Genomic DNA, 57,671 nt, shown 5'->3' with positions numbered 1-57,671 from the left:
ATTAGAACTTAAGTAACCTTCTTTTGCATCTAAATTAAAAGTATAGGCAAAATCATCTCCTGCACTGTTAATTGGCTGTCCTAAGTTTTTTACTTTACCAAATGCGTCTCCTTCAGCTTTTGCATAAAAAACATCTAAACCTCCTAAACCTAACTGACCGTTACTTGAAAAGTATAATGTACCTTCACTATCTATAAAAGGGAAACTTTCTTTTCCTGGAGTGTTTATACTAGAACCTAAATTTACTGGAGTACCATAAGTCCCATCTTCATTAATAGAAACTTTATACAAATCTGACATTCCGCTTCCTCCTGGCATATCACTAGAGAAATAAAGTGTTTTTCCATCAGGACTTAAAGCTGTATGACCCGTAGAATACTCTGAATTATTAAATGGTAAAGATTGTACATCATCCCATTTATCATTTATCAATGTAGCTTTGTAAATTTTTAATTGACCTACCCCTAAAGAATCTTTTTCATAATCTCCATCTGTATAATCATTTCTAGTGAAATACATAGTTTCACCATCTGGAGTAATACTTACTGTACCTTCGTGATATTTAGAGTTTACGTCACCTTTTAATAATTCTGGTTTAAAAATACTATCCTGCATTTTTTTAGAAACATATACATCTAATGTTGGCTGCTTGTTCCATCCATAATCTTTTCTAGATTGATTTCTAGCAGAAACAAAATAAACATTATCACCAAACTCGTACATACCAAAATCAGATAATTCTGTGTTTAAACCCTCTAACTCTTCTACTGTAAATCTTGGAGTATAATCTAACAAGTCGTTAATATAATTTTTATTTTCCTTGTAAGAGATAGCTCTTTCATCATTAGGCATTAATGATGAAAATTGATCCATTGCACTGTTAGACTCATCAAAGTTACCGTTTGCTTTAAGAACTTGAGCATAATTAAAGTAAGCTTCTGCTTCAGGATTTTCTGCTGTATTCAAATAAGTTTTATAGTACTTTTCTGCCTCTACGGTATTGTATAGGTTATAATAAGAATCTGCTAACTGCTTGTAAACATAATCGTCTGCATGACCATCAGAAACAATATCTTCATACTTATCTGCAGCTTTCACATATTTTAACTGACTAAAATACTTATCTGCTTTTTTAGTGTATTTGTTTTGGGCTTGTAAACAAACAGTACTAAGAAATAACATGACTGTTATTATATAATATAATTTTCTCATAACTTTTATTAGTTGTTGTTTTATACTAGAAATATCTTGGAGATCTATAAGTTTTCTGATTAAAGAATACATCGAATATTACAAATGCTTCATAAGAAGGTTGCTCGATATCTGAAATTGAATGATCATAAGCAAAACCTATATGCATCCAATCTGTAGGTTTTACACCTATTAAACCACTCACAGCATCTTCATAACGATAAGAAGCTCCTATTTCAAATTTTTCATAAAACAAGAAGTTAGCATTTAAATCAAAAGATAACGGCGCTCCAAATGCAGACTTAACCAGTGTTGATGGTTTAAATTTTGTATTTTCTGAAAGTTGAAATACATAACCTGCCGTACCAAAAAAGTGAGTATCTTCATTACCATATTCTCTTCCGTCAGGGTCTGCGTCTAAATGAGTTGAAGTCAACATATTAGGCACAGAAAAACCTACATACCATTTATCTGTATAATAGAACACCCCAGCGCCAATATTAGGGTAAGTATTATTTATATTTTCTGAAAACGCGTTATCACCCTGCTGCTGTAATTGTAAACTTGTAAGGTTTACATCATGAAATGTAGCTCCTGCTTTTAAACCAAATGCTAAATTCCCATTGTTTGAGAATCTAAGTGTATAAGAGAAATCTGCATATACATTGGTTTCTTTTACAGGACCATTTTCATCTGAAATAGCAGACAAACCAAGCCCTGTTTTTTCACCAATTGGACTATGAGCATTAAAAGTAAATGTTTTAGGAGCCCCATCTAAACCACTCCACTGGTCTCTATATAAAAGCCCTACACTTAGACTTTCTTTTGAGCCAGCATAAGCAGGGTTAACCACATTCATATTATACATATACTGCGTATACTGTGGATCTTGTTGTGCAAAAGTGTCCATAGCTAAAAACATGGTAACAGTTACAAACAATACTTTATATATTTTTCCCATATTAAAGATTTTGTTTTTTTTCATTTTTATAGATTAAAATTTCACTCCACCCTTATAGTGGAGTGAAAATTTGTAGTTATTAATTTGCAGAACGATTTATGTAAACCCAACCTTTTACAGATTTACCAAATACTGGATCCTCATTTCTTAATTCGATAACATAGTAATACGTACCTGTTTTAAGATCGTTACCATCGTTATCTACACCTGCAAAACTATTTACGTAATCGTCTTTCTCAAAAACTATTCTTCCATAACGATTATAGACTTTCAAGTTTTCTACTCCTGATCTTTCAGATAAAAACTTAAGATCTAAGAAATCATTTAATCCATCTGGAGAGTCTGGTGATAAACCTTGAGAAATAACACAGTCTGCATTATCATAAAAATCTGCAGTAAACTCTTCTGAAGTAAAACAGAAACCATAACCTATTTCATTAACCTCTACTTTATAAATACCTTCATCAGAAACTGATATTGTTGAACTAGTTTCATTAGCTAAAACTTGACCATCTTTATACCATACAAACTCCACCTCATTATCAGCTAAATTATTAACAGTAACAGTTACATCTACAACATCTGTTGTACACATTTCAAAATCTGATAATGGATTCAATTCTGGTAATGTTGCAACTACAACATCTACAGATTCTTGTTGCATACACTCTCCATTATAATCTACTTCTACTGTATAAACTCCAGATTGACCTACTTCTATAGTTTGTGTAGTTTCCCCTGTGCTCCAAGTATAACTAAGTAATGCTGGATCTAATGCAGGTACGCTACCATTATCTATAATAGTAGCTGTCAAGTTTGTACTACCATTGCCACAAAGCTGTAACGGATCTGCACCTAAATCAATATCGTAATCTATAGATATAACATTTACTGTTTTTGTAATAGGGCAATTTGCCTCTCCTACTGTAATTTCATAAACCCCAGGCTCTGTAGCCTCATAATAACTACCAGAAAATGCTAATAAATCACCATTAAATCTCCACGAGTAACTTACATCTGTTAAATCTGCAATATTTTGTGGGGTAGCAATTAAAGGAACACTTGCTTGACTTGATCCGCAAATCACCACTTCTGATGGTAAATTAAGTACTGGCTCTACAAACACATTCAAATCAATCGTCATAATATAATAACAACTAGTAGTTGTTCCTGCTGGATGCCATTCTAATCTTGCATACACAACATCTGAATAAGGTGTTACATTTGTATAAGCACTTGGAGAACTAATAACATTAGTTTCACCTACAGCATCAATCTCTGATGGATAGTAAAAAATATCTACATCTGCAGCAGTCCAATCCGTTCCTCTAATACCTGCGTCTGCAGAAGTTAAATCAAAAGTACCAAAACCTGTACCTATATCATCACAAGTTTGTAAAGGAGATACACACTGTGCTGTAGGACAAATATCTAACTCTGCTTTATCTGAAGATTCAATTACATAAGGAGAACCACAATCTAAACTAAATTCTACACTTGTAGAAATTTCTATAATACCATAAGCGTCGGATATATTAATATCACTTTCTGTAATTGTAAAACAAAATTGATCTCCATTAAATACAGGGTTACTCAGACTACCTATTAGTACACCATTTTTTGTAAGATCTATAGTTAAATCTTGAACGCTAGCTGGATTGGTATTACTAATTGGTTCTTTAACGGTACCACAAACCTCTATAGGAAATGGTAATGATGAATCTACGTTTGCACCACAAGATTCTAAAGAAGAATCTAGCTCAACTACACAATCTAAAGCAGTAGAACTAGCTGTAAACTCTTCCATTGCAACATAACCAAAACTAGGGTCATCACATAAAGAAGCCTCATCATCTCCTACAAAGAAATCATCCATATATATATATCCTGGATGCGCAACATATACACAATCTGCAGCTGTAACCACTAATTTTGCTTTACCTCCAATAATATCTAACGTATTAATTTTCATACATGTCCAGTCTGAGTATAAAACTATACCAGTACCATTTACTAATATACAATCTGACGGGGTCGTTATTACACAACGTTGTGCAAATAAATCTCCGTTACCATCATAAATTGCGATGTTTACATAAGGTTGCTCTTGCGGATCGTGATTTTGATCTTCAAAAACAAAAGCATAGCTAAAAGAAATAACCTCACCAGCTACAAAATCTTTTTCCATATGAGCAACATCATTTCCACTAGTTGGATCATTTAAACGAAATGAGTAATTAGAATTAGGGTTACTTGCATTAGTTGTAGAAATATTTGATTGCTTAGGATCGTTACCTGAGCCAACTAAAGCACCAGCAGTACCATCTGCAGTTGCATTTACATTACTAAACCCAACAGGTGTTAAACCTATTATAGAACCACTACAGGTGTTATAACCATCTTCATTTTCTTGATGATAAATAGTATAATCTGAATCATCTGACTGCCCATTATAAGTTTCAAAATCTGGATTTTTAAAACAACCACATTCTCTATCTTCTACCGTAATAGTTAACGGACTACTCTCTAAACCATTAATTGTTTGGGTTACATAATAAGTAGCTCCATCTACCAATACGAAAGTACTAGGATTAGCAATTACATTACCTAGAACCCCTCCATTATCTTCGTAAAATGTTAAATTTTCACCATAAATATACAATTCTTCAAAGGTATCACCTGGTTGCGTAAAACCTGCATTTAACCAACTAGTAGCAGAACAAAAATATTGATCTGTACTACCTGTAGGCGCAGGGGTTTGACTCCTAGCAACAAAAGAAGCTACCAAAAGCAATCCAGTAATCAAATACTGAAAATAATTAATTCTCTTTTGAGGTATAATGTTCTTCATATTTAAATTTATTTTAAACTTAATAAACCCTGATAGCCATAATAGCTCACTATCAGGGTTTGTAATATATTATTACTCCTTAATTACTTTAACAACTTTTCTAGTTTTACCTACATACACACTTGCAAAATAAACACCTGTTGCAAGGTTATCTAAAGATAATTTAGTTTCTGTAAGACCGATTTTTTTAGATAAAATTTTCTGACCATTTATACTATAAATTTCAATTACATCTATCACAGATCCATTTTCAAAAATAATTTCATTTTTAAATGGATTTGGGTAATAATTTAAAGTATTAAAAACAAGATCTCCTACCTTTAAATTATTTGTATCAAAATCTACAGAACTCACTGCACTTAACACAGGAATACTTGAATCACAAATAGAATATATCTCTGCTGTTAAGCTTGAATTTAAAGGTAAATAATTAATAACTTTATAATCTAGATTACTAGAAACAGTACTAGAATATACCTCCATAGAACTTTCATCATAAACTTTTAGAATATAATCTTCAATACTAGTTAAATCTGCTGGGTTATCCCATTCAATTAAGACACTAGCTGTAGCACCGTCTAAAGAAGCATTCGCGGTAGTCATTGTTAAATTTGTTGGCGCAAGACATTCTAACTCTACTGTTATTGCTAAATAATCACTTTCACAATTATTTAATGTTTGCGTTACATAGTAAGTTTCTCCGTGAGACAACAAATAATTAATTGTTACTTCCCTATACTCTCCTGCATCATTTAAAATATAATATTTTAAATCTGTACCAGTAACATCTAAATCTCCGGTAGTTTCTCCGGTTATGTATAACTGTGTTAAACTTGGAGCAGTTGGTAAGTCTGAAAAACTAACTGTAATATTTATATCACTAGTAACATCTGTACAAGAAACAAAATCTAAAGTAGCTGTATAATTGTACACTCCAGCATTAGATTGCGTAAAATAAACCTGGTTCACACCAGACCCATCGTAAGGAGATGTTGCTTCCTCATCAAAATACAAATCTGTAATTGGAGACCAGGTAACAAAGCCATCTGCAAACTTTCTCTCTAATATAACATCATCTATTGCAAGCCACCAGCTCCAAGAACCATTGATATTAAAAGCAACTTGCACATCACTTGAGCCTACATAACTAGATAAATCTAAAGACATGTCTTCAAAATTAAGAGCGTCAAAATCACCAGATATACTAGTTCGTAAATCTTGCCAAGCTCCTTGATCCACACGTATATACACATCAAAATAAGACAAATTATTTGTTAAATTATACCCATAATCTTTAAATAAATATTTAAATGACAGAGTAGCACTTGCTGTACCTACGAAGTTAAATGAAGGAGAGATTAAGTAATTATCTACAGAACCTCCAGAACCAACTTTATTAGGAATTGTAACAAAGAAATCTGAATTATCATCAGTAACTATATTATCTAATTGATATCCTGTAGGTGAGAACGGAGAACTAACAATTTGCCAATCTGCAGCTGGAACATTTACTAATCCAGATGTTTGAGATGAATTTTGCAAAGTCCAACCGTCTTGGCCATTGTTAAAATCATAAATAGATGACCCAGCAGTTAAACTTAATATTTCATCTGTACAAATATCTACATCACCATCAGGTATAACCCCTAAAGAATCTATACCATTAGCTTCAATATCTATAGTAGTAGAGGTTGAACAAGTAGTAATAGGGTTATAAGCATCTACTGTAAATGTTGTATTTGCAACAACTACTGGATTAACGTTAGCACCAGTTAAGGTTTGTGCTCCATTTACATCTGTCCAACTCCATGTATATACATAATCAGAATCACTACTTGATGCATATAAATCAGCTGTACTTCCTACACACACAAGCATATCTGTAGCAGTAGCAGTAACAGAAGCTACATCATGCACTACAGCATCAACTGGCACACGAGCAGTTTCACACAATTCTTCCGGACCTCTAATTGTCCAGTTATAAAAATAATAATACCCAGTATTAGAACTTCCTGTAGTATTAGCTCCACTTGTAATTTCTGCACCAGTACCTAAAGCGTATGGAAAAGTTGCATCTGTTGAAGCAGTATAGTACATAGATGGACCACTCGTTTTTCTTAAATAATATGTCCCAGGACTCGAGATAGTCCAATTTAAAGTTATAGTGTTTAAAGTTGGATTTGAAGTTGTACCACCATTAACTGCTATAGTTTTTGTTAAAGGAACAAAACCAGTTGACCCTCCAGCCAACTCTAATTCTAAATTATCAGTACCAGCAACATATACATCTACACTAACTATAGTTAACGGCTGAACTACATCAATAATAACCCCATAATTTAACGAACTCGTACTTGAAGCTACAGGTCCAAGATTACCTTGATTAGTCATCTCGCCTTCACCTACAAAAACTTCTGTTGCATAATAAGTTTGTGTTTGTGATAAAGTAGGGGTTGTAAATGTTGACCCAACTCCTACAGGCTCTCCACCTGTTGCTTGGTCATACCAGTAAACCTCTGTATAACTATCATATTGACTAGAATTTTTGGTAACAGATAATGTTAACTCTCCACTTTCACAAACTTCATCAGCTTGCCCGTTACTAACACCACCTAAATCTGTTAAACAGAAAATTTCTTCAAAAGTAACCATTAAATAAGGGCTCTCACACGAAGCTATGTTTTGAGTAACAAAATACACATCCTGATCACTCAACAATACACTATCTAAAGGAGCTGTTACTTCCATACCAGGCACACCTGAATTATTATCATACCATTTAAGCGTAGCACCATCAATTGTTGGATTTACTCCAGCGCTAGTAATCGAAAAATCTGCCAAAGTTTGACCTGCAATAAAAGGCTCTACAGCATCCCCCGCTGGAGCTATCCAAGTTGAACATTCAAAACCTTCAATATCTATCGTATAACTAGAATTAATAGGCGCTCCACTAGCATCTACAGTGGCAAGTACTATATACAAGTCTTGTCCCGCTGTAACAAAAAGACTATTTACCTCAAAATCTTGACCATTTGTTGAAGACCCTCCATCAAAACAAATACCATTTGTACCACCAATATCATTACAATCTTCGTAAATAAACAATCCAGTTGTCGCTGAAGCACTTAAATTTGAAACACTTACAGTTAAAATATCATCTTGAGATGAAGTAAAATGGTAAACTACTTCATAACCATCTAAAATATCTAGAGAAGTACCACAATTACCTCCTGGCGCTCCGCTATAATCTTCTGAACCAAAAACATCTGTTTGATTAGTATTTGTATATGGTAAATCAATACTATTATTTGGAGTACCTACCGTTTGATTAACCTCTATAGCAACCTCACAATAAGATCCTATTGCTATAGTACGGAAAGACTTAGGTGCTGACCATTCACTTTTATCTGTAGGACCACAAACTGACCTTACGTAAACATAATAAATTTGCCCATCATTTAAACCTGTTAATGAAGCCGTCATACCTCCATTTGAATCAACAGTACCTGTCACTGTTTGAAACGGGTTATTACAACTAGGATTAGGAATAGAACTCCCAGTAGGTACAAGTTCAAATGTACAATAGGCTACTTCCCATTCTGTAGCATTTGGATTATTTAAATCTATCCAAGAAATATTTGCTGAGTCAAAAGTAACACTAGATTCATCTATTTCCACTTTTGTTGGACTAACACATGAAACCTGCTCTACTGCAGTAAATCTATCTACATAAACATTTACATCTGTACCAGTATGGTTAACTACCATTTGCCAAGCAAAATTTGATCCTGCTGGTAAATTAGTTGAAGATATTACATCTGTTTGAGTTGAACAATCTAAAGTTGCACCAGTTAAAGTGGTGTAAGTAGTCCAAGTTGTACCACTATCTGCAGAATATTGCAAATCTATGGATACTGAATTTGCTGCCACAGGATTTCCCGTAAGAGGGCTTACTACTTTATACTGAAACGAAACTTCTATATTTTGACCTGTGGTAACTTGAGAGCCGTAAGATAACACCCTAGTACCTCCTGTTGAAGAAACACTTAAAGATTGACTACCTGAACAAGCATTTGTATTAGTAATATCAAACGGAGGCAAGCCGGAAGACCAACTCGTGAAGTCTGAAAGACTTGAGCCGCCTTCAAAATCTTCATAAACAAGTACCTGTGCATTTACCGTACTTATTCCGAAGAAAAAAAGCAAAAGCACTATACTTAAAAATAAGTGATTTTTATTCATCTTTAATTAAATTTGAAAAATATTAATAAAATTTTATTTAAAACAACAAGAGAAAATTAAATGATTTTTCTCTTGTTGTTTTGTAGCAGTATAACTATTCTTTAACTACCTTAAATATCGTTAATTTACCACTTACAGTAACTTTCACAAAATAAGTACCTGTAGCTAAATGACTAACATTAAGATTAACAATATTTTGAGTTGAGTGCTCTTCAATTACTTTTTGCCCTAACAAACTATAAACCTCAACTTGATCAATAGCATTTGTATTTTCTATAGTGATGTTATCACGCATTGGATTAGGGTAAAAATTAAGATTTGCAAACAAAGGATCATCCACATCTAGAGAACCTACGTGTACTGTAATAGCTAATTTTTCACTTTCACACAGACCATTTGAAGTTTGCGTTACATAGTAAGTATTTTGATCTTGTAAAGTAACCTGAGAAGGATCTATTTGTGTAAAGATTAACCCATCTACACTTGTATACCAAGTAAGATTATCTCCAAAAACTATAAGACTTTCTACAGTATCTCCCTGAACAAAAGGTTGATTAACTGTAGCAATAGGAAGATCTGAATTATCTTTCACACTTACAATTACTGCCAACCTTCCATCACTTTCACAACTATCTATTGTTTGTGAAGCATAGTAAATTTCGCCATCTACTAAATCTGAATTTATTGCTAAAGGAGAACTAGACACATCACTACTATACCATTTAACATCTGTACCTGTAACCACTAAATCAGCAATCGTTGATCCATCACAAAAATCTTGTGCTCCGTTTCCTGTTGGAGTTGCTGTAGGAACATCATTTACAGTAATTGTAACTTCAGTTCTTGGTGACTCACAAAGAATCTCTGCCGCTCCGACAGTCCAATTAAAGAAGTAATAATAGGTTTGTGTTGTAACACCACTAGCACCATAAGTACCTGAAGTAACATCTCCATAAACACTATTTACACCTATAGGATATGGATAACTTGCACTATAATCTCTTACCATATCAATCACTCCCTGTTGAACTAATCTATAATTTCCTGGATTTATCTCAAAACCTAAATTAACAGTAACTGGAGTAGTTCCATCCATATCAGGAACAGTAACTGTCACTGTACGTAAGACAGTATTAGTATCATCATCTACCAATTCTATATCAAAAGTACCAGCTTCACCTAAAGGATAAACTTCCACTGAATACAACGTAAACAATTGATTTGCAGTAAATTTAACCCCGTAATTAGAACCTCCAAAATCTGAGGTACCAACTGGGTTTGGTTTTGCAAAACCAGAAACAGGAATATCATCTCCTGTAAAAGCCTCACTAACCCAATAAGAAGTAGTTTGAGTTACCGTAGAAGTAAAATCTGAACCAGTAGCCACAACATCACCACCAGTTGCTGCATCATACCATATAATTTCATTACCTGTACCTCCTGCAATAGCAGAAAGATTAACATCTCCACCTGGAGAACAAATTATAATATCATCTATCTGGGTTATTCCTAAAGCAGAACAATCAAACTCTACCACAGTTACTGCAACCGCAGCACTCTCACATCCTAATACAGTTTGTGTAACATAATAAGTATTTCCATCTACTAAAACTTCTGTAGTAGGATCTGCTATAGGCATAGTTAATGCAGCATCAGTATACCAAGTTACAGCTGTACTATGCACATAAGCTTCTGCGCTTATATCTGATAAATAATCACCACTAATAAAATATGGAGAAGAAGACACTCCTACTAAAGGAACAGTTGCACAATCAAATCCATAAATATCTAAAGTATAATTTACGGTATTTGATTCAGAAGAAATAACTATATACAATGTCTCTCCCGCTAAAACTTCATAATCTGAAATACTTATAGAAGATGATGTATCATCATTAGTCCCCCCATCTAAGCAATTAATCCCAATATCACCACAGCTAGTATAGATATACATACCAGTTTCTAAATTAGTAATTCCAGTTAATTCTATTTGTAAAATATCATCATTAAGAGGATCTGCGGTATATTGATAAACCACTTCATATCCATCTAAATAATTAGAACCCGGGCAGCTTGAACCTGGATTGCCTTCAAAATTGTTACCATATATAGAAGTAGAATCATTTGTAGTGTAAGGCAAACTTGTATAATCTACTAATACATCTCCTGTTTGATTTACTGTAGCAACAACTTCTGTACGAGGTGACTCACAAACAAGTTCTCCAGTTGACACTGTCCAATTAAAAAAGTAATAATAATTTGCTGATGCATTACCATTAGTTCCCGTACTACCTGAAGTTACCGAACCTAAAGACCCTCCTGGACCTATAGGATAAGGAAATGAATTTAACACTGTACCAGAATCACGTACTAAATCAATAGACCCCTGCTGCACTAACCTATAATTACCTGGCGGGATAACAAAATTAAGAGGCACCGTTACAGGTGTTGTTCCATTTAAATTTGCCACCGTCACCGTTTGAGTATATAAAGAACTACTTGTACTATCATCAATTAATACAATATCAAATGTACCTGCTTCACCTAAAGGATATATTTCAACATCTAGAATAGTAAATTCTTGCGTTGCAGTAAACTTAACTCCATAATTACTACCTCCAAAATCAGAAGTTCCTAGAGGCGCAGGTTTAGCATTACCCGCAGAAATATACCCGTCTGCTCTAACCTCACTAACCCAATAAGAGGTAGTACTAGTTAATATAGGCGTATCGAAACTACCTCCAAACGCAAGAGGATCACCCCCAGAAGCAACATCATACCAATACAAATCATCACCTGTACCAGAGCCTGTCGCCGTTAACTGCATGCTACCTTGACAACTCACCGCATTTCCTGCAGATGAAACTATTGCCAAAGCACTACAATCAATCTCACTTACAGTTATAGCTAAAGGAGCACTTTCACAACCGTTATAAGTTTGAGTTACATAATAAGTTGTATTATCTACTAACAATTCTGTATCTAAAATAGGGTTAGTAGCACCTGGACCAGCGTACCAATTAAAAGTTGAAGGACTCTCTGTAGCATTAACTTCTAAATCAGAAACCATATCCCCGCCAACAAAATCTTGAGGACTAGGTCCTGTTGGAGACATCACTGACGAACAACTAAACGGAACTATATCTAAAGTATACCCCACAGTAGAAGTCAACCAACTAGAAACTAAAATATAATATGTTGTACCTCCTGTCATTTGAAAATCTTCAATACCAAAATCAGCATCACTTGGTCCCGCAACAGCTCCTGCAACACAAGAAGATCCCACATCAGCACAATCAGTATACACAAACACACCTGCATAAAAATTAGATAAATTAGACATTAAAATATCTACCATTTCATCAGCAGCCGGAGTGTATTCATAATAAACTTCATAACCATTTAAATAATTCTCAACAGAACCACAACCAGAACCTACCGGCCCTGAATTATTATTTTGATAATTTCCTGTATTATCTGTAGCAGAATAAGGTATGCTCGCCACATTTAAATTCACATTACACCCAGCGCCAGGAAATAAAGTTTCAAAAGTATACGGACCTTCCCATGAACTAAAATCACCTCCACCACAATCAGTTTGAATATACATATCATACTCTACACCACTAGTTAAGCCAGTAACAGTAAAAGGGCTAGTACTTGCAGACACAGTAGTACCAGTACCTTGAGTAAAACCTAAAGGACCGTACTCTATATCCCAACCAGAAGCATTAGCACCATTATAATCTATCCAAGAAACATCAGCGGTAGTCTGTGAAATATTATCAACCACAACACTATAAGGCTCTATACAAGAAGGTAGTGACTCTATAGAAATATCATCTATTGCCACATCATTATAAAGAGCACCTCCTCTCTCAGCTTTAAACCTAACTTTAACAGGACCCGTTATAGTGTAAGAACTAAAATTCACAAAAGCAAATAACCAAGGATCTGTATCACTAGTTTGCTGTTGACCAAGAACAACAAAAGCATCATTATTCCAAGCAGTCCCATCAAAAAAGTCTACACGAAGGTCAACAATAGCAGAACCATACATGTGGTAAAAAAACTTTAATCCAGGATTAGACACAGAAGACACATCAATAAGAGGAGTCTCCAAAACAGCAACATCTCCCTGAGCACCACTACTTCCTTCAACATAAAAATAATTTACACCACTATATGCGCCCGATGGCCCAGTCGAACTTGAAGGAGTACCCCCATTTCCATCTATATTCCAATCAAATGCTCCCGTAGAACTCTCTATCCAACAAAGAGACTCATCAAAAGACGTAGTAGTTGCATGAGACTCAACATCATCAAACCAAGGCGCTAAATAACTAGGACACAAGGTTTCAACCACAAGAGGACCAACCCAAGTACTTAAGTCTCCAGCCCCACAGTTTGAACGAACATAAATATCATAAGATGTCTGAGAAGACAAACCTGTTAACGTATAAGGGTTACTCGTTACACCGCTTACAACGGGCGTACCTGTTGGCGTGAAACCAGAAAAACCATACTCAATATCCCAACTAGTTGAATTACTAGACCAAGAAATACCAGCAGCTGAAGCAGTAATATTAGAAGCCGATAAAGAAGATGGCGGATAACAAGAAGGTCCATTTTCTACAGCTATATCATCTAAAGAAATATCACCATTAAAAGAACCCGAACCCCTCTCTGCTCTAAACCTAAACTGAACAACTCCAGAATAAACAGAAAGATCTACAAAAGCCTTTACCCAAGGATCTGCCTGCGCAGTTTGCTGCTCACCTGAAATCACAAAAACATCATTATCCCAAGTAGAACCATTACCTACATCAATATGTAAAGTACCTATATCTGCACCATACATATGGTAATAAAAAGAAAGAGCTGGAGCAGTTAAAGAGCTTATATCTACAGACGGACTTTCTAACCAAGCTTCATCTCCAGAAGAACCTGAAGAACCCTCTACATACAAATAATTACTACCGCTATAAGCCCCAGAAGGACCCGTATTTGTAGACGGAGTACTACCATTACTATCTATATTCCAATCGTAAGTCCCATCTGACCCAGATAACCAACAACCAAAAGTACTTAAACTTAAAGAAGCAGAATAAGACTCTAGATCATCAATATAAGGACTTGAATATACCCCACAAGCAGTAGTATAACTAAAAGGCCCAACCCAAGAACTATAACTACCAGATCCACAATTTTCTCTCAAATAAAAATCATAATCTGCTGAAGGTGCTAAACCCGTAACTGTATAAGGATTTGAAGTAACACTAACAGTTGTACCAGCACCAGGAGTAAAACCTGAAGCACCATACTCTATATCCCAAGCTGAGCCAATAGATGACCAACTTAAGGTAGCAGTAGTTGACGAACCTGTTAACGCTACAGAAGCAGGAGTAGGTGCAGCACAAAGCACATCAACCACCGCGACATCATCTAAATACCAACCTGACCTCTGAAGAGAACCATCACTTTCCAATCTAAAACGCACTACAAATTGAGTGCTAGAATCATAAGCTGACAAGTCAAACTGCTCTTTTTTCCACCAAGAATTAGTTGGAGTCGTTGCGGTAGTACCCCAATCACTATAAGAATCTTCATCAAAAGTACCATCATCAACTAAAACACCAGCACCAATATATTCAGAAGCAGTTGGCGCTGCAAAGGTTACCCCTCCATCTGTAGAAAACTCTACAATCGCCTCATCAAAATTACCCTCTACCTTTGCTATATGATAAAACTCTAAATATGGAGTTCCAGAAAAAGCAGTTAAATCAATAGAAGAGGTGAGATAAATTACATTATTATTATTTGCGGTATAAACATTCTTCACAGATTGCGAACCACCATTAACAATAGATGATTCTACAGTCCAATTAACATTATTACCCACATCGTTTGAAAATACACCTAAGCCAGACTCAAAATCTTCCGTAAAAACCTGAGCACCAAGCTCTAAAGAAGAAAGCAGTAAGAGAATAATTCCAAATAAATTAAAGTATTTTTTTTTCATGGATTATTTATTTTATTTAACTAATTCGTCAAATATAGCATTTTTTTATATCTTTTTTACAAATCTTTAACACTAAATAAACCATTTGAAACAAAAAAACACCTAACCAAATTATGAAAATTTCGGGCAGGTGTTTTAAATATATTAAACGGTTATTCTTTAAGTAATTTATAAACAGCCACCTTTTCTCCTATAATTACTTCTAACATATAAGAACCTGTAGCCAACATAGATGTATCCACTCTCAACGTAGAACTATTAGCATTAACACTATAAACTTTTTGCCCTAATAAATTATAAATACTTATATTATTAATTGGAGTAGAATTCTCTATAATAACATAAGCTTTTGTAGGATTAGGATAATACACCAACTTTTCAAAAACAGGATCATCATTACCAAGAGTAATATGAACCGTAACAGGTAAAAGATCACTTTCACAAAATGCTACAGGACTTTGGGTCACATAATATGTTTGTTGATCTTTCAATACCTCTGATGCAGGATCTGGAATTTCTTGAATACCATACTGATCATAGTACCAAGTTAAGTTATCTCCTAAAACTATCAAATCTGATACAGTAGAACCTAAAACAACACCTTGATTTGTTGAACCATTTGGCAAATCAGCTTGATCAGTAATCTTAACTGTTACAGAAAGACGCATATCACTCTCACAAGCATCTAATAATTCAGATGCATAATAAACAGAGCCGTCAACTAATGTCGTATTAGCAGATAACATACTATAATTAGTATTTCCGCTATACCAAATTATCTCTGAATTTACCGATGAAGCAGAAGCAACTAAGTCCGCTATAGTTGCACCCTCACAGAAGGTTTGGCTTGCACTACCAGCAGGAGCAGAAGGCACTACATCGTTCACAGTAACTACCACCTCTTGAGGAGATGATTCACAAATAACCTCTCCATCAGTCACTATCCAATTATAAAAGAATCTATAATAGTAATCATATTCATATGTAGAGTACGTATAACGAGAAGTTGTAATTTGACCAAAAGAACCTAAAGACATTGGATATTGCACATAAGAATTAGAAAAATCATACTCATACATTAAATCAGCCGAATTTGTTTTCATTAAATAATAATCACCAGGACCCGGAACATCAAAAACAACTGGCAATACAACCTTTGTAGGAGATGAATCTGAACCTGCAGGAATTGTATAACTTTTAGAGTCTAAGACATTTTCAGAAGAATCCCACAATTCAACATCTACCGTTCCTCCACTTCCGGTTGAATAGACATCTACAGAACTAATAGTAAATGCAGAGTTAGCTGTGAACTTTAAACCTGCAGTTGTTGTAGAGCCATAGCCATAAGTCCAATTTGTTAAACCATAACCTCCATAATAATTCCCATCACTAAACACCTCACTCACCCAATAAGATGTAGTTTGCGAAACGTTTGTAGAATATGTATCACCCACATGAATTGGCGATGTTGAAGCTGCACTATCATACCAAAAAATTTCACTTCCAACACCTGAAGTTTGCGCCATCAAATCTACATTACCTCCTGGAGTACATATAGTTACACTAGGGTCATTTGTAATATCCAAATTAGTACAGAAAAATTCTTGAGGGCTAACAGCTAACAAAGCACTCTCACATCCTAAAATAGTTTGAGAAACATAATAAGTAGTCCCATTCACCAATACTTCTGAAGTTGGATCCATAATTTGCATTGTTCCACCAGCATCACTATACCATGTTAAATTAGTAGAATTAATATTTTCATCAACATCAATATCACTTAAAACATCACCTGAAACAAAATATGGAGTCACACTATCTATCTCTGGAAGATCTATATTACTACAATCAAAACCATAAATATTTAAAGTATAATTAACAGAACCTGATGAAGAAGATATTACTATAAATACGTTTTCTCCTGCAGAAATATAATAATCTTCGATAGTAACACTTGAAGATCCACTTATCAATAAACCATCTATACAATTAACACCTATATCTCCACAACTATCGTAAATAAATATTCCCGCATTAGAATTATTAACACCCGTCAATTCAATCGTTAATATATCATCATTAGTAGGATCTGCTGTGTATTGATAAACCACATCATTACCATCTAAAACACCTGAACCATCACAAGAAGACCCAGCATCTCCAGATAAATTATTTCCATACAAAGCAGTAGAATTAGTATCTGAATAATTTAAATCATTATAATCTAGAATAACATCACCCGATTGATTAACAACTGCTACCGCTTCGTCTCTAATTGACTCACAAACAAACTCATCTTCACTTATTGTCCAATTATAAAAAAAGTAATTATAATAACTAACTGCAGATGCCGTTACACTAGTTGCCCCACCTATCAATTCCGAATCACCTAAATTGTAAGGATAAGAAGGTGTATTATACTCATACATTAACGATACTGAGCCTGAAGTTTTTAGCAACCTATATTCTCCAGCTGTAGGAATATTAAAATTTAATGGCACCGTTGCTGCTACAGGCGCAGAATTACTCCCCCCTCCTGGAACTGCAAAAGTTGTAGAAGCTATCTCTACTCCAGAATCATCAAAAAGACCTATATCTATACTACCAGCAGTAGATGCTGCAGAATAAATATCTACACTAACTAATGTTGTAGCTCCAGTAATATTCATTACAACCCCACGATTTGTCAATGTTGAACTATACCCATATTGAGGTGACATCATACCATAACCACTAGACTGACCAGAACCAACTAACCGTACTTCTGAAGCCCAATACGAAGTAGTTTGAGTAAGCTCTGGAGTTTTAAAATTACTCCCTATCCCTACAATATTACCTCCTGTAGAAGCATCATACCAATAAATTTCACTTCCAGTACCACTTGCTACTGCAGTAAGATCTAATTGACCTCGACAAGAAGCAATATCACCAGTAACCGAAATAATATCTAAAGTAGAACAATCTATTTCATCAACGGTAACCGCCTCAAGACTACTTTCACAACCATTAAACACCTGACTAACATAATAAGTAACCCCATCTACCAATAAGGTAGTATCAGGTATAACAGTTGTACCACCAGCATCACTATACCAAATAAAAGTAGCTCCTGGTTCCGTCGCAATCACTTCTAGATCTGAAATGAGATCCCCGGAAACAAACTCTTGAACCGACACTACACTCGGCACATTAATTGAAGTACAACTAAAAGGAATTATATCTAAAGTGTAACCAATAGTTGAACTTAACCAACTTGACACTACAATATAATAATCTTCTCCTGCAGTGACAGAAAAATTTTCTATCCCAAAATCTGCATCACTCGGTCCGGCAATAGCTCCCGCCAAACAAGAACTCCCAACATCACCACAACTATCATAAACAAATACTGATGCATAAAAACCTACAAGATCAGATAATAAAATATCTACCAATTCAGTATTAGGTGCTGTAAATTTATAAACAACATCATTTCCATTAAGATAATTTTCTGTTGTTCCACAACTAGTCCCTGGAGTACCTTGAAATGGATCTCCATAATTCGATGAATTATTAATATTAGTATAAGGCACAGTCGTAACCTGAATATCTCCATTTAAATCTACAGTAGCCACCACTTCTTCTCTCGGTGACTCACAAGCAACATCACTAATTATTACTTTATAATCGTGAGTTTCTCCATAACTAACCCCTGGATTACAAGCATCGGCAGGAGCAGCTAACCACCCTCCCATCACTCTCATAACCGTAGCCCCACCATTAGCCGCAGGAATAGTAATTGAACCTACAGTATTGGAAGAACCACTAGCTGAAGTAAAAAGTAATTCTGAACTACTAAATATACCATCTTGATCTAAATCTATCCAAATTTTTAAATATTGATCACTATAATTATGAGTAGCAGAAAAATTATAAGTACTTCCAATATTCATCACCCCTACTAACGAAGAATCTGTAGTGTAATCTGAGTAGTTCCCAGTAGAACATCCCGTTCCTGTATGATATATACCTGCACTAGACATATCAAAATCATCAATATCATCACCATACGTACAGCCTGCTGAATATGCAGGAACACAATAAACAGGCGTACTTCCATTAGAACCCGAAACCATTTTTATCTCTGAAGCCCAATATGATGTTGTTGAAGATATAACTGGGGTTGTAAAACTAGCCCCTGTACCTACTATATTGCCACCTATTGCAGCATCATACCAATATATATCATCTCCGTTACCAGAAGCTACAGCAGACAAGATAGCTGTACCTTGACAAGCTATAGTACCTCCAGTTGTACTAGTCACATCTAAGTTAACAGCAGAACAATCTATAGTAGTACTAAAACTGTAAGGCCCTTCCCAAAGACTATTTCCATTTGCTGTTCCGCAGTTAGATTGAATATAAAACTCATAATCTGTCGCTAATGTTAAACCTGTTATCGTAGTAGGATTTGCAGTAACGACTTGAGACGTACCTGTCCCTTGAGTAAAACCAGGAGCACCATACTCTATATTCCAAGAAGCTGGAGCAACAGAGTTAAGATCTGTCCAAGAAATGTCTACACTTGTTGTTGTTTCATTTCCAGACTGTACATTTGTTGGAGCCAAACAACTTGGCGCATCTTGATAATAAACTGTAATCTTCCAAGTATTATTATCTACCTTATTATAATATGTACCACAACCATCATTGGGAGTAGTATTCCCCCAAGTTCTCCAAGCCTCCATCTCAAAAACTAAATTAGTATTTCCCGCATAAAAACCATTAGCCATAGTTAAGCCAGTCCTAGAATACGAATAGGTACCTCCAGTTCCTACCCCACTAACTTCCGTCTCTTTAAAACCTGTATTTTGAAAATGAATTCTTGACATTTGTTCAGACATATACGCTCCGTTATTTGCAGTCATATCATACTCTACATCAACACCTACTACCTCCCAACTCCCAGTAGCAGCAGGCAATGTAATTGTAAGTGCAGTAGACGCACCATTACAAGTAGCATCAAATGCACTATATGCGGTCGGAATATCTCCAGACGTATAAGTAGCAGATATAGTTTGCACTTGAGCAAATACACTCAAAGAACAAAAGAAAAAGCAACATATAAAAAACTTAAAGTATTTTTTCTTCATAATTAATCCCTATATAATTAAACAATAAAACTTTACGAATATATATTATTTTTTTGTTAAATATATGTGTTAAATCAAATAAAATTCAACTTAAACTTGCGGAAAATTTAATAATTTTTAAATTGTTTTGCGAATAACCTATACTACATTAAACATAAAATAAAAAACAGTCAGAACACCACTTAAGCTTTAACACAATAAACAGACGCAACTATTTACAAAAAATGTCTCAACACATTACTAATATATTTTACAAGCTATTTTTATATATTAATTTCTCTAAAAAGAAGTTAATTTTTTCGAACACTTGGCTTATTTAATTATTTTCGCCTAGAAATCACAGGGAAAAATTTGACTGATTGCAACCCTTAAAAATGCTAAAGCAGTAAATCACTACTTTAAGCTACCTTTCAGTCATATTGCTTCCATTTTAAAAAAATTGAAAAAATGGCTTATTTATTTACTTCAGAAAGTGTTTCTGAAGGACACCCCGATAAAATCGCAGATCAAATTAGTGACACTTTATTAGATAACTTTTTAGCTTTTGATAAAGACTCTAAAGTTGCTTGTGAAACTTTAGTAACTACCGGACAAGTAGTTCTTGCTGGTGAAGTACGCTCAAACACCTATATAGATGTACAACAAATTGCTCGTGATGTAATTAATGACATAGGATATACTAAAGGAGAATATAAATTTAGCGGCGACTCTTGCGGAGTAATCTCTCTTATACATGAACAATCACCTGAAATTAACCAAGGGGTAGATCGTGAAAGTAAAGATGAACAAGGAGCAGGTGACCAAGGGATGATGTTTGGTTACGCTACAACAGAAACCGAAAACTACATGCCTTTAGCTTTAGATATCTCTCACAAAATGATGATTGAGCTAGCAAAGCTAAGAAGAGAAAATAAAGACCTTACTTATTTGCGCCCAGATGCCAAAAGTCAAGTTACCATAGAATATAGCGATGATAATATTCCGCAGAGAATTGTAGCAATTGTACTGTCTACCCAACATGATCAATTTATAGAGGATGATGAAAAAATGCTTCAGCAAATAAAAAAAGACATCATTCACATTTTAATGCCTAGAGTAATTGCACAATTACCAGAGTATGTTCAAAATTTATTTAACGAAGACATTACCTATCATATTAACCCTACTGGTAAATTTGTAATTGGTGGCCCTCACGGAGATGCAGGATTAACTGGTAGAAAAATTATTGTAGACACTTACGGAGGTAAAGGTGCTCACGGTGGTGGTGCTTTTTCTGGAAAAGACCCTAGCAAAGTAGATAGGTCTGCTGCTTACGCCTCAAGACATATTGCTAAAAACTTGGTTGCCGCTGGTGTGGCAGATGAAGTTTTGGTGCAAGTGTCTTACGCTATTGGTGTTGCCGAACCTACTTCTATCTTTGTAGATACTTACGGAACGTCTAAAGTAAATCTTTCTAACGGTGAGATAGCAAATAAAGTGAAAGAGATATTTGATATGAGACCTGCAGCTATTGAAGAGCGTTTAAAACTTAGAAATCCTATCTATAGAGAAACTGCTGCTTACGGACATATGGGAAAACAACATAAAACTATAACCAAAATTTTCGAAAGTCCATATTCTGGAAAAATAAGCAAAGAAGTTGAATTATTTACTTGGGAAAAATTAGATTACATAAACCAAGTAAAAGAAGCTTTCAACATTTCATAAGCATTTTTCAAAAAAAATAGTTTTACTCATAACGCTATTCAGAATATTAAAAAATATTTTGAATAGCGTTTTTTATGTCTACATAAATTCTTGTCATGTCCTTTATTATATATAAGGACAATTTTTTACCTATAAATCATTTTCTATCACTTACCCAATAAGCCGCATCTACTTTATATGTGATTAAAAAAAATATTCTTCTATAAATTGAGGAGGTTTTTTTATACACTTCAGGAAAATTTCTATTTTATTTGTAAAAAACTTCAGGAAATGAATGATTTATTTGGATTTGGACTTTTAGCTTTTACTTCATTTTTCACATTGATTAATCCAATTGGGACAATGCCTGTATTTATGACGATGACTTCTGAGTTAGATACAGAACATCGTAATGCTACAGCTCGTAAAGCTACCATTGCAGCCTTTATCACTATTGTTGCTTTTGCATTTTCTGGACAATTGCTTTTTAATTTCTTCGGAATTTCTGTAAATAGTTTTAGGCTTGTAGGAGGAGTAATTTTCTTCTTAATGGGAATGGATATGCTTCAAGCAAGACTTGCTAGCGTTAAAGTGAAAACTAAATCTGAGAAAAAAAATTATGTTGAAGATATCTCCATAACACCACTTGCTATCCCAATGATTTCTGGGCCTGGTTCTATTACCAATGCCATTATTATGATGGAAGATGCAGACAGTATAGAGCAAAAAGCAGTACTAATTGCCGGTATTTTTTTAGTACTACTTCTTACTTATATTATTTTGCTAAGTTCTTCTAAAATTCTAAAACTACTTGGTAATACTGGTAAAAACGTTTTAATGCGTTTAATGGGATTAATTGTAATGGTTATTGCTGTAGAGTTTTTCTTTAGCGGATTAAAACCTATTGTTATTGATATTTTAAGAGGTGTATAACTAGGATTTATGTAGCTGTAATTGTATACGTTTTCTAGCTACATCTACCTCTAAAACTTTTACAATAACTTGTTGATGTAAGCGCACATAATTATTTACATCACTCACAAATTCATCAGCTAAATTAGAAACATGAATTAATCCGCTTTCTTTAATACCTACATCTACAAAACATCCAAAGTTGGTAATATTATTAACTATACCAGGTAAAAGTTGCCCTACTCGTAAATCATCAATACTTCTAATATTTTGGTTAAATGTAAATACTTTTGCTTTTTCTCTAATATCTAATCCAGGTTTCTTTAATTCAGCGACAATATCTTTTAACGTAGGTAACCCCACTTCTTCAGAAATATATTTCTCTAGTTTTATTTTTTCTAACAAATGAGTATTTCCTATTAATTCTTCAATTTTTTTCCCTTCATTTTTCGCCATTTTTTCAATTAAAGCATAACGTTCAGGATGTACTGATGAATCATCTAAGAGATATTTGGCATTTTTTATACGTAAAAAACCAGCACTCTGCACAAAAACTTTCTCACCTAAACGTTTTACCTTTTTAATTTCTTTTCTTGATGTAAAAGCACCATTATTAGCTCTATATTCTACAATATTTTCAGCCAACTTCTCTCCTATTCCAGAAACATAACTCAATAAAGATTTGCTAGCAGTATTAATATTTACTCCAACTGCATTTACACAAGTCTCCACCACACGGTCAAGTGCTGATTTTAATAAATTTTGGTCTACATCGTGCTGATATTGACCAACACCTATAGCTTTTGGGTCAATTTTCACTAACTCTGCTAACGGATCTTGCAATCTTCTACCAATAGAAACAGAACCTCTAACGGTAGCATCGTAATTAGGAAATTCTTCTCTTGCTACAGAAGATGCCGAATAAATAGATGCTCCTGCCTCACTTACTACAAATACTTGAATTTCGTTTTTAAAATGTATTTTTCTTACTAAAGCTTCTGTTTCTCGAGAAGCTGTACCATTACCAATGGCAATAGCATCAATTTTATAAGCTTCAGTAAGCGTGCTAATTTTCTTGATTGCTGTTTTCTGATCATTTTGTGGCGGATGCGGAAAAATAGTTTCGTTATGCAGTAACTTACCACTTTCATCTAAACAAACTAGCTTACAACCCGTACGAAAACCAGGATCTATCGCTAAAACACGTTTTTCTCCCAATGGAGCTCCTAATAATAATTGTTTTAAATTCTTTGCAAACACTTGAATAGCCGACTCATCTGCTCTTTTCTTAGCATTTTGTAATGCCTCATTACCCAAAGAAGGTTTTAATAAACGCTTGTAACTGTCTGCAATAGCTAATTCTATTTGCTCGGCACAAACTCCAGAAGATTTAATGACTTTTCGTTGTATATGTTGGATAATACGATCTTCATCTCCTTCTAATTTTACTCGAATAAAACCTTCTTTTTCTGCTCTTTGTATTGCCAAAAATCGATGTGATGGTATTTTTTTAAGCGATTCAGACCAATCAAAATAATCTTTAAATTTTTGTGCTTTTTCTTCTTTTACTTTCGCCTTTATACTTGAAGTGGTTATATTAATATAATTATTAAATTGATATCTAATATAATCTCGAATATCAGTTCGTTCAGCTATCCATTCGGCAATAATCAACCTTGCACCCACTAAAGCTTCTAAGGTGTTTGTAACCTCATCACTTGTATATTTTTGTGCTATCTGATTAATATTGACTGCATTTTGAGCCATTATTATTTTAGCTAAAGGCTCTAGACCTTGCTCACGGGCTTTATCTGCTTTGGTTTTTCGCTTTTTTTTGTAAGGCAAGTACAAATCTTCTAGAACCAAAAGAGAATCTGTAGCTTCAATTTTAGTTTTTAAATCTGTTGTTAAAACCTCTTGTTCTTCTAAACTATTTAAAATAGAAGCCTTTCGTTTTTCTAACTCTTCAAAATAGAGTTTTGCTTTTAAAATTTCTTCTATTTGCACTTCATCTAAATTTCCCGTCATTTCTTTACGGTACCTTGCTATAAAAGGGATCGTACAATCTTCTTCAAAAAGCTTAAGGGTGTTTTTTACAGAATTAGATGAAAGATTAGTTTGCTTAATTATATAGTTAAAAAGAGACATAAATTATACTTAAATTTTAAAGCGGACAAGGTAAAAAATTAAGCATTACTCTTCCTAGTTCTAGAAAGATATATTGCGTCAAAAAAAACTAAACTGGACTAATTTAATTTCTATTTCTTCGGAAATCTTTAACAATTTCCCGATTATTTAATTCATACTTTAGGGTAATCAAAACACGAGAGATATGTCTTTGTTCCATAAAATTAAAAATACCATAGGTTTACTTAAAGAAGTAGATTTAGATAAGTTAGCAAAGCTTAATGAGAAAATTGATCTTAAAAAAGCAATGAATACTTTAGGAAATCTTGACGATAGGCAAATAAAGGGCCTTATGAAAATGCTTAATCATCAAGGTAAAAAAGGGCAACACCAGCTACCTCCTATCGATGGTGATTTTTATAATCTCGACTTAAAACTGACCGAAGAACAACGTGAGCTTCAACTTAAGGTGAGAAACTTTATGGAAGATGAAGTTAGACCTTTGGTAAACGATTATTGGAATAAAGCTAAATTTCCGTTTGAAATCATCGAGAAATTTGCTAAACTAAATATTACCGGAGTTCCCTACAAAGGATATGGCTGCCCAAATCTTCCTTTTTTAATGGAAGGGATTATCGCCCAAGAAATCGCTCGCGTAGATGTTTCAATTTCTACCTTTTTTGGCGTTCACAGCGGCTTAGCAATGGGGTCTATTTACCTCTGCGGAAACGAAGAACAAAAGCAAGAATGGCTACCCAAAATGCAAAAATTAGAGAAAATTGGCGCTTTTGGTTTAACTGAACCCAACGTCGGCTCTGCCGTTTCTCAAGGAATGGAAACTACTTGTAAATTTGATGGTGAGAATTGGATTTTAAACGGACAAAAAAAATGGATTGGTAATGCTACTTTTGCCGATGTAATTATAATTTGGGCAAAAGATGTAGATTCGCATCAAGTAAAAGGGTTTATTGTTAGAAAAGAAAACCCAGGTTTTAAGGCTGAAAAAATGGAAGATAAAATGGCTCTCAGAATCGTTCAAAACGCCATTATTACTCTTAGCGACTGCAAAATTCCTGAAAGTGATCGGCTACAAAATGCCAACTCATTTAGAGATACTTCTAAAGTTTTAAAAATGACGCGTGCAGGAGTTGCTTGGCAAGCAGTGGGCTGCGCAAGAGGCGCTTATGAAAGTGCCTTAAAATATACCAAAAAAAGAGAGCAATTTGGCAAACCCATTGCCTCTTACCAATTGGTACAAAATCATTTAGTAGAAATGCTTTCTAACCTAACCGCGATGCAAACCATGGTTTTTAGACTTTCTGAAATGCAAGATGAAGGTATTTTAACCGACGAGCACGCCTCTCTTGCAAAAGTGTATTGTAGTATGCGTACTCGTGATATTGTTAGCAGAGCTAGAGAAGTATTAGGCGGTAACGGCATATTATTAGAACATGATGTGGCAAGGTTTGTAGCAGATGCAGAAGCTATTTATAGTTATGAAGGCACCAAAGAAATCAACTCGTTAATTGTAGGACGCGCCATTACTGGTTACAGCGCATTTGTATAATTTATTATGAATAAAATAGTAATGATTTGCCCAGAAAGAAACAGTGTTTCTAAATGGGTACAATATTTTAAAGAAGAAAACTCTAACTTAACAGTAGAAGTTTATCCCAACGACACGCAAAGAGAAAAGACAGAATTTGTAGTTGCCTGGAACCCGCCAGAAGATGCATTTGAAAAATTTCCTAATTTAAAAGTAATTGCCTCTATGGCCGCTGGTGTAAAACATATTACTTCAAAAAAAATTCCTAAAGGGGTTAAGGTTACTCGAGTAAAAGACGATTATCTTAATTACGATTTGAGTTATTATGTGCTGAATGCTATTCTGAATTATTTAAGAGATATGCCATTATATTTTCAGCAACAGCAAAAAAACAATTGGAAAAGACTCACTTATAAACGCCCAGAAGATGTTACTGTAGGTATTTTAGGCTTCGGAAATATTGGTCAAGCCATCGGAAAATTATTGGTAAAAAACGATTTTAAAGTATTAGGTTGGTCTCGCTCAAAGAAAAAAGTTGAAGGCATTGAAACCTTTAAAGAAGATGAATTAAATACTTTTTTAGCTAAGTCTGAGGTTTTAGTTTGTATGCTTCCGCATACACCAGAAACCGAAGATATTTTAAATGAAGAATTATTTCTGCAACTACCAAAAGGTGCATATTTAATTAATGTTGGCCGTGGCGCACAATTACAAGAAGAAGATTTTTTAAAAGCTTTAGCCAACGGTCAACTATCTGGCGCTACGCTAGATGTATTTAAAACAGAGCCTTTACCAGAAGGCCATTTGTTTTGGAAACACAAAAATATAGTAATAACTCCACATACTGCCAGTATTACCAACCCTAAAACCATTGTCCCAAAAATGGTTGAAAATTTTAAACGAATGCAAAATAACGAACCATTAAAAGACGAGGTTAATTTAGAAAAAGGTTATTGATGAGTTTATATAGAAAAAATACATGAGCCTCTACCTCACCTTTGCTATAATTGCCATAGGAATAATTCTTTTTATTAAAGATTATTTCACCATAGACACAACTTCTATAATAATTATGTCGTTGTTTATAGTGTCTGGCGTTTTAAACCCAGAAGAAGGTTTTGCAGGCTTTAATCACCCAGCTACCATTACCTTAGGTTGTATGTTTGTGATTAGTGCAGCCATTTTTAAATCTGGACTTATTGATGGCTTGTCAAGCAAGATAATTCGGGTTGCTAAGATTAATTATCTTTTTGCTTTAATAATATTTTGCTTGTCTGCAGGAGTTTTTTCTGCATTTATTAACGATACCGCTGTGGTTGCCTTACTAATACCAATGGCGTTATTGGTTTGCCGAGAGACTAATATTCCTCCTTCGCGATTACTTATTCCTATCTCTTTTTCAGCTTTATTTGGCGGCACGTGTACGCTTATTGGTACTTCTACTAACATTTTGGTGAGTAGTTATGCTAAAAAAAGTGGTCTAGAACCACTAGGTATGTTTGAGTTTACCTTGCCCGCTTTATGTTTATTTTCTATAGGAATGGTTTATTTACTCATTGCCTCTCCCCTATTACTACCAAAACGTAAAAGCGCTAAAAATTCTTTAAAAAAACAAGCTGAAAAATATATTGCAGAAATTGAATTGCTAGAGAACAATCCCGATATCGATAAAAAAATTGGAAATTCTAGCCTTAATAAAGATTTTAGCGCGCAGGTTTTAATGCTAAAACGCAAACACCATCGAGTGTATGAAATTAACGAAGAAACCGTTTTACGTAAAGATGATATTTTGAAGGTTATTATTAATCCGCAACACTTAGCGAAGCTAAAACAAAATAAAACCTACAAGTTAGACGATGACGAACAGTTAATTCACGACGATGCTGAAAAAAAAATATATGAAGTTATGATTCCGTACGGCTCTTCTCTATCAGGAAAATCGTTACAGCAACTTAACTTCAGAAACATATATTATGCTTCTATATTAGCAATTAGGCACCGTAAAGAAATGATAACTCACGAGGTTTCTAAAGTTACACTACGTGAAGGTGATATGATGTTATTATACACTTCAGATAAAAGCTTAAAAAAATTAGTCTCTAAAAAATTAGTAGTTACACTATCTAAATACAAGGCAAAAAAATTCGACTTAAAAAAAGCCATCCCTACTTTGTTAATTTTAATCGGAGTAATTTTAGCCGCTGCATTAAACATAACTTCCATTTTAATTAGCGCATTAGTGGGAGCTTTATTAATTGTAACCACCACCATTTTAAAACCAAAAGAAGCCTATGAAGCTATTGAATGGAAAGTAATATTTATGATGGCCGGTGTACTTTCTATGGGTGCGGCATTAGAAAAAACTGGCGGCTCAGACTTAATTTCAGAACTTATTTATAACACAATGGGTAGCTTTGACCCTAGACTCACACTTAGTTTGGTGTTTTTAGTCACTTTTTTATCTACCAATGTTTTGTCTAGTAAAGCTGCAGCTGCATTAATGTCTCCCATTGTTATTAGTTTAGCAGAAGCTATGCAAGTAGAGTATAAACCTTTTTTAATAGCAGTTATGTTTGCCTGCTCGTTAACTTTCATGACGCCAGTAAGTTACCCTACCAACACAATGGTTTATGCACCTGGTAATTATAAATTTAAAGATTATTTAAAGATAGGAACTCCGCTAAATTTTATAATTTGGTTGGCAGCATCATTTATAATTCCGTTATTTTTCCCTTTTTAAAATGAAAAAAGTAAAACTACATAACCCGTTTAAGCCAAAAGTAATTGACGAAAAAAAACTGCGAGAACATTTGGCCCTAGAGCGTACCAAACTAGCTAACGAGCGAACGCTTTTAGCATACATTAGAGCCTCTTTGTATTTACTTGTTGGCGGGATTGCTTTATTAAAAATTGAAGATTATCCAGAAGTACACGGTTTAGGTTACGTTTCACTCTGTGTTTGTGTAATTTTTATTGTTATTGGCATTTGGCGATATATTGCTTTAGAAAGAAAACTAAAAAATTTACTTTTGCCAGACGACTCTTCACAAGAATACGCTGAAGAAAAAAAAGAGTTATAAATGCTTCAAACTTTTACGCATTATTTTCTTCATTTTATTGCCGTTGGGTTGATTGCATATCTTTTTGATAGAAAAAATTGGAAAAAATATTGGCTTCTTTTAATAGCTACGATGCTTGTAGACGCAGATCATTTATTAGCTAAACCTATTTTTGAGCCTAACAGATGTAGTATTAATTTTCATCCGCTACATTCTTATATTGCTATAGGGTTCTATGTTTTAGGGGCTATATTTATTCAACACAAAATAATAAAAATTATCTGCATTGGGCTTTGCTTCCATATGTTTACGGATGCAATTGATTGTATATGGAATAATTTTAGCTAACTTTAATATTATGAAATTACTTTCTTTTTTTATTTTATTTATTGCTTCTTGCTCTATAAAAGCTCAACCTGCAACTATTTCTTTAATAGAAAAAACGCCTTTTAATTTACAAGAATTTGTTGGGGTAGATAAATTCAATAATTTTTACGGAATTACTAACAATACATTTTTTAAATTAGAAGGAGCTAAAAAATATCAGTTTACAGATTTTTTATTAGGAGAGTTGACTTCTGTAGACTTATTAAATCCGTTAAAAATTACATTGTTTTACAAAAACATGAACACTGTCGTTATTCTAGATAATAGGCTAAATGAAATTTACCGTATTAATTTTACCAATATTACCAATTTTAGAAACGTTAGTTTTGCTAGCACAGGAAAAGACAAAAGTATCTGGATATACAACACTGATATTCAGCAACTAGAACTCTTTAACTATAATTCTAAAAAAGTAATTTCACACACACAACCTATTAATTCAGAAATAATTCAGCTAAAAAGCAATTATAATTTCTGTTGGTTATTACAAAACAAAAAATTAGAGCTTTATAATTCTTACGGAAGTTTTATAAAGGCAATACAAGTTCCTGAAAATTTTGAATTTGTAGAAAACAACAATCAAATAATTGGAAGAAATAACAACAAATGGTTTGTGTTACGCAAAGACAAACCTGCACTTGAACCATTAACAATTTCTGAAAATGACGTTAAAGATTTTTATTTGAATAATGAAAACCTTTACCTTTACATCGATAATTTTATTTATCGTTATCAGCTTAACTTATCAAACGAATAATTAGTATGCACGTAGCCATTGCCGGAAATATTGGTGCCGGAAAAACCACTCTAACTAAGTTATTGGCTAAACATTATAATTGGGAACCTCAATATGAAGATGTTTTAGAAAACCCGTACTTAGAAGATTTTTACAATCAAATGGAACGCTGGTCTTTCAATCTTCAAATTTACTTTTTAAACAGTAGATTTCGCCAAATACTAGAAATTAGAGAAAGCGGAAAAAGCATTATTCAAGACAGAACTATTTATGAAGATGCTTACATTTTTGCACCTAACTTGCATGCAATGGGGCTACTAACCAATAGAGATTTTGAAAATTACAAATCTTTGTTTGATTTAATGGAGAGAGTAACCAAAGGTCCTGATTTACTTATTTATTTAAGAAGTAGCATCCCTAATTTAGTAGCTCAAATTCAAAAAAGAGGAAGAGATTATGAAAATTCTATCTCTATAGATTATTTAAGCAGACTAAACGAAAGGTATGAAGCTTGGGCCCACGATTATAATAAAGGAAAATTGTTAATTATAGATGTAGACAACATTAATTTTGTTGATAATCCTGAAGACTTAGGGGAAATTATTAATAAAATTGATGGAGAAATTAATGGCTTATTTTAAAATGTAGAAGACTATGGAATCGACTAAACTTAAAAGACCAAAACACAAGGGATCACCTCAACTTTTTAAAAATCCTATCTTAGAAAAGTTGACACATACACACATATCGTTACCCTTAATTATTTTTTCTGTTATTTCTATTGCTTTAGTTTATTACGGTATTATAGAAAAAGGTTTTGAGACACCAGAAATGGTAGTATTGTTTTTTGGAGGTTTAGCCTTTTTTACTTTTGTAGAATATATTATGCACCGCTATTTGTACCACATACCAGCAACATCTGAGCGTAAACAAAAAATATCTTACACCATGCACGGTGTACACCACGATTACCCTAAAGATAAATCTAGGCTAGCAATGCCGCCTGTGCTTAGTTTAATCGTCGCTACTGTATTATTTATTATTTACCGAGTAATTTTAGGGGATTATGTTTTTGGCTTCTTAGCAGGCTTCTTAATTGGTTATGCGGGTTATCTTGCGGTACATTATTCTGTACACGCCTTTAAGGTACCTAATAACTTTTTAAAAGTTTTATGGCACCACCACAGTATTCATCATTATAGAGAGCCTGACAGAGCTTTTGGAGTTTCTTCTACCCTGTGGGACCATATTTTTGGAACAATGCCTAGAAAGAACCCTATTGCGCAAAGAGCAGCATCTGGAACTAGTATTGATGATTAATTAATATAACCTTGAGATCTAGCGTGCTCTTCTGCTTCTAAAGAAGTGTTTACTAATAATACAGGGGTAGTTTTAAAGTTATCTAATATACTTTGTACTCGCTGCATTCTCCCTTTATGTTTCACGCTTCTTAGGTAAATAGCTAATATTTTATCGGGATATTGTGCAGCTATGTCTGTATAAATAGATGCATCATGCTCACCACTATCTCCTATTAAAATGAATTTTAACTGCGGATAGGTTTTTAAAATATTAATAATTTCTTTTTGCTTGTGAGGCTTTTCTGGCTTTAAACTTCTATCAAAAGGAGTTCTAAAATTACGAAGCAAAATTGGACCTTTAGGAAATTGATGATGATCTAGAAATAGTTTTAGATACTCATATAAATTCCAAGGACTATTGCTTAAATAAAAAACAGGATTTCTTCCAGAGTTTTGTGTCCCTGCAGCTAATTTCTGGTACAAAGCAGAAGCTCCTTTTAAAGGTATTCTTTTGTAAGCATTAGTAAACAAAGAGTTTTTAAGCAACCTCCATTTTAAAAATGAAGTTACCCCTGTATGTAAAATAGTATCATCTATATCACTAATAACACCATACTCTGCTTTACTATCTGGAATAAGTAACTCTCCCCTAAAAGGATTTTCTAACAATACTGTTTGAGGATACATTTTACCTCTATAAAAAAGCTCATAATTTAACCATCCATTGCTATTTGTGTAATTACATAGGTTTTCTTTAGTATTTACATCTATGGTAAAATACCCTTCTTCATTAGTTACTGTAAAAAAACTAGTACTATCTGGTAATTTAACCTCTACCTCTGCTTGAGGTATTTCAAAACTATCAAACTGTTTGTACGTATTTTTTATAGTATTTAAAAAATTTTGTTCTTGTTTAATTTCTAGAGGCTTATTATCTAAAACTCTCCCTAAAATGTACAAATGATGAGAAGTTGCATAACTACGGTATGGAGTTATTAAAATTTGTTCAAAATTTTTATAGCGCCCAAAAAGTTTTTTTATTCTCTTAATCATTTAATTAAAGTTAAAGTTTAAAGATACTAGAAATTTACTATGCTGATTTCTTCTTTAATATTCTTTAAGACTTTTATGTAAAAAAAAAGCAACACTTTACAAAGTGTTGCTCTTATATATTAGTACGATGGCTGTATTATTTAATTGTTACAGCCGCCATAGGTACGTCACTATCTTTAAATCTTTCGATACAGGTTTTCACTATATCTTTAGCTTCTGCAGCATCACCCCAGTTACCAACTTCTACTTTTTTGTTTTCTAAATCTTTATATACTCTAAAAAAGTGCTCTATTTCTTTTACTAGGTGCTCGTTAACATCACTTAAATCGTTAATTTTAGAAGCAACAGGATCACTTACTGGCACACAAATAATTTTTTCATCTGGACCTTTTTCATCTGACATATGAAAAACACCTACTGGCTTAACTTCTATCACACATCCTGGAAAAGTAGGCTCTGTAACTAACACTAATACATCTAAAGGATCTCCATCTAAAGCTAAAGTTTCTGGCAAGAAACCATAATCTGCTGGATACATCATAGATGAAAAAAGCATTCTATCGTATCTTATTTTTTTAAGTTCAAAATCGTACTCGTACTTATTTCTGCTTCCTTTCGGAATTTCAATTAAAACATCAAACGTCATCGTATAAAAATTATCTATTATTTAAATTTAAACAAGACCGCGAATTTAACAAATGTCCTGATTATTAACTACTTTTTTAGAAATAAAATCCAAAAGAACCTGTTACTCCAAACTTTCTAGCGCCTGGATTTTCAAAATAATTACCTCTAAAGTGAAAATCTAATCTAAAAACATTAAATATATTCCCTACTCCCAAACTGTAAGACCAATAAGGTTTATTATTTGGCGCCAATAATACAGGATTAGAGTAAGAGGCATTGAGAGCTTGGTTTTCATCAGAAATACTTCCTGATACTGCTCTAATTGCTACAATTTCTCTTAAATTTAAATCTCTAATTAATGGTATTCTTCCAAAAAATCTACCATTAAAATTATGCTCTACATGTACACTTGCATAAGTATCTGTTACAAACTCATAAAAATCTAATAATGGGTATGCGCCATAAATAGAAAATAGAGTTTGGTTACCTGGCACTACGTTTAATAGAGCTAAAGGTACATCTCCAAAAGTTTTACCTGCTTCTAGTGTTGTGGTTAATTTACCAAAACCTCCTAATTGCCAAGGGTGTCTATAATAGAATTGAATTTTCTTATATTCAAAATCACTACTAAACACATCTTTTACACCTAATGAATAATTTAAAAATAAACGAGGAAAATCACCATCATTAATTATTGTTCTCTCTACCCCGTAACCAGTGGTTTTTCTGCCTGGAGAATAGGTGAAAATAGTAGATATTTCTGTTTGATCTATTTCAGATTTAATAGCAGTTTGGTTTTCATCTGTATAATATGCTAAACTAAACTTATCTGAAGCAGATCTTAAAGTTCTATAAGAACCTCCAAACCTAATTTGAAAGTTTTTAAGCGGCTCTACCTCTAGAGCAAATGTGCTTAAATTTATATTAGTTAAACTAGTATTAGAACCTACAGTAATTAAAGACGAAGAAGCTAAACTTCTTCCCAAAACATCGTTTGTATTGGTTAAACTTGCCCCTAACTGCTCTATATCTCTTCTATTACCTCCACTAATAATTAACCTAGAACGGTCATCTACTAAAATTTTACCCGAAAGGCCATATTTAAATTTATTATCTTTAAAACCATATGCGGTATAACCTTCTATACGCCAAGGATCATTTCTGCCAAAATAAGTTCTACCCCCAGCTCTTACTCTTATCCCTTCTACATCATTATATCCAAAAGTGGAGAATATGGGTCCGTAATCAAAATTATCAAACTCAATATACCCAGAAGCTAAAATAGAACCTATATTATATAATCGCTGAAATGCTTTAACAGTTTTTAAAGTATCTAGCATTTTGTAGACTTTTTGCTCGTCTTTATTAAGGCTTTCCATTCTATTCTGTGCCCAAAAGCTATCGTCTCGATTATAAACTTTCTCTATGTATTGTTCTCTATCATTATTATAAAATTGATTACCTCTATCTATATCAAAAGCATAATCATCATACAATGTTGTTCTTTTACCATAAACCCCTCTAGCTTCATCTTTTTTCTTAAAAGCAAAGTCTGACATGAAGTGATCTCTGGTAATTAAAAATATAGAATCGTTTAAAACATCAAAGTCTTGCTCTATATAAATATCTCTAATCCAGTTAATGTTGGCACTTTTTGTAGCTGCTAGTTTTATCTTTTTGATAGCCCAAGTGGTATCATTTACCCAAAAATCTCCTTTAAAAGTAAGTTCATTTTTTCTTCTTGGGTAATACACAATTTTATAACACCATTTATTATCAATGTAGCTACTGTCTGCTAATACGTAATTATATACATTAATACCAGTTCTAGATAACGGACTCACAAAGCTCTTATCAAAAAACTTTAAATAATTATCGTAAACATTATATTCTTTATAAAGGTCTTTTAAAAATGCTATTAGAGTTTGATTATTACTAAACCCTGAGTTTTTATTCCCTAAAAGAACTTCTTTTTCTTTATTAGACTCATTATTACCATATACTCTATAAATTGCTTCATTAATAAAGATAGGCAGGTAAGTTTTACCAGTAACACTATTGGTATCTGTCTCGTCAAAAATAAACTCCATTCCGTTAAAAATGCGGCTATTTATAAGAGAGCTATCAATTGTATTTAAATCAAACTCTTGTTTTTCGTATTTTTTATATTGGTATTGGTCAAATTTATAAATACCATTTTCTCGTTTATTTTCCCAAATTTTCTTGAGAATATCTATGGCAGGGTTATTTTTTTTGGAAGTTTTTCCTTGGTAGATAACTACCTCATCTAGAGCACTAGCTTCTTCTTCTAATACAATTGTGATATTGTAGGTTGCAGATTGTGTTAATGGGAGACTTTGAGATTTAAAACCTACAAATGAGATTTGTATTGAATCAAAATTTTGATCAGACTCTAGATAAAAACTACCATCGTCATTAGAAATAGTCCCTATAGAAGAATTTGCATAAATCACATTAGCAAAAGGTACAGGGTTGCCACTTTCATCATTAATTACCCCACTTACTTTTGTTTGCGCAAAAGCAGACAACGCACCAAATAGAGTTAAATAAAATAAGTAGATATATCTCATAAAAAACAAAAAACTTCATCTCCAGTAGGAGATGAAGTTGTAAATATAGGTGTATAATTTTATTTATACATTACTTTTTTCACAGCTTTTACAACATCGTTGCTGTTAGGTAACCACTCTTTCAATAATACTGGAGAATATGGCGCTGGAGTATCTGCTGTATTTATTTTTATAATAGGCGCATCTAAATAGTCAAATGCATCTTCTTGTACTTTATAAGTAATTTCTGTTGAAACGTTACCAAAAGGCCAAGCTTCTTCTAAAATTACCAATCTATTCGTTTTCTTTACAGATTTGATAATTGCATCATAATCTAACGGACGCACAGTTCTTAAATCTATAATCTCGATAGAAATATTTTCTTTAGCTAATTCTTCTGCAGCTGTATAAGCTTCTTTTATAATTTTACCAAAAGAAACAACAGTTACATCTGTACCTTCTCTTTTAATATCTGCCTTTCCAATAGGGATAACCACATCTTCATCTACTTCAGGCACTTCACCTTTATCTCCATACATTTGCTCACTCTCCATAAAAATAACTGGATCGTTATCACGTATAGCTGCTTTTAATAATCCTTTTGCATCAGCAGGGTTAGATGGCACAATAACTTTTAAACCAGGACAGTTGGCGTACCAGCTTTCAAAAGCTTGTGAGTGTGTAGCTCCTAATTGACCTGCAGAGGCAGTTGGCCCTCTAAAAACAATAGGACAGTTAAATTGCCCACCAGACATTTGTCTAATTTTAGCTGCATTATTTATAATTTGATCTATACCAACCAAACTAAAATTAAAAGTCATAAACTCAATAATAGGTCTTGCTCCCGTCATAGTAGACCCTACCCCAATACCGCTAAAACCAGCTTCTGCAATTGGTGTATCTATTACACGTTCTGGACCAAACTCGTCCAACATTCCTTTTGATGCTTTATAAGCTCCATTATATTCAGCAACCTCTTCTCCCATTAAATACACCGCTTCATCACGACGCATTTCTTCACTCATTGCTTCAGCTACTGCTTCTCTAAATTGAATTGTTCTCATTATTATTCGGCTAAAATATTTACAATTCACAAAAATAAGGATTACACTCGCATAACCTATAAAAAATTCATAAAAAAATTATTATGCAAGCATAGTATTTTATTGTGAAATTCCTTATATTCGCAATGAAGATTTTTATAAATCGAATTTTTAAACACAAAAAACTAAGAAAATGAAAATATTAGTCTGCATTAGTCACGTACCAGACACAACTTCTAAAATTAATTTTACAGAAGGTGATACAAAATTTGACACAAATGGAGTTCAATTTGTGATTAACCCTAACGATGAGTTTGGATTAACTCGCGCTATGTGGTTTAAAGAAAAACAAGGTGCATCTGTAGATGTAGTAAATGTTGGTGGGCCAGAAACAGAACCTACCTTAAGAAAAGCATTAGCAATTGGTGCAGATAATGCTATTAGAGTAAATACTGTTGCTAAAGATGGTTTTCAAGTAGCACAAGAATTAGCCAAAGTTGCTCAAGACGGTAGTTATGATCTAGTTATTGCTGGTAGAGAATCTATTGATTATAATGGAGGTATGGTACCAGGTATGTTAGCTAAATTAATGAAAGCTAATTTTGTGAATACTTGTGTTGGTCTAGAAGTAGACGGTGACAAAGCTACTGCTATAAGAGAAATAGATGGTGGTAAAGAAACACTAACTACAAATCTTCCATTAGTTATAGGAGGACAAAAAGGTTTAGTAGAAGAAAGTGATCTTAAAATTCCGAATATGAGAGGAATTATGATGGCACGTAAAAAACCATTAAATGTAGTTGAGCCAGTAGGTGCTCAAGAAAAAACATCTGCAGATAAGTTTGAAAAACCAGCACCAAAAGGGGATGTAAAACTTATTGATAAAGATAATTTAGATGAATTGATTAATCTTTTACATAATGAAGCGAAAACCATTTAGTAAAAAATCAATCTACTTTAATTAATCTAAAAAAATAAAAATATGTCAGTTTTAGTATATATAGAATCAGAAAACGGAAAATTTAAAAAAGCCTCTTTTGAGTCTGCATCTTACGCAAAAGGCGTTGCAGATCAACTAGGCACTTCAGTAACAGCAGTAACTATTAATTCTGAAGAAAATGAATCTCTTAGCACATATGGTGTAAGCAAAGTTTTAAATGTAAAAAGTGACAAACTTTCAAAATTTAATGCAAATGCTTATGCAGATGTAATTTCTCAAGCTACTAAAAGCGAAGATGCTAAAATAGTAGTATTAGGGCAAACTGCTAATGATAAATACCTTGCACCTCTTGTTGCTATCAACCTTGAAGCAGGATACGCATCTAACGTGGTAGCTTTGCCAGAAAGCACCTCACCATTCACAGTAAAAAGAAACGCTTTTACCAATAAAGCATTTAATTTTACTACTATTAATAGTGATGTAAAAATTATTGGAGTAGCTAAAAATGCCTACGGATTAAAAGAAAATGAAACTTCTATAACTGTAGAAGATTTTAACCCTACTTTAGACGAAAGTGATTTCACAATTCACGTAGAATCTGTAGATAAAGCTACAGATAAAGTAACTATTGCAGACGCAGAAATAGTAGTTTCTGCTGGTAGAGGGTTAAAAGGACCTGAAAATTGGGAAATGATTGAAAATTTAGCAGAAACTCTTGGTGCTGCAACTGCTTGCTCTAAACCAGTAAGTGATATGGGCTGGAGACCACACAGTGAACACGTAGGGCAAACAGGTAAACCTGTAGCAGCTAATTTATATATTGCTATAGGTATTTCTGGAGCTATCCAACATTTAGCAGGAATAAACGCTTCTAAATACAAAGTTGTAATTAATAATGATGCTGAAGCCCCTTTCTTTAAAGCAGCAGATTATGGTATTGTAGGTGATGCTTTTGAAATAGTTCCTAAGCTAAATGAAAAATTAAAAGAATTTAAAGCAAATAACGCGTAATTTTTTATAAATTGTGCCCCTGAAAATTAGGGCGACCTAAATATGAAAAGCTCTTATTTAGGTCGCTTTTTTATTTTACTTATTTTGATTTATTTGTAGTATGAGCTTAGTGCGTTTAACCATAAAAGGAATTTCTTACAGTCAAACCCAAAATGGAGCATATGCACTTCTGTTAAGTGAAGTGGACGGCGAAAAGCAATTACCTATTGTTATTGGTGCTTTTGAAGCACAATCTATTGCTATTGCTCTAGAAAAAGATATTAAACCTCCTCGCCCACTTACCCACGATTTATTTAAAAGTTTTGCAGAACGTTTTTCTATTATTGTAAAACAAGTGATTATACACAAGTTGGTAGATGGTGTTTTTTACTCTAGCCTTATTTGTGAAAGAGACAAAATAGAAGAAATTATTGATGCTAGAACAAGTGATGCTATTGCCTTAGCTTTAAGATTTAACGCCCCTATTTTCACGTATAAAAATATACTTGACAAGGCTGGAATCTTTCTTAAAAGTAATGAAAACACTACAGAAGTAGAGAAAGATAAAGCAAGTAATACAGAGTTAATTATTGAAGATGTATTAAAACAGTCTTCAGAAATTACAAATAAACCAGACCCTTCTAGCAATAAATCTCTTAAGCAATTAGAGCAAGAACTAGATGAAGCAGTGAATAATGAAGATTACGAAAAAGCAGCAAGACTAAGAGATGAAATTTCTAAACGTAAATAAACAAGTTATGAAAAACTTGTTTACCTTTTTATTACTTTCTATTATTTCCATGCCAGTTTTTACTGCACAAACCCTTGAGCAAGAATGGCAAATAAATAACGAGATAGATTCTATTGCAAGCCCAGACTTTAAATTCTCTAATTTGACTTTAAAAGATGGTGATTTTGAATTTTTCAATTTAAATACTAGCAATAAAATATCTGGCTCATACCTTTACCAAAACAACAATCTTGTTTTGTTTCATAATAGCCCAAAAGATAGCGTTCAAAACTACAGGGTTATTAATGTTACAGACACTAGCTTAATAATTTCATATAAAAATTCTAAAATAGCTTTTAAAGTTGCCAAAAAAATAGCTCCTAAAAGTAGAGTTATTAAAAGTCAAGGTTTTACATTCACTAGTTTTTGGAGAGGTGTCCTGGGTATGTTTACCCTTATAGTAATAGCCTTTTTGTTTAGCAGTAAACGCAAAGCTATTAACTGGAAAACCGTAGGTATTGGTTTAGGCTTACAATTATTACTAGCTTATGGAGTGCTAAGAGTAGAGTGGGTAAAAGTTTCTTTTGAGTTTGTTGGTAAAATATTTGTAAAAATATTAGAATTTACCGCAGCAGGAAGTGAATTTTTACTTGGTGGTTTAATGGACACCACTAGTTTTGGTTACATATTTTTATTTCAGGTTTTACCTACTATTATCTTTTTCTCTGCATTAACTTCTATTTTATTTTACTATGGTATTATTCAAGTAGTTGTAAAAGGTTTTGCTTTTGTACTTACAAAACTTTTAGGTATCTCTGGAGCAGAAAGTTTAAATGTTGCTGGTAATATTTTCTTAGGGCAAACCGAAGCTCCATTAATGATTAAAGCGTATTTAGAACGTATGACTCGTTCTGAAATACTACTAGTTATGGTTGGTGGTATGGCTACTGTTGCTGGTGGTGTACTAGCTGCATATATTGGATTTTTAGGAGGTAATGACCCTGTTGCTAGATTAGAATTTGCAAAACACTTATTGGCTGCGTCTGTAATGGCTGCACCAGGAGCAATTGTAGTTTCTAAAATGCTTTATCCGCAACAAGAAAAAATAAATACCGATGTAGAAGTTTCTTCAGAAAAAATAGGCTCTAATGTGTTAGACGCTATTGCTATTGGAACCACAGAAGGTTTAAAATTAGCTGCAAATGTTGGAGCCATGTTATTGGTCTTTGTGGCTATTATTGCTATGGTAAATTATGGTTTTGCTAAAGTAGGACAATGGACTCACTTAAATGCTGTTATTGCAGAATACACTCCTTATAAGTCATTTTCTATAGAATCTATATTAGGTGTAGTTTTTGCTCCCTTAATGTGGCTTATTGGGGTTGCTAAAGAAGATATGATGTTAATGGGTCAGCTATTAGGTATTAAACTTGCCGCAAGTGAATTTGTAGGATATATACAATTAGCAGATTTAAAAAACCCAGCTAAAGAGCTAAACCTAACTTACGAGAAGTCTATAATTATGGCTACTTACATGCTTTGTGGTTTTGCTAATTTTGCTTCTATTGGTATTCAGTTAGGTGGTATTGGTTCTATTGCACCAGGGCAACGTAAAAATTTATCTGAATTTGGATTAAAAGCCGTGATTGGTGGTACGTTAGCTTCTTTACTATCTGCTACAATTGCAGGAATGATTATTGGGTAACCACAAACTCTTCAGGTATTCTAAATTCAATATTTACTATTGGCTTTACTTTTACCAAGCCTAAAGCTTTTACAGGTGGCTCTATATAATAATCGGTAAGATTAAGTGATTGTTTTCCTGTAAAATAATCTACTCCATTATAGTAAGTTTTACTTAATAGAAGTTGATATACTTTCTCCGTTTCTTTAATCGTAATTTTTATTTCTGCAGAAAAATTTTTTTGAGTTTCTGTATACTCTAAAATCTCGATAGAAATGTGCGGGTATTTTTCTGCTTCAAATAATTCTACTAAATCTTTTTCAATTAATCTTTTTGGGCAAGAAAAACTACTCACAGGAAGTTTTAGCACTTTGTCATTATCATTAAATTCTGCACATATAAAACTAATTTCTTCACATAAACAAGTAAATTGGTTTACGTTAGTTTCTACTTTAATTTCTACCATACCAGACTGAGCTTTTAAATTATTAAAAAAGCCAAACATCATTATTGATAAGATAAATACTAAACGCATAAAAAAGATTTTTTAATTAGAAAACAGTACGAAAAAGAATTTCCGCACCGTTTTCATTAGAGATTAGTTAGAAGTTTATTATTAAAATGAGATCACAGCTTCTAACATTACTCCATCAAATTGACCTTCATTTAAGATACTGGTAGCTCCAAAATCATTATAGTTTTGAATTACATATTCACCTTTCACTAAAATATTTCTTGTCATAAACCAACCAGCTGCTAGTTGAAATCTGTCTATACTTACATCTTCACCAGAAATATCTTCTGCATCTACAAGATTATATCTACCTCCTACATAAATATTCTCATCGTTACCAAATCTGTAAATTAACTCTCCTGCATATTGGTTTGCAGTTCTGTCTTCTAATTCTGAGTCTGCTTTACCCGTAGCCATTTCTATAGTTCCAAAAAATTCTAATCCACGATATTTTACAAATGGATTAAACATTACAGCTGTAATTTTATTGGTTAAATTTGGGTTGTAACGAGATGCTCTAAAATCATCACTTGTAGATGTTGCAGCTTGCATTACATCATAATATCTAGCTCCTGCTCTATCTGCAGCATATAAGTAAGAATTTGGCACATAACCAGTATTGTATAAAGAACCTGTTAATCTTACACGTAAATCACTATTAAGTTGTTTATCATACCCTAATTTAGCTAAAAATGAAGCCCCTCCTGTGTGACCTGTTTCATCTTCTTCTACAGATTGATTTAGTTTTCCGTTAGTAAAACCAAGCATCCCAATAAAGCCATCTCTTCTGTAATAAACTTCTGCACCTACTTCTGTAGTAAACGCATCCATAATCAAATTACCCACAAAAGGATTGTAAAGTGCCTGCGCATTGTCTGATCTTCTAAAATGAGCATCACCATAATTGTTCTCCATATGCCCTATTCTAATTGTGGTGTATTGCATTAAATCTTCTAAAAAACCTTCTTTAATAAAGTCTAATTTATCTACTTGAAAATACCCTCCTTTAACATAAGGTTCATTATGGTGACGAGAAGATAAATAAGTACGTAAATGCATTCTCACTCCATCGTATAGCGCAACATCTAAATCCATATTAGCAGTTGCAAGGTTAAAGTTACTACCTGCTTCTTTAAGTTCGTAACCTGCTAAATTTGCGTTCTCGTTTTCTATGTGCTGGTATTGTAGCGCAAAAGAACCTCCTACTCTAACATCTACTCCATTAAAAGTACTTGTAGTATCTTTTTGCGATTCAAAAACATTTACCCCTCTCTTATCTGGATATCTAAAGTTATCTATATTACGGTCAAAATTTATTTCTTGTGCCTGAACTGAGGTTGCCATTAATGCTACAAAAACAACAACTAAAAATTTGCTAAGTGTTCTCATTTTGTTTGGTTTATTACTAATTGTGTTATTTATTAAGTTGAATGTTATAATGAATTGCTACTACATCTCCTGTTTTTATGGTACCAAAAACAGCAGTTGGAGGCTCTATATTAAAATCTGTAAGTTTAAATTCTTCAGATCCTGAAAGGGTTATCTTACCGTTACTGTAATTTATTTTAGCTTTACTGGTAAACTTTTTTGCGGTACCAGCAATAGTCATAGTTCCTGTAAATGTTGCAGTACCACCATTTATTACTACAGAGCTCCCTTTATAAGTAATGGTTGGGTATTTATCTTCTTTCAAGGCTTCATAAGTATTTTTATTCATCGAAGATTTACCACTATCTAAACTTTTTACTTTAAACTGAAAATTGAAGTTTTCTATTTGCTTAATTTCATTGTTTTCTACAGTGGCAGACATATTACCTTCAAAGGTATTTACTACACACTCCCAATCGTGTAAAGAAGAAGTTCCAGTTACGCTAACTTTAGAATTATTAGAAACTACTTTGTACTCTTGAGCAACTACCAATTGCATAGTTAAGCAAAACGCTAAGGCTATTAATATTCTCATTTTAAACAGGTTTTATTGATTTATATCACAAATTTACCTCTGAAAACCTCCTTAAATTATGACAAATGTCATATCTCATAAAATTTTATATTTTCTTACTTATGAATTAATTTTATACTTATTCTTTTTGTTCTTTTATTAGAATAATAGTTTTATATTTTTGCGTTAGGGATTGAGCGATTTGTTGAAGCTCTTTTTGTTTTTGTCTATTGGAGCGTATGCGAAAAAATGGTAGACATAAAACTAAAAAGCGACTCGCGAAAGCCCGTTTAAACGCCCAAAAACAAATTCATGAAGCAATATCACGATTTACTACAACACGTTTTAGATAACGGTAGCGACAAAGGAGATAGAACAGGGACCGGTACTCGTAGTATTTTTGGCCATCAAATGAGGTTTGACTTAAGTGAAGGTTTTCCGATGGTGACTACCAAAAAATTGCATTTAAAATCTATTATTTATGAGCTACTCTGGTTTTTAAATGGAGATACTAATGTGAAGTATTTGCAAGAAAACGGCGTTAGAATTTGGAATGAATGGGCAGATGAGAATGGAGATTTAGGTCCGGTTTATGGTCACCAATGGCGCAATTGGAATAATGAAGAAATAGACCAGATTAAAGATATTGTAGAAACCTTAAAGAAAAACCCGAACAGCCGTAGAATGTTAGTTTCTGCCTGGAACCCTAGCGTAATGCCAGATACCTCTGTTTCTTTTAGTAAAAATGTAGCTAATGGCAAAGCTGCTTTGCCTCCTTGTCATGCTTTTTTTCAGTTTTATGTGGCAGATGGCAAATTATCTTGCCAACTTTACCAACGTAGTGCAGATGTATTTTTAGGGGTACCTTTTAATATTGCTTCTTACGCGTTACTTACGCAAATGATGGCGCAAGTTTGTGGTTATGAGGCTGGAGATTTTATACATACTTTTGGTGATGTACATATTTACAACAATCACGTAGAGCAGGTAAAACTTCAATTATCTAGAGATTTAAGACCTTTGCCTACCATGAAAATTAACCCAGAGGTAAAAGATATTTTTGATTTTAAGTTTGAAGATTTTACTTTAGAAAATTATAATCCGCATCCGCACATAAAAGCTGCTGTAGCAATCTAAACAACAACACTTATGAAAAAGATTTTATTTACATTTATTTTACTATTTACAATTAGTTTTGGCTTTGCTCAAAATGCTAGCGGAAACACGGTAACCTCTAAAGAAGTACCTCCTGTTTGGCCAGGTTGTGAAGAAGCTAGTTCTAGCTCTAATTGCTTTAATAAAAAATTAGCAATGCACATACAGCAAAACTTTAAATTCCCTAAAGATTATACTGCAGAAGACAAAGGCACTAAAGTATTGGTGAGTTTTATAGTGAATAAAGAAGGAAAAGTAGAAATTACACAAGTAAAAGGTGGCAGAAAATCTCTACAAGAAGAAGCTAAACGTAATATTTTAGCAATGCCAGAAATGAAACCAGGACACTTAAATGGTAAGCCTAGAGATATTAAATATACCGTCCCATTTAATTTCTAAACTCTTTATTTTAAAAAAATATAAAAGCTGAAAAGTAAATACTTTTCAGCTTTTTTTATTTCTACATATATTTTCTACCAAAAGTAACAGGTTTTCACCTTGGCTTTAACAAAGCTTAAAGAACTTCATATTTAAAAATGTGTAAATTTGAGTAAGGCCTATAACCTCCTTATTTATGATTACAACTACCACTCAGCTTTTAGAATTATTTCATGAAACCAGAAAACTAACAGAGCAAATCTGTAAACCTTTAGAGATTGAAGATTATGTAGTGCAACCCATAGAATTTGTCTCTCCCCCAAAATGGCATTTAGGTCACTCTACTTGGTTTTTTGAAGAATTCATACTGCAGCATTATAAAAAAGATTATCAATTATTTGATGAGCAATTTGCCTTTGTATTTAATAGCTATTATGAAAGTGTTGGAGAAAAAGTGGTACGCACCAATAGAGGTAACCTTTCTAGGCCTACTGTAAAAAAAATCTATGCTTACAGAACGTATGTAACCCAAGCATTAGCAGAACTACTTACAAATAGTAATGAGAATCTCTCTAAAATTGAAAGTTTAGTAGAAATTGGTATTCATCACGAAAAACAACACCAAGAATTACTATTAACAGACATAAAGTATATTTTAGGTAACAATCCGCTTTTACCTGTTTACCAAAGTAATTTTAAAGAAAGTAAAACAGAAACATTTGACCACCAATGGGTAAATATTTCTGAAGGAGTTTATGAAGTAGGTAAACCAGATGATGGAGAGTTTTGTTATGATAATGAAAAAGGAAGACACAAAGTTTATGTGAACGATTTTTCTATTTCTAACAAATTAGTAACCAATGCAGAATATTTAGAATTTATAAATGCTGGCGGTTACCAAGATGTGCTGTTATGGCATGCTGAAGCCTGGGATTGGATAAATACTGAAAATATAAAAGCACCACAATATTGGCATGTGATAGATGGCAATTGGCATCAATACACTTTATCTGGACTACAGCCATTAAACTTAGAAGAACCTTTAGCTCATATCTCTTATTATGAAGCTTTTGCATTTTCTCAATGGAAAAAAATGAGGTTACCTACAGAAATAGAATGGGAAATTTGTAATGAAAAATTTAATTGGGGACAAAGATGGGAGTGGACAGAGAGCGCTTACACTCCATACCCTAACTATAAAAAACCAGAAGGAGCGCTAGGTGAGTATAACGGAAAATTTATGGTGAATCAAAAAGTATTACGCGGAGGCTCTGTAGCTACTTCTCCCAACCACACTAGGTGTACGTATAGAAATTTTTTTCACCCCAATTTAAGGTGGCAATTCACCGGAATTAGATTAGCAAAATAAAAATGGAAAAACAAACAATTACCCATACATCAGAATTTGCAAAAGACGTACAAGAAGGTCTTACTGCATTTCCTAAATATTTATCTTCTAAATATATTTATGACAAAAAAGGAGATAAGCTCTTTCAGGATATTATGAATTTACCTGATTACTATTTAACTAATTGTGAGTTTAATATTCTGCAAAAACATACCCAAGCCATTGCTAATTATTTTTCAAGTAATAATGGTTTTGATTTAATTGAATTAGGCGCTGGTGACGGAAAAAAAACAAAAATTCTTTTAAAACACCTTGCTAATCATCAAGTAGACTTTAAATATTTACCCGTAGATATAAGTCAAAATATTTTAGACAGACTAGAAGATTCTTTAAAAAGTGAAATTCCTGCTGTAGATGTAGAAACATTGCAAGGCACTTATTTTAGTGTTTTACAAAATTTAAAAAACTACAATAAACGTAAAAAAGCCATTATGGTTTTAGGTTCTAATATTGGTAATTTAAAACACGACCAAGCAATAGATTTTCTTAAAAATATTCAGTTAGCAATGAGTGAAGAAGATATGCTTTTTATGGGTTTTGATCAAAAAAAGAATCCGCAAACCATATTAGACGCATATAATGATACTACAGGTGTAACCGAGGCATTTAATAAAAATTTACTAGTTAGAATTAATACAGAATTAAACGCAGATTTTAATATAGATAACTTTAAGCATTGGGAGACTTATGATCCTGAAACTGGTACTGCAAAAAGTTTTCTGGTAAGCACAAAAAATCAAGATATAGAAATAAATGATCTAAAATTAAAAGTTCAATTTAAACAGTGGGAAACTATTCATACAGAGATTTCTCAAAAATATGATGACGATGTAGTAGAGTGGCTTGCTGGAGAAGCGGGACTTAAAATGGTAGAGTTTTTTACCGACGAAAATAAATATTACAAAAACTATATCTTTCAGAAGAAATAAACTTCTTCTGAAAGATTTGTGTATACTTTACTTAGAGAAATTTTTTATTAACGTAATTAATTTCTCTATTTCATCTTCTGTATTGTAATAATGAAAACTCACACGAATTCCGCCTCCACGTTGCGAGCAAATTACACCTTTGTTAGTTAAAAAAATGAACAACTCATCACTTCCTTTTATGTTAAATAAAGAAGAATGAGTTTTTCTATTTACTACATCTGGAGCTAATAAATTAAGTTTTTCAAAAGCTTTTTTTGCTTTTACAGATAATTTTTTCACTTGCTCTTCAATAAGCTCTACTCCTATTTTTTCTTGCAATAAAATAGCTTGTTTAATACTACCTATATTAGAAGTATCTAAATGCCCTGGCTCAAACTTACCAATCAATGCGTTTTCAGTTTGTTTGTATTTGCCAATATTAGAGCCAAAACCTATTGTTTTAGGGTAAATCTTTTCTGCAGCATGGTCTTTAAATAAAAAAAAAGCATTCCCGAAGCCTGCATTTAACCACTTATAAGCACTAGCTCCTAAAATATCTATACCAGATTCTTTAAAATTAAAAGTTTCTGTACCGCAATATTGAGTACCATCACCTACAATTAGTAATTCAGGATAATTTTCTTTTAGCTCTTTTAGAAAATCTAGATCAATTTTAATACCGCTAACATATTGCACCACACTAAAAACAAAAATTTCTGGTTGGTATTTCTCTACTGCTTTTTTAATATTTTCTTCTAAATTTTCATTTATTGCAGCATACACAATATCAAAATCTCTTGCTTCTACTGGTAAATTAATAGATGGGTAATCACCCTCTAATAATAAAACTTTTGTGTTTTTTGCTAAACCATCTAACAAAATATTAAAGCCGTAAGAAAAACTAGGTGTTAAAGCAATTTTATTAGCATCTGCGTGATAAAATGAAGCTAATGCCTCTCTAACCTCTGCTAACAAATTTGCTTTATGATCTCTAAACATACTTGCCTGCGTTAAAAAATCTAAATTTTGATCTTGTCTATAATCAAAAACATCTTCAGACAATAAACCGGTTGCGGCTGTATTTAAATAAATATATTGAGAGGTTACAGGAAATTGATTTCTAAAATTCTTCATTAGCCTAAATATTCTTGCTTAAATGTTTTAAATTTGAAGTATACTAAGTTACTATTAATATGACTTCAGAAGAAAGAAAAAAAGGAAAAATAGATCCGGAACAAAAATTACTTATTGAAAATGCGCAACGCAGAATCAAGCAAAAAAAAGGACTCACAACTCATTTTGTAGTTTTTATTGCTTTTTCTATCATTTTTATAATTCTTAACCTTGCTTTAGATTTTGGTAAAGATATTACCTTATTTGGGTGGCCTTGGTTTGTTTGGGCTATCTTATTGTGGTTTCTATTTATCATTATACACACTATAAATGTATTTATTGTAAATAAACTAATGGGAAAAGAATGGGAAGAGAAACAATTTGATAGATTGATAGCTAAGCAACAGAAAAAAATTATAGAGCTTCAAAAAAGAGTAGACAAAGAATACCCTCTTCCTACAGAAGAAACTACTACTCCTAGATTAAATCACCCAGATTCAGAAAACAACACTTTATAATGTTAACTATCATCGCTGCTGCTGCAGAAAACAACGCGTTAGGGAAAGACAATGATATGATCTGGCATTTACCAGATGATTTTAAACATTTTAAAAAACTAACCACTGGGCACCATATTATTATGGGTAGAAAGACGTTTGAGTCTTTTCCCAAACCACTACCTAATCGTACACACATAGTAATTACTAGGCAAAAAAACTACCAAAATGAACACTGCATTGTAGTTAATAACTTTGAAGAAGCTTTACAAGTAGTTACTAATGATGAGCAACCATTCGTTATTGGTGGAGGAGAAATTTATAAACTAAGCCTCCCTTTTGTAGATAAAATTGAGTTAACAAGAGTACATCATGAATTTGAAGCAGATGCATTTTTCCCTGAGTTAGATTTGAATGAATGGGAGCTGATAAGTGAAAAATTTCATGATAAAGATGAAAAACACCAACACTCCTTCACTTTTTTAACCTACCAGCGCAAACCATAATTTCACACTTATTAACAGCAACCACTTTATTTTTAATACTTTATTGACTCATTTTAAACTTTAAGTCTCGTAATTTTAAAAGAAAAAATTATGAGTACTCAAAACAAGTATAACGAAGAAGCAAAGAAAAAAATTAAAGAACTTACCGAAGAGATTGAAACTTCAATGATGGTAACTGCTCTAGACAAAACTCCTTTAAATGCAGTACCAATGACACAGAAAAAAATAGATATGCATGGAGACATTTGGTTTTTAAGTTCTGGAGATAGTGATCACAATAAAAACATAATACAAAGCAGCAAAACCCAATTACTGTATAGTAAGCCTTCATCTAAAAAATTTATTAGTATATATGGAGAAGCAGAAATTGTAGTAGAGCAATCTATTTTAGAAGAACTTTACACTTCCGTTTCAGATAATTGGTTTAACGGTACAGATGACCCTAATTTAACAGCAATAAAATTTAGCCCTAAAGAAGCTTATTATTGGGATACAAAATCTAATAAAATAGTAAGTTTATTTAAAATGGGAGTTGGTGCTGTTACTGGCAGCAATCCAGATATAGGAGAAAAAGGTAAATTAAACGTTTAAAATTAATTAGACGTTCATTACAAAAGACCTAATAGTGAAAAATGCTGTTAGGTCTTTTTTATTACATTTGCCAAAAATAAATAAAGTCAATTATGAAAGCATATGTTTTTCCTGGACAAGGAGCTCAATTTACAGGAATGGGTCTTAATTTATATGAAAACTATCCTGAAGCTCAAAAAATGTTTGAAAAAGCAAACCAAGTTTTAGGTTTCAATATAACAGATATTATGTTTGAAGGTACTGCAGAGCAGTTAAAACAAACCAATGTTACACAACCAGCAATTTTTCTTCATTCTGTAATTTTACAACACGTATTAGGAGACAGCGCAAAACCAGAAATGGTAGCAGGTCACTCTTTAGGAGAATTTTCTGCATTAGTAGCTAATAAAACATTAGAGTTTGAAGATGCTTTAAAACTTGTATCTAAACGTGCAGAAGCAATGCAAAAAGCTTGTGAGTTACAACCTTCTACCATGGCAGCTGTTTTAGGCTTAGAAGATGAGTTAGTAGAAGCGGTTTGCGCAGATATTAATGGAATTGTTGTGGCAGCTAACTACAACTGTCCAGGCCAATTAGTAATCTCTGGAGAAGTAAAAGCTATTGAAGATGCTTGTGAAGCTTTAAAAGAAAAGGGAGCAAGAAGAGCATTAGTTTTACCTGTTGGTGGTGCATTTCACTCTCCTTTAATGGAACCTGCAAGAGAAGAGCTAGCCAAAGCTATAGAAAACACAAATTTTAACACTCCAATTTGCCCAATATACCAAAACGTTAGTACATTTGGGATAACCAATCCTAGTGAAATTAAAGAAAACTTAATCTTTCAACTCACAGCACCGGTAAAATGGACTCAAAGCGTACAAAATATGATTAAAGAAGGGGCTACTTCATTTACAGAAGTTGGTCCTGGGAAAGTTTTACAAGGTCTTATAAAAAAAATAGACCGTACTGCTGTGACTAACAGTCCAGAATTATAATGAAAAAACTTTTTACTGTATTATTTTTAATGAGCATAAGCCTTTCTTCGGTTTATGCTCAAATTTCTTCTTTAGAGCAATTTCAAAAAACATATTCAGATTATTTTCTTGAAAATAGAGAATACATTCATTTACAACTAAGTAAAACTCAACTTATTCCAGGTGAAAATATTTGGTTTTCAGCCTACGTATATGATTTAAGGTCTAACCTTCCTAATAAGCTTACAACAAATCTCCAGGTTGCACTTTTTAATAATCTTGGTGAACAAATAGATATCAAAACATTCTATATCAATAAAGGGTTTGGTCAAGGTTATTTTAATTTAAAAGATTTTCCTGCTGGAAATTATCATATAAAAGCATTTACTAATTATATGAAAAATTTTAAAGAAGATTTGGCTTTTATAGAATCTTTTGAAATATTAAAAAATGATAATTCTAAAAGCGAGGTAGAAAAAAATTACGATTTACAGCTTTTACCAGAGGGAGGACACTTACTGGCAGAAACTAAAAATCATGTAGGGGTAAAATTGATTAACAACATTGGGAAAGGTGAATATTTCAAAAACGCTATTCTAGTAGATAGTAAAAATAATACTATTACCGATTTTAAATCTAATCAATTTGGGATATCTCATTTCTCTTTCACTCCTAAATTAAATGAAAATTATCGAGTTTTAATCAAAAGTAACTCAGGTAAAGAGATAATAAAGGCTATTCCTAAAATCAAAAAAACAGGAGTAAATTTAATTTTAAATAACAATACCCCTAAAAGTCTATTTATTTCATTTCAAACTAATAAAAGTTCTATAGAAAATATTAATCAAGAAAATTTTTATTTTGTTGTTCATCAAAATGGAAAATATAAAATTTTTGAAGAATCTTTTGATAATCATAAATTAATTAAAAACATAGAACTCAGTAAAAAAGATTTATTTTCTGGAATTAACATTCTAACAGTTTTTGACAAAAAATTTACTCCTATCGTCGAAAGAATGTTTTTTAATTCTTATAACTTAAAAAGACTAGATGTAAATTCTAAAGTTTCTTCCAATCAAATAGATTCTATAGAAGTAAAATTAAATAATGATTTTGATAAAGAACAAAACTTAAGTATTTCAATATTTCCTGTAAATACAGAGTCTTATCAACCAAATCATACTATTATTTCATCATTTCTATTAAAACCATATCTAAAATCTACTATAGAAAATGGCAATTATTATTTTACAAAAGCTAATGAGAATAAAAAAAGATTTGATTTAGATTTATTATTACTTACACAAGGATGGAGTAAATATAATTGGCAAAATGTTTTTAACCATGATTCTATTATTTATCACGAATCTCAACGAGGTTTCAAAATCAATGGAAAAGTGAATAAACAAAATATAAAAGATCAAAAAGTTGTAATAAAATCAGATAAAACCAGTCTTTTTGAAGTTATCAAACCCAATGAAGAAAAAGAGTTCGCACTAAATGATCTTTATCTAGTCGAGAATACTTACATATATGCAGGACTTTTGAAAAAAGAAAAATTAGTCTCTACTCCTATGTACTTAAATATTCTTCCAAAAAAGCAGAAGACTTATTTAACTAAAGAATACATAAATTCATATAACAAAAAAAAATACAATTTATCTTCACAAGTAGTAATTGATGATTTTATAGAAAGTGTAAATTATCTAGATACAGTTATTTTAAAATCTAGTAACCACCGACCAGTTAACACGTTATCTACCCACAAAAATGTCACTATAATTGACGAGCAATTAGCTAACAGCTTTGGCTTTATATATCAATATATTGAAACTAGAGGTTACCAAGCCGTTACCACAGAGTACGGATTGCAATTTTATTCACTACGAGGCAAACACTCTCTTAATTCAAACCCTATCCCTTTAGTTATCCTAGACGGAGTTATGGTTGATGACATGGAATATCTAAGATTTTTAAGAACTTCTGAAGTAGAAAGCGTAGAAATTGACAAATTAGGTTCAGAGTATGGTGTTAGAGGCTCTGCTGGAGTTATAAAAATTAACACTAAAAGCATTATAGAATCTACTCAAAAATACAACGACCTTTTCAACTTAAAAGTTGAACATGGTTTTTCTGAAAATAAAGAATTTTACACTCCAAAATATAAACTTTTTTTCTCTGAAGCTTTTGAAAAATTAGGACATATATTTTGGAATCCTAAAGTGACTTTAAAAAATAATCAACCTTATTTCTTTAAAATCCCTAATACTTTGAGTCAAAAAATCGTTCTATATATTGAAGGCATGAGTACAGATGGTTATTTAATTTCAGAAAAAATTGAATTACAACCATAAGTATTATCTATTCATAGATTAAGTATTTCCAACTAAAGTATATCATTCAACAGTAATTTCTGTATCTTTGCAGGTCTAGTAGTTAGTTGAAAAGAGTTATGAAAATAGATAAGATATTGAACGATATTGACGAAATGGGTGATAATCACATCGCATCTAGTACAGAAAACCCTGTTCGTGAAGATGCCTTTGAAATGAGTGATTTAGAAAAAATTGCTTCTATCCAAAAAGATTTCAAGAGTATTTTAGAAACCCTTGGAATGGATTTAACAGATGATAGCCTAAAAGGCACCCCTCTTAGAGTAGCTAAAATGTTTGTAAACGAAACTTTTGGCGGATTAAATCCTGATAAAAAACCTAAAGCATCTGTATTTGATAATAAATACAAATATGGAGAGATGCTTGTTGAAAAAAATATTACGGTATACTCTACTTGTGAGCACCATTTTTTACCAATTGTAGGTAGAGCGCACGTAGCTTATATCTCTAACGGTACTGTGGTAGGGCTTTCTAAAATGAATAGAATTGTAGACTATTACGCTAAAAGGCCTCAAGTACAAGAGCGTTTAACCATGCAAATTGTAAAAGAATTGCAAGAAGTTTTAGGTACAGAAGATGTTGCTTGTGTGATTGATGCAAAGCACCTTTGTGTAAATAGCCGTGGTATTAGAGATATAGAAAGTAGTACCGTAACTAGTGAATTTGGAGGAAAATTTAAAGAGAAATCTGTAAAAAGAGAACTTTTAGACTACATTAAGCTAGAAACACAATTTTAGACAAAATTCATCCTTTTTATTTAAAAATTTAAAGAATATAAAATGCCCTTATACAAAGATCAAGAATTAAAAATATACAATTCACTTAGCGGAGAAAAAGAAACATTTAAATCTTTAACAGAAGGCTATGTAGGAATGTATGTGTGCGGACCTACAGTTTACAGCAATGTTCACCTTGGTAATTGTCGTACATTTATTTCTTTCGATCTCGTATTTAGGTATTTAAAACACCTAGGGTACAAAGTTAGGTACGTAAGAAACATTACAGACGCAGGTCATTTAGAAAATGATGCAGAAACAGGTGAAGACCGCATTGCAAAAAAAGCACGCCTAGAAGAAATTGAACCTATGGAAGTGGTTCAAAAATACACGGTAGACTTTCATACAATTTTGCAAAAATTTAACAACCTGCCTCCTAGCATAGAGCCAACCGCTACAGGACATATTGTAGAACAAATAGAAACTATTAAAGAAATTATTGATAATGGTTTTGCGTATGTAGCCAATGGATCTGTGTATTTTGATGTAGTAAAGTATAACCAATCTAACAACTACGGGATTTTAAGTGGTAGAAAGCTAGAAGACATGATAGCCAATACTAGAGAGCTTACTGCACAAGATGACAAAAAAAATCCGCAGGATTTTGCCCTTTGGAAAAAAGCAGAACCACAGCACATTATGCGCTGGCCTTCCCCTTGGAGTGATGGTTTCCCTGGCTGGCATTTAGAGTGTACCGTAATGAGCTCTAAATATTTAGGAGAAGAATTTGATATTCACGGCGGCGGAATGGATTTAAAATTTCCGCACCACGAATGCGAAATAGCTCAAGGACAAGCTGCAAATGGCAAAAACCCTGTTAACTATTGGATGCACGCTAATATGCTTACCTTAAATGGTAAAAAAATGGCAAAAAGTACTGGAAACAACATTTTACCAAGTGATTTATTTTCTGGAGAAAATGATGTTTTAAGTAAATCTTTTTCACCAAGTGTTGCTCGTTTCTTTATGCTACAAGCTAATTACAGAAGTGTTTTAGATTTTTCTGATGACGCTTTAATTGCTGCAGAAAAAGGTTTTCACAAATTAATAGACGCCATTGCACTAGCTCCAAAATTACCAATTTCTAAATCATCTTCTTTTGATGTGAAAGCTTGGAAACAAAAATGTTATGACGCTATGAATGATGACTTTAATAGTCCTGTTCTTATCGCTCAGTTTTTTGAAGCTATTAAACAAATAAATGCTATAAACGCTAAAAAGGCAACTATTACCGCAGATGATTTACAAGAACTACAAGAAACTTTAAAAACATTTACTTTTGATGTTTTAGGTCTTGAAGCTACAACCGCTTTAGAGAGTAACAACCAAGATAGTGAACGTTTAAGTAATGTTGTAGAGTTACTTATAGATTTAAGAGCAAACGCTAGGCTAAACAGAGATTTTGCTACTAGTGATAAAATTAGAGACGAGCTTGCTAAGAATAATATAGAATTAAAAGACGGTAAAGAAGGTACTTCTTTTAGCTTATAATATGTTGAAAAAAATATGGATAGCACCTTTTGTTTTTTTAATAAAAATCTATCAATATCTTATTTCTCCATTAAAGCCTGCAACTTGTAGATTTCAACCTACTTGCTCACATTATACTCTAGAAGCTTTAAAACTACACGGCTTATGGAAGGGTTCTATTTTAAGTTTTAACAGAATAAAACGCTGCCACCCTTGGGGAGATTCTGGTTACGACCCAGTACCCCCAAAAGAGGACTAAAACTATTCCTGTATCTTTCTACTTAAGAACTTCAAAAAAATTATATTTACATTTCAATTTTATAAAATTTACACATGCTTTTTTCAGCAATAGTTTGGGACCCCTCAAAGGGAATAGATTTAGGTTTTTTCATGATACGCTACTACAGTCTTATGTATTTAGTTGCATTTGTATTAGGCTGGTATATAATGAAGAAAATTTATGAGAATGATAAAATTTCAGAAACAAAACTAGATCCATTATTCATGTATACGGTTTTAGCTACATTAATCGGAGCTAGATTAGGTCACGTTATCTTTTATCAAACCGAATTATTTTTAGAAGACCCATTATCTATTATTTTACCATTTAGTTTTAAAAACGGATTTGAATTTACCGGTTTTCAAGGTCTTGCAAGCCACGGTGCCGCCATTGGTATAATTACAGCCATGTACTTTTACAGTAAAAAAGTACTTGAAAAACCTTTACTTTACATCTTAGATAGAATAGTTATTCCTGTTGCTATTGGCGGAGTATTTATAAGAATTGGTAACTTTATTAATTCTGAAATTATAGGAAAACCCACACATAGTGACTACGGTGTAATTTTTAAACAATTAGGGGAAACTTTCCCTAGGCATCCTGCTCAATTATATGAGGCAGGTTGCTATATTATAGTTTTCTGCATACTTTGGTTCACTTACTGGAAAACAAATAAGAAAAATAAGCTAGGCTATATATTTGGATTGTTTTTAGTTTTACTTTGGTCTGTTAGATTTTTTATTGAATTTATGAAAGAGGCACAAGTAGATAATCGCGCAGCGTGGGCATTAAATACAGGACAATGGTTAAGCTTGCCATTTATTGCTCTTGGTTTATACTTAATTTTTAGACCTTCTAAAGATTGATAATATACTACCTAATAACTTTATAAATTTAAAATAATACAAAAGCCTTAGATAATATTTATCTAAGGCTTTTGTGTAAATAGATATTCAGGTTTCTCTAATTAAGATATTATCTACAATCCTAAACTGAA

At 32.8% G+C, this 57,671-nt stretch carries 42 protein-coding genes (1 of these 42 cut by a window edge); 27 read left to right on the top strand and 15 right to left on the bottom strand.

Going from position 1 to position 57,671, the window contains the following annotated elements:
* The 6 genes from BUC03_RS11955 to BUC03_RS11930 all read right to left on the bottom strand — a co-directional run.
* On the bottom strand, positions 1–1,212 hold the 5' portion of the coding sequence (locus BUC03_RS11955; RefSeq protein ID WP_073152335.1) for an OmpA family protein. The gene continues 702 nt to the left of window position 1, outside the view; 1,212 of the gene's 1,914 nt are visible here — the first part of the coding sequence; the start codon lies at positions 1,210–1,212; its stop codon lies off the left edge, out of view.
* Positions 1,213–1,237: 25 nt separating this feature from the next.
* Positions 1,238–2,152, bottom strand: a complete 915-nt coding sequence (locus BUC03_RS11950) for a PorP/SprF family type IX secretion system membrane protein (protein ID WP_073152332.1) — start codon at positions 2,150–2,152, stop codon at positions 1,238–1,240.
* Between the two features lie 79 nt (positions 2,153–2,231).
* Entirely contained in the window at positions 2,232–5,003 is a 2,772-nt protein-coding gene (locus tag BUC03_RS11945; RefSeq protein ID WP_073152302.1) for a T9SS type B sorting domain-containing protein, read from the bottom strand.
* Between the two features lie 72 nt (positions 5,004–5,075).
* Positions 5,076–9,245 (bottom strand): Ig-like domain-containing protein, encoded by a 4,170-nt coding sequence (locus BUC03_RS11940; protein ID WP_073152300.1) that lies wholly within the window; start codon positions 9,243–9,245, stop codon positions 5,076–5,078.
* Positions 9,246–9,339: 94 nt separating this feature from the next.
* A complete protein-coding gene (locus BUC03_RS11935; protein ID WP_073152297.1) occupies positions 9,340–15,267 on the bottom strand; it encodes an Ig-like domain-containing protein in 5,928 nt (1,975 codons plus the stop codon).
* A gap of 152 nt (positions 15,268–15,419) precedes the next feature.
* Positions 15,420–20,399, bottom strand: a complete 4,980-nt coding sequence (locus BUC03_RS11930; protein ID WP_084112933.1) for an Ig-like domain-containing protein — start codon at positions 20,397–20,399, stop codon at positions 15,420–15,422.
* Positions 20,400–20,846: 447 nt separating this feature from the next.
* Here BUC03_RS11930 and metK point away from each other — a divergent pair, with 447 nt between their 5' ends.
* Complete coding sequence (gene metK / locus BUC03_RS11925) at positions 20,847–22,106, top strand: methionine adenosyltransferase (RefSeq protein WP_073152292.1); 1,260 nt, start codon at positions 20,847–20,849, stop codon at positions 22,104–22,106.
* Between the two features lie 270 nt (positions 22,107–22,376).
* On the top strand, positions 22,377–23,018 hold the full coding sequence (locus BUC03_RS11920) for a MarC family protein (protein ID WP_073152290.1): 642 nt from the start codon (positions 22,377–22,379) through the stop codon (positions 23,016–23,018).
* Here BUC03_RS11920 and BUC03_RS11915 read toward each other — a convergent pair whose 3' ends face one another.
* The gene (locus tag BUC03_RS11915; RefSeq protein WP_073152287.1) at positions 23,019–25,145 is read right to left on the bottom strand and encodes a Tex family protein; all 2,127 of its coding nucleotides are present in this window, start codon (positions 25,143–25,145) and stop codon (positions 23,019–23,021) included.
* 184 nt (positions 25,146–25,329) lie between these two features.
* Here BUC03_RS11915 and BUC03_RS11910 point away from each other — a divergent pair, with 184 nt between their 5' ends.
* From BUC03_RS11910 to BUC03_RS11875, 8 genes are read left to right on the top strand one after another with little or no spacing between them, the layout of a single operon-like run.
* Positions 25,330–26,691, top strand: coding sequence for an acyl-CoA dehydrogenase family protein (locus BUC03_RS11910; protein ID WP_073152284.1), 1,362 nt, complete (start codon positions 25,330–25,332; stop codon positions 26,689–26,691).
* A gap of 6 nt (positions 26,692–26,697) precedes the next feature.
* Complete coding sequence (locus BUC03_RS11905) at positions 26,698–27,627, top strand: 2-hydroxyacid dehydrogenase (protein WP_143159192.1); 930 nt, start codon at positions 26,698–26,700, stop codon at positions 27,625–27,627.
* A gap of 22 nt (positions 27,628–27,649) precedes the next feature.
* A complete protein-coding gene (locus BUC03_RS11900; RefSeq protein ID WP_073152278.1) occupies positions 27,650–29,410 on the top strand; it encodes an SLC13 family permease in 1,761 nt (586 codons plus the stop codon).
* A 1-nt stretch (position 29,411) separates the two neighbouring features.
* The gene (locus BUC03_RS11895) at positions 29,412–29,750 is read left to right on the top strand and encodes a DUF202 domain-containing protein (protein WP_073152274.1); all 339 of its coding nucleotides are present in this window, start codon (positions 29,412–29,414) and stop codon (positions 29,748–29,750) included.
* Positions 29,751–30,077 carry a DUF6122 family protein gene (locus BUC03_RS11890; RefSeq protein ID WP_073152272.1) on the top strand — a complete coding sequence of 109 codons (327 nt, stop codon included), beginning with the start codon at positions 29,751–29,753 and terminating at the stop codon, positions 30,075–30,077.
* A 10-nt stretch (positions 30,078–30,087) separates the two neighbouring features.
* Complete coding sequence (locus tag BUC03_RS11885; protein ID WP_073152329.1) at positions 30,088–30,873, top strand: hypothetical protein; 786 nt, start codon at positions 30,088–30,090, stop codon at positions 30,871–30,873.
* A gap of 5 nt (positions 30,874–30,878) precedes the next feature.
* Positions 30,879–31,493 (top strand): deoxynucleoside kinase, encoded by a 615-nt coding sequence (locus BUC03_RS11880; RefSeq protein WP_073152269.1) that lies wholly within the window; start codon positions 30,879–30,881, stop codon positions 31,491–31,493.
* A gap of 13 nt (positions 31,494–31,506) precedes the next feature.
* Positions 31,507–32,172, top strand: a complete 666-nt coding sequence (locus BUC03_RS11875; protein ID WP_073152266.1) for a sterol desaturase family protein — start codon at positions 31,507–31,509, stop codon at positions 32,170–32,172.
* On the opposite strand, the gene BUC03_RS11870 is transcribed toward BUC03_RS11875, so the two are convergent.
* From BUC03_RS11870 to BUC03_RS11855, 4 genes are all read right to left on the bottom strand, one after another.
* Positions 32,169–33,206, bottom strand: a complete 1,038-nt coding sequence (locus BUC03_RS11870; protein ID WP_073152263.1) for an App1 family protein — start codon at positions 33,204–33,206, stop codon at positions 32,169–32,171. The two genes, BUC03_RS11875 and BUC03_RS11870, sit on opposite strands and share 4 nt — an antisense overlap.
* Positions 33,207–33,342: 136 nt before the next feature.
* The gene (locus BUC03_RS11865) at positions 33,343–33,852 is read right to left on the bottom strand and encodes an inorganic diphosphatase (protein ID WP_073152260.1); all 510 of its coding nucleotides are present in this window, start codon (positions 33,850–33,852) and stop codon (positions 33,343–33,345) included.
* 76 nt (positions 33,853–33,928) lie between these two features.
* On the bottom strand, positions 33,929–36,424 hold the full coding sequence (locus BUC03_RS11860; RefSeq protein ID WP_073152257.1) for a DUF5686 and carboxypeptidase-like regulatory domain-containing protein: 2,496 nt from the start codon (positions 36,422–36,424) through the stop codon (positions 33,929–33,931).
* Between the two features lie 59 nt (positions 36,425–36,483).
* The gene (locus BUC03_RS11855; RefSeq protein ID WP_073152255.1) at positions 36,484–37,467 is read right to left on the bottom strand and encodes a pyruvate dehydrogenase complex E1 component subunit beta; all 984 of its coding nucleotides are present in this window, start codon (positions 37,465–37,467) and stop codon (positions 36,484–36,486) included.
* 172 nt (positions 37,468–37,639) lie between these two features.
* Here BUC03_RS11855 and BUC03_RS11850 point away from each other — a divergent pair, with 172 nt between their 5' ends.
* The 4 genes from BUC03_RS11850 to BUC03_RS11835 all read left to right on the top strand — a co-directional run bounded on the left by BUC03_RS11850 (position 37,640) and on the right by BUC03_RS11835 (position 41,811).
* Positions 37,640–38,386: an electron transfer flavoprotein subunit beta/FixA family protein gene (locus tag BUC03_RS11850; RefSeq protein ID WP_073152252.1), complete on the top strand. Its 747-nt coding sequence runs from the start codon at positions 37,640–37,642 to the stop codon at positions 38,384–38,386.
* Between the two features lie 42 nt (positions 38,387–38,428).
* On the top strand, positions 38,429–39,397 hold the full coding sequence (locus BUC03_RS11845; protein WP_073152249.1) for an electron transfer flavoprotein subunit alpha/FixB family protein: 969 nt from the start codon (positions 38,429–38,431) through the stop codon (positions 39,395–39,397).
* A 100-nt stretch (positions 39,398–39,497) separates the two neighbouring features.
* The gene (locus tag BUC03_RS11840; protein WP_073152246.1) at positions 39,498–40,127 is read left to right on the top strand and encodes a bifunctional nuclease family protein; all 630 of its coding nucleotides are present in this window, start codon (positions 39,498–39,500) and stop codon (positions 40,125–40,127) included.
* A 7-nt stretch (positions 40,128–40,134) separates the two neighbouring features.
* Entirely contained in the window at positions 40,135–41,811 is a 1,677-nt protein-coding gene (locus tag BUC03_RS11835) for a NupC/NupG family nucleoside CNT transporter (RefSeq protein ID WP_073152326.1), read from the top strand.
* On the opposite strand, the gene BUC03_RS11830 is transcribed toward BUC03_RS11835, so the two are convergent.
* From BUC03_RS11830 to BUC03_RS11820, 3 genes are all read right to left on the bottom strand, one after another.
* Positions 41,801–42,325: a YceI family protein gene (locus BUC03_RS11830; protein WP_143159191.1), complete on the bottom strand. Its 525-nt coding sequence runs from the start codon at positions 42,323–42,325 to the stop codon at positions 41,801–41,803. The genes BUC03_RS11835 and BUC03_RS11830 overlap by 11 nt on opposite strands.
* An 81-nt stretch (positions 42,326–42,406) precedes the next feature.
* On the bottom strand, positions 42,407–43,693 hold the full coding sequence (locus BUC03_RS11825) for a hypothetical protein (protein ID WP_073152241.1): 1,287 nt from the start codon (positions 43,691–43,693) through the stop codon (positions 42,407–42,409).
* Positions 43,694–43,718: 25 nt separating this feature from the next.
* Positions 43,719–44,267, bottom strand: coding sequence for a YceI family protein (locus BUC03_RS11820; RefSeq protein ID WP_073152239.1), 549 nt, complete (start codon positions 44,265–44,267; stop codon positions 43,719–43,721).
* A 291-nt stretch (positions 44,268–44,558) separates the two neighbouring features.
* On the opposite strand from BUC03_RS11820, the gene BUC03_RS11815 reads away from it, so the two are divergent.
* The 4 genes from BUC03_RS11815 to BUC03_RS11800 all read left to right on the top strand — a co-directional run bounded on the left by BUC03_RS11815 (position 44,559) and on the right by BUC03_RS11800 (position 48,116).
* A complete protein-coding gene (locus BUC03_RS11815; protein WP_073152236.1) occupies positions 44,559–45,383 on the top strand; it encodes a thymidylate synthase in 825 nt (274 codons plus the stop codon).
* A 12-nt stretch (positions 45,384–45,395) separates the two neighbouring features.
* Positions 45,396–45,800: an energy transducer TonB gene (locus BUC03_RS11810; protein WP_073152233.1), complete on the top strand. Its 405-nt coding sequence runs from the start codon at positions 45,396–45,398 to the stop codon at positions 45,798–45,800.
* 175 nt (positions 45,801–45,975) lie between these two features.
* On the top strand, positions 45,976–47,148 hold the full coding sequence (egtB, locus tag BUC03_RS11805; RefSeq protein WP_073152230.1) for an ergothioneine biosynthesis protein EgtB: 1,173 nt from the start codon (positions 45,976–45,978) through the stop codon (positions 47,146–47,148).
* A gap of 2 nt (positions 47,149–47,150) precedes the next feature.
* The gene (locus BUC03_RS11800) at positions 47,151–48,116 is read left to right on the top strand and encodes an L-histidine N(alpha)-methyltransferase (RefSeq protein ID WP_073152227.1); all 966 of its coding nucleotides are present in this window, start codon (positions 47,151–47,153) and stop codon (positions 48,114–48,116) included.
* Positions 48,117–48,143: 27 nt separating this feature from the next.
* Here BUC03_RS11800 and BUC03_RS11795 read toward each other — a convergent pair whose 3' ends face one another.
* The gene (locus BUC03_RS11795) at positions 48,144–49,229 is read right to left on the bottom strand and encodes an aminotransferase class V-fold PLP-dependent enzyme (RefSeq protein ID WP_073152225.1); all 1,086 of its coding nucleotides are present in this window, start codon (positions 49,227–49,229) and stop codon (positions 48,144–48,146) included.
* Between the two features lie 59 nt (positions 49,230–49,288).
* Here BUC03_RS11795 and BUC03_RS11790 point away from each other — a divergent pair, with 59 nt between their 5' ends.
* The 9 genes from BUC03_RS11790 (at position 49,289) to lgt (ending at position 57,540) form a co-directional block, all read left to right on the top strand.
* Positions 49,289–49,726: a 2TM domain-containing protein gene (locus tag BUC03_RS11790; RefSeq protein ID WP_073152222.1), complete on the top strand. Its 438-nt coding sequence runs from the start codon at positions 49,289–49,291 to the stop codon at positions 49,724–49,726.
* Positions 49,726–50,211, top strand: a complete 486-nt coding sequence (locus BUC03_RS11785) for a dihydrofolate reductase (RefSeq protein WP_073152219.1) — start codon at positions 49,726–49,728, stop codon at positions 50,209–50,211. The genes BUC03_RS11790 and BUC03_RS11785 overlap by 1 nt, the downstream gene beginning before the upstream one ends.
* 90 nt (positions 50,212–50,301) lie before the next feature.
* Positions 50,302–50,802 (top strand): pyridoxamine 5'-phosphate oxidase family protein, encoded by a 501-nt coding sequence (locus BUC03_RS11780; RefSeq protein ID WP_073152216.1) that lies wholly within the window; start codon positions 50,302–50,304, stop codon positions 50,800–50,802.
* A 92-nt stretch (positions 50,803–50,894) separates the two neighbouring features.
* Positions 50,895–51,776, top strand: a complete 882-nt coding sequence (gene fabD, locus BUC03_RS11775) for an ACP S-malonyltransferase (RefSeq protein WP_073152213.1) — start codon at positions 50,895–50,897, stop codon at positions 51,774–51,776.
* Positions 51,776–54,109 (top strand): SusC/RagA family TonB-linked outer membrane protein, encoded by a 2,334-nt coding sequence (locus BUC03_RS11770; RefSeq protein ID WP_073152210.1) that lies wholly within the window; start codon positions 51,776–51,778, stop codon positions 54,107–54,109. Before fabD ends, BUC03_RS11770 begins: the two co-directional genes overlap by 1 nt.
* Positions 54,110–54,207: 98 nt before the next feature.
* Complete coding sequence (gene folE, locus BUC03_RS11765; RefSeq protein WP_200799139.1) at positions 54,208–54,885, top strand: GTP cyclohydrolase I FolE; 678 nt, start codon at positions 54,208–54,210, stop codon at positions 54,883–54,885.
* Positions 54,886–54,927: 42 nt separating this feature from the next.
* Positions 54,928–56,415 (top strand): cysteine--tRNA ligase, encoded by a 1,488-nt coding sequence (cysS, locus tag BUC03_RS11760; RefSeq protein ID WP_073152207.1) that lies wholly within the window; start codon positions 54,928–54,930, stop codon positions 56,413–56,415.
* A gap of 1 nt (position 56,416) precedes the next feature.
* Entirely contained in the window at positions 56,417–56,653 is a 237-nt protein-coding gene (gene yidD / locus BUC03_RS11755) for a membrane protein insertion efficiency factor YidD (protein WP_073152204.1), read from the top strand.
* A 74-nt stretch (positions 56,654–56,727) separates the two neighbouring features.
* Positions 56,728–57,540: a prolipoprotein diacylglyceryl transferase gene (gene lgt, locus BUC03_RS11750; protein WP_073152200.1), complete on the top strand. Its 813-nt coding sequence runs from the start codon at positions 56,728–56,730 to the stop codon at positions 57,538–57,540.
* The last annotated feature ends 131 nt before the right edge of the window (positions 57,541–57,671 follow it).

It is taken from the genome of Mesonia phycicola (genome assembly GCF_900141885.1).
GTDB classification, from domain to species: Bacteria; Bacteroidota; Bacteroidia; order Flavobacteriales; family Flavobacteriaceae; genus Mesonia; species Mesonia phycicola.
The sequence above is the reverse complement of the archived record's forward strand: the minus strand, read 5'-3'. Positions and strand labels throughout refer to the sequence as shown.

Bases quoted from the DNA above. Each gene is read 5' to 3' on its own strand.
- BUC03_RS11910 (WP_073152284.1), top strand. From the start codon at position 25,330: ATGTCTTTGTTCCATAAAATTAAAAATACCATAGGTTTACTTAAAGAA.
- BUC03_RS11840 (WP_073152246.1), top strand. From the start codon at position 39,498: ATGAGCTTAGTGCGTTTAACCATAAAAGGAATTTCTTACAGTCAAACC.
- BUC03_RS11870 (WP_073152263.1), bottom strand. From the start codon at position 33,206: ATGATTAAGAGAATAAAAAAACTTTTTGGGCGCTATAAAAATTTTGAA.
- BUC03_RS11950 (WP_073152332.1), bottom strand. From the start codon at position 2,152: ATGGGAAAAATATATAAAGTATTGTTTGTAACTGTTACCATGTTTTTA.
- BUC03_RS11835 (WP_073152326.1), top strand. From the start codon at position 40,135: ATGAAAAACTTGTTTACCTTTTTATTACTTTCTATTATTTCCATGCCA.
- BUC03_RS11855 (WP_073152255.1), bottom strand. From the start codon at position 37,467: ATGAGAACAATTCAATTTAGAGAAGCAGTAGCTGAAGCAATGAGTGAA.
- metK (WP_073152292.1), top strand. From the start codon at position 20,847: ATGGCTTATTTATTTACTTCAGAAAGTGTTTCTGAAGGACACCCCGAT.
- BUC03_RS11825 (WP_073152241.1), bottom strand. From the start codon at position 43,693: ATGAGAACACTTAGCAAATTTTTAGTTGTTGTTTTTGTAGCATTAATG.
- BUC03_RS11875 (WP_073152266.1), top strand. From the start codon at position 31,507: ATGGAATCGACTAAACTTAAAAGACCAAAACACAAGGGATCACCTCAA.
- BUC03_RS11795 (WP_073152225.1), bottom strand. From the start codon at position 49,229: ATGAAGAATTTTAGAAATCAATTTCCTGTAACCTCTCAATATATTTAT.
- BUC03_RS11850 (WP_073152252.1), top strand. From the start codon at position 37,640: ATGAAAATATTAGTCTGCATTAGTCACGTACCAGACACAACTTCTAAA.
- BUC03_RS11940 (WP_073152300.1), bottom strand. From the start codon at position 9,245: ATGAATAAAAATCACTTATTTTTAAGTATAGTGCTTTTGCTTTTTTTC.
- BUC03_RS11935 (WP_073152297.1), bottom strand. From the start codon at position 15,267: ATGAAAAAAAAATACTTTAATTTATTTGGAATTATTCTCTTACTGCTT.
- BUC03_RS11790 (WP_073152222.1), top strand. From the start codon at position 49,289: ATGACTTCAGAAGAAAGAAAAAAAGGAAAAATAGATCCGGAACAAAAA.
- BUC03_RS11915 (WP_073152287.1), bottom strand. From the start codon at position 25,145: ATGTCTCTTTTTAACTATATAATTAAGCAAACTAATCTTTCATCTAAT.
- BUC03_RS11845 (WP_073152249.1), top strand. From the start codon at position 38,429: ATGTCAGTTTTAGTATATATAGAATCAGAAAACGGAAAATTTAAAAAA.
- BUC03_RS11815 (WP_073152236.1), top strand. From the start codon at position 44,559: ATGAAGCAATATCACGATTTACTACAACACGTTTTAGATAACGGTAGC.
- folE (WP_200799139.1), top strand. From the start codon at position 54,208: ATGAAAATAGATAAGATATTGAACGATATTGACGAAATGGGTGATAAT.
- BUC03_RS11830 (WP_143159191.1), bottom strand. From the start codon at position 42,325: ATGCGTTTAGTATTTATCTTATCAATAATGATGTTTGGCTTTTTTAAT.
- BUC03_RS11810 (WP_073152233.1), top strand. From the start codon at position 45,396: ATGAAAAAGATTTTATTTACATTTATTTTACTATTTACAATTAGTTTT.
- BUC03_RS11820 (WP_073152239.1), bottom strand. From the start codon at position 44,267: ATGAGAATATTAATAGCCTTAGCGTTTTGCTTAACTATGCAATTGGTA.
- yidD (WP_073152204.1), top strand. From the start codon at position 56,417: ATGTTGAAAAAAATATGGATAGCACCTTTTGTTTTTTTAATAAAAATC.
- BUC03_RS11920 (WP_073152290.1), top strand. From the start codon at position 22,377: ATGAATGATTTATTTGGATTTGGACTTTTAGCTTTTACTTCATTTTTC.
- BUC03_RS11860 (WP_073152257.1), bottom strand. From the start codon at position 36,424: ATGAGATATATCTACTTATTTTATTTAACTCTATTTGGTGCGTTGTCT.
- egtB (WP_073152230.1), top strand. From the start codon at position 45,976: ATGATTACAACTACCACTCAGCTTTTAGAATTATTTCATGAAACCAGA.
- BUC03_RS11865 (WP_073152260.1), bottom strand. From the start codon at position 33,852: ATGACGTTTGATGTTTTAATTGAAATTCCGAAAGGAAGCAGAAATAAG.
- BUC03_RS11800 (WP_073152227.1), top strand. From the start codon at position 47,151: ATGGAAAAACAAACAATTACCCATACATCAGAATTTGCAAAAGACGTA.
- BUC03_RS11905 (WP_143159192.1), top strand. From the start codon at position 26,698: ATGAATAAAATAGTAATGATTTGCCCAGAAAGAAACAGTGTTTCTAAA.
- BUC03_RS11890 (WP_073152272.1), top strand. From the start codon at position 29,751: ATGCTTCAAACTTTTACGCATTATTTTCTTCATTTTATTGCCGTTGGG.
- BUC03_RS11780 (WP_073152216.1), top strand. From the start codon at position 50,302: ATGAGTACTCAAAACAAGTATAACGAAGAAGCAAAGAAAAAAATTAAA.
- BUC03_RS11930 (WP_084112933.1), bottom strand. From the start codon at position 20,399: ATGAAGAAAAAATACTTTAAGTTTTTTATATGTTGCTTTTTCTTTTGT.
- cysS (WP_073152207.1), top strand. From the start codon at position 54,928: ATGCCCTTATACAAAGATCAAGAATTAAAAATATACAATTCACTTAGC.
- fabD (WP_073152213.1), top strand. From the start codon at position 50,895: ATGAAAGCATATGTTTTTCCTGGACAAGGAGCTCAATTTACAGGAATG.
- BUC03_RS11785 (WP_073152219.1), top strand. From the start codon at position 49,726: ATGTTAACTATCATCGCTGCTGCTGCAGAAAACAACGCGTTAGGGAAA.
- BUC03_RS11880 (WP_073152269.1), top strand. From the start codon at position 30,879: ATGCACGTAGCCATTGCCGGAAATATTGGTGCCGGAAAAACCACTCTA.
- BUC03_RS11945 (WP_073152302.1), bottom strand. From the start codon at position 5,003: ATGAAGAACATTATACCTCAAAAGAGAATTAATTATTTTCAGTATTTG.
- BUC03_RS11885 (WP_073152329.1), top strand. From the start codon at position 30,088: ATGAAATTACTTTCTTTTTTTATTTTATTTATTGCTTCTTGCTCTATA.
- BUC03_RS11895 (WP_073152274.1), top strand. From the start codon at position 29,412: ATGAAAAAAGTAAAACTACATAACCCGTTTAAGCCAAAAGTAATTGAC.
- BUC03_RS11900 (WP_073152278.1), top strand. From the start codon at position 27,650: ATGAGCCTCTACCTCACCTTTGCTATAATTGCCATAGGAATAATTCTT.
- BUC03_RS11770 (WP_073152210.1), top strand. From the start codon at position 51,776: ATGAAAAAACTTTTTACTGTATTATTTTTAATGAGCATAAGCCTTTCT.
- lgt (WP_073152200.1), top strand. From the start codon at position 56,728: ATGCTTTTTTCAGCAATAGTTTGGGACCCCTCAAAGGGAATAGATTTA.